Raw genomic sequence first — 57671 nt, forward strand, 5'->3', positions numbered from 1 at the left:
AACATGCAGGCTCATTGGGATTACGGGAAAATATCCGCCAATTCGGATCATTCAAATTTAATGGGGGATCGTCAACCAAGAGGTCCATATTAGCCTCCCATAGGCTTTGAACGGTACCGACATCCTTCCAATAACCGTCAAATGGGTATGCAAACAGCCTTTTCTCATTACGGAGCAGAAGAGGAATAATATCTTTACCAAAATCATAGGTGGAATTTGGGTCCTGCTCGCTTTCGAGCAAATGCTGACGCAGCACAGACCATTTGAATAGGTACACACCCATGGAAGCAAGGGTGCTGCGCGGCATCGCTGGTTTTTCTTCAAATTCGAAAATCTCGTAATTATCGTTCGTATTTAGCAGTCCAAATCGACTTGCCTCAGATAGTGGGACGTCAATAACGGAGATTGTGCAATCCGAATCCCGCTCTTTATGGTACTGCAGCATGGCATCGTAGTTCATTTTGTAGATATGATCGCCTGACAATATTAGAACATGCTCAGGATCATACTGATCAACAAAATGGATATTGCGATAAATCGCATCCGCGGTACCCCGATACCAGCTGTTACTTCCTTCGCGTTCGTGCGGAGGAAGGACAAATACTCCGCCTTTACGTCGGTTTAGGTCCCAATCACTCCCAATACCAACATAGGAATGAAGGATCAGCGGCTCATACTGAGTAAGTACACCAACTGTATCGATTCCGGAATTAGCACAATTACTAAGCGGGAAATCAATAATTCGATAGGTTCCTCCAAAATAAACCGCAGGCTTGGCTAAAGTTTTGGTCAGACCCTTCAAACGTTTACCTTGTCCTCCGGCCAGCAACATGGCCACCACTTCTTTTTTGTTCATGGAAGAGCCTCCTCAGGAATCGGTATGAGTAACTGTAGCTGCTTCTGGTGGTATGAGTAACTGTAGCTGCTTCTGGTGAAGTGAATTCGCAGGTATGAAGTTGTAATGTAGGTATGTCTGTTTGTGAAGTTGGTAAGGAATGATGTTATTACTGAAGAAGTGGTAAATGGCAGTAAGATAGTGCATGAGGTTAAATGAATGAGAGTTAGTAGACCTAAGAGTATTTACACATTTAGTTCAAATTCATAACACATGAACAGGAACTACAAGAATAATTAATTTCTATTATATTATAAACAATAGCAACAGCTCTTGACAAACAGAGGTTTATGACGTTTCGCCCCTAATCTCCTCGGGATATGTCGACTTTAGACATATTTATACTTTTACAAAAAATATAATGCATTTGGCTTGCAATACATGTTCGCAGATAGTAAAATACGGCTTTGAGTGTATGAACTATAATAAGAATTAACGCTAAGAAAGGGGATTATTCCCATGGAACTTCTCAAATCTGAATTGCCCGGTGTAGGGATGAAGTATCAATTGGAGACGAAGGCAGGTTCCAATTTCATCATTGTTCATCATGAGGATGGACGCCGTGAAATTTACTGTTCCGATCCAGAGGATCAAGAGAGCCTCATCTTTATTGCCGAGCTGGAGGATGAGGAGTGTATGTTGCTCTCGAGTATTATTGGCGGATGGAATGAAAGGTAACTAACCCATAATCAGCTACCAAAAAATCAGACAGTCGCGTACAGAGCTATGCCTTTTGTACGAGGACTGTCTTTTTTTGTATCCTTGGGGATTGATGAGTCATCCTTTCTTATAGAAATAAGGTGGCATTCAAATAACGTTTGGACAGAGAATACAGATACGTCGTTTGGATCGATAATGTGGCGATGAACAAAATATTTCGAACGACCAGATGCTGCTTCTCAGACAAATGGGGAAATTGTTCGGCCATCCGGCTTGCTGCAGTGCGAATTTCTTCCTCTGCCTTATCTGTATGAATCGTTCGTTCATATTGACCTTCCAGCTGTTCAAACAGTTCCGCATAAGTGCTGTACAATTGCAGTGGACTAATTAGATCATCATCCTCGCGTTCCGGCTGGTTAAATATGCCTTCGAACAAATGACGGATAGACTCAAAATCAAGCACGGATTTGAGGTCATCAATAATAAACAATAACGAGGCTTGATTGATGGAATACTTTTTACCAATTTTCGGAGAGGACAAATATTCTTTGAAGTCTCGTTTCACCCAATTTTGCATGGATGTAATAGAGACATTCGAATATTCAACGAGCTGACCGAGCGAAGCGATTTCCTGCAATGAGAATCCTGCTGCACGATTGCCCTTGATGAGCTTCTCTAAGATCGGCGGCACGGATGTGGATAGGAATGCGGGGAGTGCATTGCCATTCTCCACATCTGACGGATGATGTTTATTCCATGCTTTTTGGAGCATGGCTAGGGGTGTTTCATGATGTTGTCCCTCGATGGACAGCAGCAATTGTGCCATTTCACAGCGAGTAAGTGAGAACAACTCTGTCATCTACCGGACCTCCCTTTGCGTCTATGGTTAAATGTTTGTTAAAAATCACATGGATTTATATTACGCCGAACGTATGACCTTGTAAAGAGAGGTCAGGATAAGGAAATTTGGCGTCTAACTCTCTATTAGGGCCAAAATTAACCCATACGGTCTATTATTAACCCTACAGACCATTGATAATCACAGGATAAGTTCGGTATATTAGTTCATATGAACCTAAAATTTATTATAAAGGATTGTGAAGAACTCTAATGGGTATAGGACCGAATTTATTAGTGTTTGCAATACTCATTGTACTAACCGCATTCTTCGTCGCTACCGAATTTGCGATCATCAAGCTCAGGCCGAGCCGTGTCGACCAGCTGGTGCTCGAAGGACGCAGAGGTGCCCTTGCCGTACAGAAGGTAACAACGAATCTGGATGGTTATTTATCGGCTTGTCAGCTAGGGATTACTATTACGGCTTTAGGTCTAGGATGGTTGGGTGAACCCACAGTTGCGATTATGATTGAACCTTTGTTCGCACGCCTGGGCGCACCTGAGGAATTAGTTCATCTCCTCTCTTTCATTATTGCGTTTATGATCGTTACATTCTTACATGTTGTTGTAGGTGAGCTTGCGCCGAAGACGATGGCGATCCAAAAAGCCGAAGCGATCACATTCATCGTTGCTAGACCGATTATGCTGTTTTATAAGATCATGTATCCGTTTATTTGGCTGCTTAATGGCTCAGCTAACAAGCTCGTTCAAATGTTTGGTCTAAAGCCGGTGAAGGAACACGAGGATGCACACTCGGAGGAAGAAATTCAAATCATATTATCCGAGAGCTACCAGAGCGGTAAAATTAACAATACAGAATATGGCTATGTAAACCGGATATTTGCTTTTGACGAGAAGCTTGCCAAGGAGATCATGATTCCTCGTACCGATATGGTCTGCTTATATACAAACAATACACTTGAAGAGAACATGAATATTATCCACAGAGAACAATATACACGCTTTCCTGTTGCCCACCAGGGGAAGGATCAGATCGTAGGCATGATTAATACGAAGCAATTGTTCCTGAACTATAGAGAGAATGAAACGTTTGATCTCAAACAGTTCTTGCACCCTGTACTATCTGTTTCAGAAGCAACACCTGTGAATGAGCTCTTAAAGAGAATGCAAAAAGAACAGGTTCACCTGGCTGTCATTGTTGATGAATTTGGTGGTACCGCAGGACTCATCACCATCGAGGACATTCTTGAAGAAATCGTCGGCGAAATTCGGGATGAATTTGACTCTGAAGAACGCAAAGAAATTGAACAGATTGGTGAAATGCATTACATTGTAGATGGCAAGATTCAATTAGATCAAATTGCCGACCTTACAGGGCTGCACTTCGACCTAGAAACCGCCGATACGATTGGCGGCTGGCTGTTCACGATCCTGATGAATCCTAAGGTCGGACATACCCATTATCACGAAGGAATGGTCTTCACTGTCAAAGAAGTAGGTCGCAACCGTGTCAAGAAGGTTGAATTCAAAAAAGCTCCCGAGGAGCTTGAGCTGGAATTGACCCCGCAGGCGGTCGGCTAAAGAACATACCGGTAATCACTCAAATACGGCAGCCCTAAAGTAGGCTTAGGGTCTGCCGTATTTTTTTAAATTTGAACTACCCGAAAACCGAGATTTCCTGTGGAGCTGTCTGGCGTATTACTGCTCCGGGCCGCAACCCGGTAACGGTTACAATAAGACCGGTGACACAAATAGGAACCGCCGCGCATTGACTTTCTGCCCGTTTCCCGTTGGTACAGCGGGTTATCCGCTGATGTCTCACGATGATATCCCGGGGTGAACCAATCTGCACACCATTCCCATACATTACCTGCAACATTATATAACCCGTATCCATTTGGCTCATAGGAGTCCACAGGAGCGGTGCCAATATAGCCGTCACTTGCATTATTCTTGACAGGGAACTTTCCCTGCCAGATGTTACACATATGCCTGCCATCCTGCTTGAGTATATCGCCCCAAGGATATGTCTTCCGCTTCAACCCGCCCCGAGCTGCATACTCCCATTCCGCTTCTGTCGGCAGCCTGGTTCCAGACCAGGTACAGTAAGCGACAGCATCATTCCAAGAGATATGTACAACCGGATGATTAAGCCGGTCCATAATGCTTGAATCGGGTCCCTCAGGCCGTTTCCAGTCAGCTCCTTCTACGACATACCACCAAGGCACCTGTTGAGGTGTGCTTCGCACCTGCTGCCTCGTCTCCTCAGAGACAAACAGATGGAATACATAAGACCAGCCATATCTCTCGGCCTCGGTTACATATCCCGTAGCTTCGATAAATTGTCGAAATTGTTCATTCGTTACGGTATAGGCTGACATACAAAAGGAATTAACGTATACTTCTCGAACAGGCCCTTCACCATCACTAGGGAAACCTTCTGACGTGTCCGTCCCCATATCAAAAGACCCTGCCGGAATATCCGCCCAATTCATATGAATGATGGCTGAAGAGGACGGATCCGTTTCCTGTTTGAACTGTGCTTGAATATCTACTGCACTATGCACGGGGTGTAAAGTTCTACTGGCTGAACAGCAGTTGTTATTCTGCATCGGCTATATTCACTTCCTTCTATTATTTGTGCTTAATAGGCTCATGCTGCCTCAATTTAATCATCATATCACTTTTTTCATTTTGGAGTTTAATCGAATCAATTTCATAAATCATAAAAAAAGTGAATTCGAAACTATATATAGACAAATAAAATCATTTTGATCTATATATACTCTTGATTGAAGCAGCCAAAGGTATTATGAAATTGATTCAATCCATTGGAATATTAGGGTTAGTCAATGGTCTTTGACTCCCAGCTGAGTTATAATCGTTATCATATCTTATCGTGAAAAATAACCTTATTCATTGGAGCAGCGACTTTCATGAACAAAAAAGAACCTGTATTACAATCAAACAAAAAATGGATTTATTCCTGGATTGCTGAGCATGGTCCTATATCCAAGGCTGAACTACTTGATGCTTTTTCACTAACGAGCAGTACACTTACCCGCCTGCTTGAAGAGATGACAAGCGAAGGTCTTATTCAGGCGGCAAGCCTAGGCGCTTCCAGTGGAGGTCGCCGCCCCATTCTCTATCAGATTGAACCTGATTACAAATACATATTTGGCCTTGAAATTTCCCGGTTCTCTTCCACACTCGGTCTGTTTGACATGGCTATGAATCCGAAATCCGTGATGCGCTGGCGGATGGATGAATCGATGACGCCCGAGCGTTTTGTTGAATTTGCTTCCGGGCATATGAGGAGCTTTCTAAAGGATCATCAGCTGGAGCCTTCACAAATATTAGGTATCGGTATCGGTGCAGTCGGACCCGTTGACCGAAACAAAGGGACGATTCTCGATCCATTATACTTTCCAGCATCAGGATGGCGTAATATCCCTATATGTCAGCAGTTTGAGAATGCTACAGGCTGGAAGGCTTATCTTGAGAACGGAGTTAACGCTGCACTTATCGGGGAGACCTGGGCGATGCGTAATCAAGGTATTCAGCATGCACTTTATGTTCACGCCGGAGTCAGCCTCAGATCTGCTATTATGTCTCAGGGCCAAATTGTTCATGGTACCGTTGATACGGAAGGCTCCATCGGTCAAATGATCGTGCAAATCGATGGTCAGCGGCTCGGTCCGATTGGCAATTATGGAGCACTAGAGGCATACGCCTCGATCCAAGCACTTGAGAGGACGGCACGAGCACAGGCCAAGGCCGGAAGACCACTCGGTCCTATACTCAGCTCATTGCCCCCCGATCGAATTCAGTTTGAGCATCTTCTCAAGGCACTGGATGCAGAGGATCCTTTCGCAAGGGAAATATTCGAGCAGTCTGCCGTCTATTTTGGTATAGGGCTAGCCAATTTGATTAATATGTTTCATCCGGAGATTGTTATATTAGGTGGAACCTTAGTCAATTACAATGCACTATACTTTGATACAGCAACACATATCGCCAAGAAGAATACCTTCTATAATCCTAGATATGAGCCCTTATTCTCAAAAGGGAACCTTAAGGAAGACGCAGTCATTACGGGATGCGCACTTAACGTGTGCCGGGCTTTCCAGCTATAGAAATTACAGAAGCTTTTCATAAGATAAAAGGGTTGTCCTAATGCAGTATAACTGCGATTAGAACAACCCTTTTATTTTGGGAGCATATTATTATGACAATGCTTCTGTCAGTACAGGAACGATCTGAGATTTACGGGAAACAACGCCTTTCAGAAGTGCTTTGTTGTCCACGAGCTGAACATTGTACGCACGCTCAACTGCCTCAGACTTATGTCCAAGTGCAATCGCCACAGAGTCATTGTTAAGAATGTCTGTAATTACAAATACGAACAGATCGAGATTCTTCTCAGCAATGGTTTGGTAAATTACAGCCTCAAGCTCTGCTTGTTTCACAAGCAAATCGTTGACATCCACCGTGTTGACTTGTGCAATTTCAACTTTGAACTCGCCCATTGAGAATTCCTTCGCATCAAGCGTAAGGAGCTGAGGAACGGATTTTTTGCTAAGATCAGCACCTGCCTTGAGCATATCAAGACCGTACACGCTGGCATCGACACCTGCAATCTCAGCCAGTTCCTTGGCTGCAGCAATATCCTGCTCGGTGCAAGTTGGAGATTTAAACAATAGAGAATCAGAAATAATAGCAGACAGCATCAGACCCGCAATCGGTTTCGTAATCTCCACATTATTCTCTTTATACAGCTTGTTAAGAATGGTAGCTGTGCAGCCCACTGGCTCTGCGCGATAGTACAGCGGCTGGCTTGTCTCAAAATTAGCAATTCTGTGGTGATCAATAACTTCCGTAATCTGAACCTGATCAATATCGCTTACGCTTTGTTGACGCTCGTTATGGTCAACCAAGATAACGCTGTTTGTTTCATTCGCTACAGTCTCTACAAGACGAGGTGCATCCACGTTGAAGAAATCGAGAGCAAATTGTGTTTCACCATTTACTTCTCCAAGACGCACGGCTTCTGCTTCAAGACCCAGCTTAACCTTAAGATCAGCATAGGCAATTGCAGAACAGATCGTGTCCGTATCCGGATTTTTGTGTCCAAAAATCAATGTTTTCCCCATTTAATTGAGACCTCCGTTAATATGTTGTTGTCATCATGTGTGAGCATCCGGTTAGGATGTATTTCCCTATACGATTATATCGTTAAATGAATTGTATTCCAATGTTTATACCTTGTTTTAAAAAAATATTTTTTATGGCATTAATTCAACGACTGCCTGTTTGCCGCTAAGCTGAATTCCCGTCTTTGGCGTGCCGTATTCCTTCAAATCACGTATAAGACCCTCAAGAAGTGATTTCGCCAGATCTCCTTCTTTCTTTTGAATCTTCACAACCAGCCTCACTATATCACCAGATTTAAGGATACGCTCCATTTGAGTCTTCTTCGTATCATAATCATGCTCCTCAATATGCGGAGTCAAGCGGATCTCTTTGATCTTCGGCTCACGGCTCTTACGCTTCTCGGCCGCCGCCTCCTGCTTGGCAGCTCCCGCTCCAACTAGCCTGCATGGCGGAGGACTGCTCATGAGTGATGTGCATACCAGATCTACCTTTAGCTTCTTGGCTAGTGCGAGCGCTTCGGCGGTCTTCATCACACCGAGCTCTTCCCCATCTATACCGGTAACCTCTACTTCGGCTGCTTTGATTTTTTCGTTCTTGATCAATTTACTCTTCCCCTTCCCTCATCGCTTCCGCAATCAGCTGAAATGACCTCTTCCTTGCTTCAAAATCGTGGATGGCAGATGCAATCATGATTTCGTCCACATGATAAAACTCGCTGATTCGGCGTATTCCTCTATTCACCTGCTCAGGATTACCCACAATGCTGAGATGCCTCCTGCTGTTAATCTGCTCCTTCTCCACTGCAGTATAAGGATATTGAAGCGACGTCTCCACCGATGGGAAGCCGGATAGCTGTGCTCCTCGCATCAACGCAAGAAAATAGAGCTGATTGCTTGAAGCAAGGTTCTTTGCTTCCTCCTCCGTATCTGCGCAAATCACACTAATGGTAATCATCGACCGTGGGGTATCCCTCACGATGGAAGGCTGAAAACCAGATTTATAATGATGAATCGCTTCTTCTCCTCCAGGTACGCCAAAGAAATGAGCAAACGAGTAGGAAACGCCATGTCGTGCTGCGATCTTTCCTCCTTCACTGCTTGATCCAAGCACCCATAGCTCCGGAACGCTGTCGATCAGTGGAATGGCCTTCAGTTTGGCATACCGGTGATCCTCCGGAAGATCCTCATATAAATAACCGATCAGATCATCAATCTGGACTGGAAATTGCTGCGAATTCATTCGCTTCCCTTCGTTTAAAGCCGCTGTCGCGAGCGGCATCGCGCCTGTAGCTCTCCCGATACCCAGATCAATTCGGCCCGGATATAAAGCCTCTAACAAACGGAAATTCTCAGCCACTTTATAAGCACTGTAGTGGGGCAGCATAATGCCTCCCGAACCAACACGTATGCGTGAGCTGTGAGAAGCCAAATGGGAGATCATCACTTCCGGGCTGGAAAAGGAGAGTGCAGGCATGCCATGATGCTCTGAAACCCAAAACCGGTGATACCCCAGACTTTCGGTGAATTGAATCAGCTCTGTCGCTTCACTCAAAGCATCGTGAACCGTGAACCCTTCTTTTATGTAGCCATGCTCTAATACACTTAGTTTGATCATTTTCATTCACCCTTCCCTACAAGAAAATTCCGCTCAATTGCAGTCCAAAGTTAAAGGACACCGTTATTGTTAACGGTGTCCTTCTATCATATCAGAATCCACGCTTCGGAAGCAGCTTCACATATTCATCCGAAAGCTTCATCAGCTTCATAATATAATCGTAATCGGCGCGATACTTCAAAATATCGGCGACGGGTTCCAGCGTTGTCAGCGAAATCGCCTGTCCATCCTCAAAACCGCTGCCCGGTACGAACATGACTTCATTATTGAAGAATGTACCTGTCGGCATGTAATATCGCATCCCGATGACATTCTGGTCAATATTAAGCAGATCCTGTCCTAATGCAGTGAAGTTCGAATCCTTCAAAGAAATACCGAGAAGGTTGGAGACCGTAGGCAATATATCCATTTGTCCGCCAACCGTATCAATCTGACGTCCTTCCATTCCAGGTACATGAATGACGAGCGGTATATTGAAGCGGCTGATCTGTTCATGATAAGGAACGCCTAGAGCAGCCTCAACCTGCTCCGGAGAAGTACTCTGATTCTGCAGCCCAAAGTGATCGCCGTAGACGACGAGAATCGTGTCCTCCCACAGTCCTTCTTCCTTCAGCCCGTCAATTAGTGTCCCCAGAGCATAATCAGCATAGTTCAGTGCTGTCAGGTAATCGCCCAAGGCAGTGCCTGCAAGCTGCTGAGGAACTTCCATCTGCTTACGATCCTGCGGTACTTTGAAAGGCGCATGACTTGAAGTTGCGATAAAATGTGCGTAGAACGGCTTGTTCTGCGCATCCAGATCCACCAGCTTATTCAGTCCGACACGATACATTTCTTCATCAGAAGCACCAAAATCGTTAAAATGATCATTTGTAAAATAAGGCTTATCAAAATATTGATCAAAATGAAGTGCAGGATACATTTTGTTTCGATCCCAAAAGCTCACATTGTTAACATGGAAGGTCTGTGCTGTATATCCTTCATTCTGTACAAGGCGCGGCAGACTTGGCAGCACGCGGTCACCAAACCCGGTTGCCATCGCCATCGTCCCAATCGGATAAATTGATGTATTCGTAATAAATTCGGCATCCGAAGTATTCCCTTGTCCTATTTGCTGAAATACATGTGGAAAATACATGCTCTCCTCGATGAGATCATTGAGCACCGGAGTGACCTCTTGTCCATCTACCTGCTGACGAACCGGGAAATTTTGAAATGATTCCAGCTGTACGATAATCAGATTCTTCCCTTTTGCTGCACCGAATCCATCCGGTATCGTCTCATTACCATCTTGTTCGGATTGCTGTTGATATGGGTAGGTGGCTTGATGCTCCTTAATTTCCTTAACCGTCTCCTCGATATCTCCGGCAGCAATCAATTTATTCTGCTGATTCGCAAGAATCGCTTGTGCCACCTGATAATTCAGAAAACCAAGCTCGTCGGCACGAACGGTTTCGTTCTCAATTGAACCATCCTTGGCAATCGTCAATCCAGACATGACAAGACCAATGACGGCGACCGATAAAATACCGATCCGGGACAGCTGTCTCGTATATACGCTTCGTTTACCTTGAACTCTGTATATGATCCATAAGATCGTCATCACCATGACATCCGCAAAAAACCAAAAATGCTTCGGCTCGATCAGCAGACCGATACTTGAGGCAACCTGCGGCACTTGATTCAGACTAAGTAGTGTCGTATATGTCGGTATGGAACCGAACTGGACGTTATAAATTGTTGCCGCGAACAGAATGATCGAGAACAGCGTGTTCAAGCTCCAATAAGCTGTTCCCTTCCATTTCCCTGAGAAGAGAAGCTCCCATAGGCATAAAACGACCAGAACAGCTATCGCATCTACAGCAATGCGGTCCCATGAGATGTCTCTAAATACAAAAAAGCGGAATAATGTCAGCTTTGCCATCATGAGCACAAACACAATAACAAATAACGACCTTCCCAGCCCTGTCTTTGTTTCTTTCAATTGAATTGACCCCATTCTAAATCTAAAATTTTATAATGTTTTTACGAAATATGTGATCCATTATAACATTTATATTGTTTTAGTTCTAATTTAATGAGCTGTGAGTTTGATTCTTGCAGAATAAACAAAAAAACAGGAAGCTTCCTTTAAGGAAGACGCTCCTGTTCATTGACCATTTCTTAATTTAATTGTCGGTATCGTTACTGGCACTCATCGAAAATGCAGTGCCTGCTTCATTTCCGGCGTTTGCTCGTAGGCATCACTTAATCCCTTTTCTTCAATCCATTGCTTGGATACTCTCTTATACGACAGCTCCGTCTGAAACGGTGCGGCAAAAGGGGATGGTGTCACCTGTACCGTCTGGCTGTCCAGCCATTTTGCCTGAAGTGAAGGCGCATCAGGATCTAATGTGCTGAGTTGAGTCAATCCGTTCTTGAACCAGGGATGTTCCTCCTGCTTAGTGACTCCAGGTTCATTCATGCATACATAGAGCGATAGATCGTCACAGAACTCAAGAAGGCGGGAATGCTGATCAACAACCTCGGCTTCCTGCGGCGCCGCCTCTCTACGCAAACGCTGCTGTCTATACCCTTCCTCTTTACAAAAAGCGATGCTGAACTCATCTGTCCCGTTCTGAATATCGGGAAACTGGGTGAAATGGTGACTGACCAGGTAGGCCGCATAAGGACTGTGCTCTTCTACTTCTTCGATTCCGGCTTGGTACATTCTCAGCTTCACCGGATAAGGATAATTGACGAAATAATAAGGCTCCTTCTCCTTGTCATTCCAGATCGGCACCTCATCTACCCGAATCCATGCCCGATCATGCTCGTAAATAGCATACAATACATCCTTCTTATATGTATCCTGGATAAACAATTCCGGTAAGAGTCTAGAGGCAATCTCTCCCGACAGTCTTGCATGCTCATGCTGCTTAATCATAATGAAGTGCTGTGCTTGTTCTCTTATAATCATCTACGATAACATCTCCTTCTACATCCGCTTGTGATTAAGTAACCCACGCAGGCACCGTTCTAAACTTTATATAACATACAGAATAAAGTACAAAGAAGCCCGATCAGGCCCCTTCGGTTATTACACTTATATCTTCTTATCTACTAGAGATATCCCAGTATTATGCCTGCTGTCTCTTCAATGGCTTTGTCTGTTACATCTATAACCGGACAACCCAGCCGATCAAACAGTTCATAAGCATATTCCAGCTCGGTAACGATCCGCGCGAGCGAAGCGTATTTTGACCCATTGGGAAGTCCCATGACCTTAAGCCGTTCTGAGCGTATTTTGAGCAAATGCTCTGCATCCATGGTCAGTCCGACAATTTGACCCTTGATCGGCTCGTTTAAAGGTTCAGGAGGCTTGATCTCAGGTACGATGGGATAATTGACAACCTTATAGCCTTTATGCGCGAGAAATATACTCAGCGGTGTTTTTGAGGTCCGGGATACGCCAAGCAGAACAATATCGGCTTTGACAATGGCACTGGTGTCTTTGCCATCGTCACACTTTACTGCAAATTCGACTGCTTCCACGCGTCTAAAGTAGTCTTCGTCCAAACGATGCAGGACACCCGGACGCTGTGTCGGCGAATCATGGAACGTATCAATAAAGGCCTGCATCATCGGCCCCATGATGTCCACGGTTCGAATGCCAAGTCGCACCGATTCTTCCTTGATCGCTTCACGCAGCTCAGGCTGAACGAGTGTATATGCGACAAAACCGGATTTACGGTGAACCTCTTCCATCAGCTCTCGAATCTCATCTTCACTGCGGATTTGGGGATAACGTCTTAGCTGAATGTTCAATGACTCAAATTGTCGCAGTGCGGCTCTTACAACGAGATCAGCTGTTTCCCCTAGAGAATCTGAACAAACGGCGACGAAATGCATCCTCTTTTCCCCCTGCTGCTTTATTCATACTCACCCTTCGTGATGTACCGAATCAAACGCCCTGGCTTTTTGATTCATACTCACCCTTCGTGATGTACCGAATCAAACGCCTCAAATAATACTCTAACGATCGTCGTCTTCGATATCCGGCCGACCAGCTCATTGGTCTCCCGCTTAATAACAGGTAAGCTGTCGATCTCGTGAAACACCATTTTTCCAACTGCGTCTATTATTCGATCCTCCGGTGACACCGATATCATATTCGGCTCTCTTGTCATCATCAGGCTGACCGGAATCTCTCGAATATCCTGATCTCCTAAGGTCACCTTAAGCAGATCCTTCCGAGAGACAATTCCGATCAATGCGCCCTCTGAGTTAATCACCAGCAGTGTTCCGACATCCTCCAAGAACAAGGTCACTACGGCCTCATGGATGGTGGTATGTCCATATACTACAACGGGTACACTCTGTACATCCTTCACTTTCATTTCGCCTATCTCCGTCAAGTACCTGTCTGAAGCAGTCATCACACGGCCGAGAAAATATCCTACCTTGGGCTTTGCAGACAAGTAACCTGTCATTACAAGTAATGAAAGATCTGCTCTAATCGTCGGCTTGGATAGTGACAAGCGGTCAGCAATCTGATCCCCCGTAATGGGAGCACTCTCCTGAACAATATCTACAATGCGTTGTTGTCTTCCTGTTAGTTCAATCACAATATGCCCCCATAATCAGTTACCATAAAAATTGATGATAAGCTCACATTATGACGAGTAGCGTTCATCATTATGCGGTGCTCGTTACCTCTGAGCAATCCTCAGGGACTGACACATTTCGCTCCCGTATTTCGGCTTGCGCCGCAGCAATTCGGGCAAAAGGCACGCGATAAGGTGAGCAGCTGACATAATCCAGTCCAATCTGATGGCAGAAACGAATAGAATCTCGATCACCACCATGCTCCCCGCACAGTCCAGCTACAAGCTGCGGCTTCCAGGAACGTCCTCTATTCAGAGCCAGCTTCATCAGCTCACCGACGCCTTCTTCATCCAGCACTTCAAAAGGGTTCGCTTCAACAATCTTCTGCTCCAGATATTGGCTAAGGAATCTGCGTTCCGCATCATCTCTACTGTAACCGAGCGTCATCTGTGTTAAGTCATTTGTGCCAAAGGAGAAAAAATCGGCATGTTTCGCTATCTCTGCGGCAGTTAAGGCTGCACGCGGAACTTCAATCATCGTGCCAACCCGATACGGACAATGCCTCAGATTCTCTCTCAGCACTTGTTCCGCAACTTCATCCACAAGCCTTCTCAGCGTGGACAGCTCATTGGCATGCCCTACCAGAGGAATCATAATTTCAGGTACAACCGATATCCCCCGATCTATACAGTTCGCGGCTGCACGGAAGATTGCCTCTATTTGCATATCATAAATTTCGGGGAATACAATTCCAAGCCTTGCACCTCTCCAGCCAAGCATGGGATTCGTCTCTCTTAACTCCTGCACCTTCGATATGACTCGTTCTACTTTATCCAGCTCTTCGGTATCCCCATCCATTGTTATCATGCGAAGATGCTCTTTTCTGCCTTCCAGTACTTCAAGCTTCGGCAAAAATTCATGCAGCGGCGGATCCAGCAAACGAATGGTGACAGGCAGCCCATCCATCTCCGTAAAGATCTGCTCAAAATCCGATTGCTGAATCGGCAATAAGCGGTATAGTGCCTCTTGACGCTCCTGGGCATTTCCGGCGACGATGACCCGCTGAATCAACGGCAGTCTGGAAGGTGACAGAAACATATGCTCTGTACGGCACAAGCCTATTCCTTCTGCTCCCCATTTGCGTGCATACTTTACGTCACCCGGCTGATCAATATTTGCATAGACCTTCATATGCTTGATCTCATCCGCCCAGCTTAGAACGAGAGACAATTCCTCCGAAATTTCAGGATCCTTCAGCTTGATCTCTCCTGCATACACCTGCCCCGTTGCTCCATCCAGTGAGATCAGATCTCCTTCTCGGAAGGTATATTCCCCGCAGACCAGCTCCTTCACATCCTCACGAAGCTCCATCTCTTCACAGCCGCACACACAGGGTGTTCCCATTCCTCTTGCAACCACCGCTGCATGGCTTGTCATTCCTCCCCGCAGTGTAAGCAGGCCTTCGGCCGCAATAACTCCATGAATATCCTGAGGTGTAGTTTCTCTGCGTACCAAAATAACTCTTTTGCCCACAGAAGTCCATGCTTCTGCCGTTTCGGAATCAAACACAAGCGCACCGCTCACAGCACCGGGAGAAGCTGGAAGTCCCGTCGCCACAACCTTATCCGCATCCTGAGCCTCAATTGACTGATGCAGCAGTTGATTTAGATGCTCAGGCTCAATTCGCAGCAAGGCTTCTTCCTTGGTAATAATGCCTTCCTTCGCATAATCGACTGCTGCTTTCATGGCTGCTTGGGCAGTCCGCCTTGCTCCACGAGTCTGCAGTATGTACAGCTTGCCCTGTTCAATCGTAAATTCAATGTCCTGTATATCTCCATACCAAGCTTCCAGCCGGGACGCTGCTTCGTGAAGCTCTTCATATACGGCGGGCATCGTTTGGGCAAGATACGATATTCCGAACGGAGTACGTATGCCCATGACGACTTCTTCTCCTTGAGCCGATGGCAGATATTCCCCTAGAATTTCATGAACTCCAGTGGATGGGTTTCGAGTAAAAAGCACACCTGTCCCGCTGTATTCATCCAGATTGCCGAATACCATTTCCTGAACACTGACAGCCGTTCCCTGATCCTCTGGAATCTTATGAACCTTGCGATATACTTTGGCCCTCGGATTTGACCAGGAACGGAAGATCGCGCGTACGGCATCAATTAACTGCTCTCTTACATTTTGCGGGATCGGTTTCTTGGTACGCTGATGAATGAGTGATTTATATTTATCGATGAGCTCCGCAAGGTCTGCTTGTTCAAGCTGTCCGATATGTTCCGTCCCTTGAGCTGTATTGAGCTGACGCAGTAATTTCGAGAATGCATTATTCTCGATTCCCATCACCACATGTCCATACATTTGTATAAAACGGGCATAGCATTCCAGCGCATATTTGCGATTGCCGGTCATTGCCGCGAGACCTTCTGATGTCTCGTCATTCATGCCAAGGTTCAGGATGGTATCCATCATCCCCGGCATGGAAGTTACTGCACCCGAACGTACGGCAACGAATAACGGATTCGCAGAATTCCCGAATGTTTTGCCGGTCTTCTGTTCTAGACTCACGAGTGCTGCTTCAATCTCTTCAATAAGGGAGAGCGGAATATGTCCAAGATGCGTGTAATAATCCCGGCATGAAGCCGTCGTAATCGTAAAGCCGTAAGGTACAGGCAAGCCCGCTCTTGTCATTTCCGCCAAATCCGCTCCTTTTCCACCCAGAAGCTCTCGCATCGATGCATTACCTTCACTAAACATGAATACACGTTGGTCCGTCATCCGATCTCTCCTCATCTCATTGTTTTTCAAATGCATATTTTCCATTTTTTTCAAATCTAACTTAGCCAATATATTACGTCACGAATGAGGAATGGTCAATATATAATACGTCATATAAGAATGTTTTATAGGTGTAGATTACACATGATTTCGGATGTAGTGACCATAAATTCAACACAAAGAAGCTGTCACTACGGACAGCTTCTTGGTCTGTGTTACAGAAGAGAGATCACCGTTGCTGCTCAGAAACACCGTTCATTTCCAGCACCGATTGGATCATACTGCTGCGGTATTCAATTTTGGGCTTGAGATCGATCCCTCTGGATTTACCTTCAATATATAATGTGACATCATTTGATCCGTCATAGGATCTGTATCCTGTCACCTTATCATAAGGAATAAAATAGAGACCAAACTTAACACCGTTCTCCCCGACATAAAACTGACTAACCAAATAATAGACAACAAACGAGAGTAAGAAAATAACGTATTTTAGCCATCCTTCACTCGTTATCAAGTAAATACCGCCAAGTACATAGATCAGCACCATCAGCAGCGTATTTTCTTTACCTAGTCCGCTAAACCTTACTTTCCCTGCTCTGCGACGCTGCTGAATGCTAACAATCAAGGCAGCCAATGAGAGGATTAGAAATAGAACCAGACTAATATTGGATACCAAGTGCACTCCACTCTCCCTTGCAGCGACTACATCTGCTTATGCCAATTTGATAGCAGCGTCGCTGACCTGATGAAGCTCATTCTTTACGGCAGTCTAGGTCCTCTCGCTGTAACATACAGCTTGTACCATTCATCCCGTGTCATGAGCTGGCCTTGGCGAACGGCGTCCCCCGTCGCTTTAATCCGCTCAGGATTGATCGTTCCAATGACCGGCTGAATCATCGCCGGATGTCTCATCAGCCAGCCGAGTACGATCGCTTCACGAGTGGTGTCCTTCTCTTCTGCCATATCCTGAACGAGCTTCGCTGCCGCCTGAATATGCTCCGGCTGATCCGAAACGTCCTTCCCTGTGAAGATTCCTTGCGACAGTGGACTCCAGGCTTGAAGCTGAATGTCCTGCATCTGACTGAACTCCAGCAGTCCTGCCCCAAAGTTCACCTTCGTTCCAGCCCCTTGATTGACAAAGACCACCTCGTCAACAAAATGCAGGTGAGACAAGCTCATCTGCAGCTGGTTCACAATAATCGGATACGGAAGCGAACGCTGCAAAAATTCAATTTGACCCACATTCATATTGGAAACACCAAAATGACGAACCTTGCCAGCAGATTTGAGCAACGTTAAGGCTTCCGCAATTTCTTCCGGCTCCATAAGCGGATCTGGACGATGTAATAGCAAAATATCGATATATTCCGTACCCAAACGGCTCAATATGCCATCCACCGAATTCAAAATATGTTCTTTGGAGAAGTCATATCTTCCAGGCAGATCACCGTCTTGAAGTCTTATGCCGCATTTGGATTGTATAATAATCTCTTCCCTAAGAGACGGCTGTGCCTGCAGGAGCTTGCCAAACGTTTCTTCTGCTTTGCCGAAAGTGTAAATATCCGCATGATCGAACATATTGATCCCTACTTCACGCGCAGCATCTACCGCTCTCTCTGCTTCAAGCACATGTTCCTGCGTAACCGGATTCGTGTTCCACCCACCACCCATGGACATGGAACCGAGCACCAGTTGACTGGCATCAATGCCTTTATGACGCAATGGCATCATTTTCATATATATAACGCCTCCTTCTATGAATATGTACGTAACCCTACCCAATTCTACCAACATCATCTCAAAAATAAAAGGCTTGCCTGCGGCAGCAAGCACTTCTGCTGCGTCACAGACAAGCCTTTTTCAGACCAAACATCCTTATCTCATTGCCCTGCCCATACATCCTTTACATATCTGCCGCAGGATTCCAGCTCTTGCAGCCACGATACGGCTTGCTCTTCACTAGACTGTGTACGACGCTGATAACTGGAGATCAGTGTCTTTTCCACATCAGGTGCCATCCGCACGCCATCTCCACAAATGTATATTTTTGCGCCGTTCTCAATCAACTTGAGTAAATGATCGGCATCTTGTTGAAGCAGATGTTGAACATAGCATTTGTCCTGGCCTTCCACCCGGGAAAAAGCCGTATGGAGTGTAACAAGCCCCTCCTCCTGTGCCAAAATGAATTCTTCCTGGTACAAAAAGTCATGCTCCGGATTACGACAGCCGAAATACAAATGGGCCTCTCCCAGTTTCATCCCTTGTTTCTTCCATACACCTCTCGCCTGAATAAAACCACGGAAAGGAGCTACTCCGGTTCCTGGTCCAATCATGATGATCGGCGTCTCTGGTGAGTCAGGCAGCTGGAATCCAGATTCTGGAGTCTGTACAAATACGGATATTTTCGCACCAGGCTCAAGCTCTGCCAAGTAATTTGACGCAACTCCCCTGTATTCGGCTCTGCCGTTCCATGCCGGTCCGCGAACCACACTTACAGTGATGCTTGCCGTATGTGGTCGAAGCTTCGGAGAGCTTGATATGGAATAATATCGAGGCACAAGCGCAGGCAGCAGCTCAAGAAATCTCTCAAATGGAAGCTCGCATGCCTCGTACTTTTCGAGCAGGTCAAGCATGGTTATTCTTTTAGCCCTTATTTCATTCTGGTACAATTCATCCTCCAGAAGAGCATTGAGCTCTTTGGCATGAGGAGGGCACACGGTATGGGAAGCAAGCTCTCTAAGCTGTGCTCTCGTGGCAGGTGCCTGAAGCTCGACACTATGTGTGAGCAGATCATCAAGCCTTACCGTCGATCCTACCGGAAGGTGAGCACTGCTGCGTCCTTCGGCATGAAGAACAAGATGACTTGAGCCCGCTAATCCAAACCGTTTCAGCACCCTGCTTACCTGCTGCTCTGAATTTTGTGCCAGTACCCCCAGATGATCACCTTCCTGATAGGTTATCCCTTCCGGCAGCTCGATCTCGATATGCTGGGTTAATCTCCCACTGTCTTGATGCTGCAAGTTCCTGCTTCCTGTAATCATTGCCGGATAAGCCTGATAAGTCTCCGCGAGCGGTACAGCAGCCACACCGTCTACATATGAAATAGATAGACTGCTCCTTCTCTTCGTCATGGATTCTTCGACCGTGATCTGCAGCTTCTGCATTAGATCGGGCCATAGCGATTCCGTAAAGTCATCCACTTCCCGTTCGAAATCCCCGCTTGCATCGCTCTCGCCCCGATCTAATAAGCGGATGGCCCCTTTGGCATGGAGCGTTTCATCAATGAACCTCGGTACGCGCTGATAAGTGCTTGCCCAGTTATGGTCGCCGCACCCGAACACGACATAGCTAACTCCCTGAAATTCAGAAGCCGGTGCCTGCTCCAGCCAGTCTACAAAATGCTTGGCGTTCGATGGAGGCTGACCATTGTACGATGAAGTCACAATAAACACAATTCCTTCCGCCGGAAGACGGGATGTGTAATCATCAAGGGTCGCTATATTTACATCAAACCCTTGATATTTAGCTGTATCCGCAACCTCTCTTGCAATCCCTTCGGCTGTACCGAGATTTGATCCGTATAGTACTAGCATTGGTGTGTTATGACTTGGCACAGGGCTCGCTTCTCCCGGCTTGCTCACCCTGTCTGCATGTTCTGCCAGAGAAGATCCAGATCCCATCATGAAACTGTTCATGCCACGGCTGCGAAGTTTGACCCTGAAATCCTCTGGTTTCAGCGTCAAGGTTTCTTTCACCTTCAATTGATAATCCGCGTAATCAAACAGATCAAAGTGCTTAAGCACCATGCCGAGCACCAAGGTAGCTTCCTGCATGGCAAACTGCTGACCTATGCAAGCCCTTTGACCATTTCCAAAAGGCTTGTAGGCATCATGCGGCACCTTGCTTGGATCCTCAAAGCGCTCTGGGATGAATTTATCAACATCGACTCCCCATACACGCTCGTCACGATGCAACTTGGGAATGAGCACCGTTACACTGTCCCCTTTTTTCAACGGATATTTTCCGCCAATTTCCGTATCTTCCTTGGCATATAATGAGAAGGCGGGGGCAGTCGGCCATAATCTCAGTGCTTCGTTAAGCACCATACGAATATATTTTAAATCACGAACCTGATTGTAGGTTGGAAGGGAATCCTTGAATATGCGATCCACTTCTTCCCGTGCCTTCTTCAGCTTATCAGGATGCTTCAGTAAATAATAAATGGCGAAGGACAGCAGTCCGCTTGTTGTTTCATGTCCAGCGATCAAGAACGTGATCATTTGATACCGGATATTCTCCAGATCCAGCGATTCACCCGTCTCCGGATCGGTCCCCTCCAGCATATGTGACAGCAGATCCCCCGCATTACCTCCGTGCGCCTTGCGTTCCCTGATCAGATCGTCAACCAGCTCAAACATGCCCTGTATATCTTCATTAAATTGCTTCTTCTTCTGTACCATGAACAGATCCTGAATACCCAATCGGTGAAGCTGGCTCATTCCTTCATCCAGCGCTCTAACCATACGATCAATAAAGGGATGATAATCCTCGCGATAGAAGCTGTTGAATCGATAGTCAAAACCACATAGTCCGATCGTATCCAGGGTCAGCCTGGTCATATCTGCGGGGATGTCCACCGTTTCATCGGGATTAAGCCTTGCCCATTTTTGAATCAGCTGTACGGCAATATCCAGCATCTTGCTATGATAGCCCTGCATGGCCCGCTGACTGAAGCTCGATAGCAAAATATTGTGGGCCTTCTTCCAGTTCGGCTCATCTGTCGCACTCGTAAATAAGCCATCGCCGGCAAATGGACGCACATTGCGGAGCGGTGCCCAGATTCTCTTGTCAAACCGCTTCTCATCACATGCGTCCTTTACATATTCATGACCTGAGATATAAATTTCATTACGGCCCGGATATTGTATTTGAAAAATCGGACCTTGCTCATAAGCGATTTTGACGAGAGACTGCACTGGAGCATGCACATCAAGCAGAGGCAGATTCCCCAGCGGACCGTAGGTTTTGGGCCGAGGTATTTTTACAGACAAAGACATCCACATTCCCTCCAATTCACGTTTTCTTTTTAGCCTTGCTGAGTAGACTCAAGTCACATTTCGAATTCTAATACCTATTGACCGTTTTGGTTAAACGGTCAATTTAGTATAAAAAAAAGCGAAACCTATCCTCCTTTTTTTCGAAAAAATCTTGCTCTTGATGATAAGTTCCATGCTTATAGCTACCCTATCACGCTCTTCAACAAGGTTACAACAGGCACAAGGTCATAATTACCTAAGTCTAATTATCCATCTTGCGTTTACATTAAGAAGCTCAGTATAAAGCTATATCTTACGCAAGACATAGCTAAAAACCTGTCAATGGCAACAGCATTGGACAGGCTTTGTCTTATGAGAGTATAAAAACTCCTTCGTTTCTTATCTCATCAGGATCGCATATACGATTCCCGGTCCATGAACCCCAATGGTCAGTTCATTCTCAATATCAGAGGATCGGCTTGGTCCGGAGATAAAATGGACGCCTGCCGGCAGACCCTCCCGTCCCAGCTCATCCAGAGGGGCGAGCAATTCACCAAGTCTCGTCTTCAGCCGCTCCACAGGGATAATAATGAACATGACCGTGGGCAGAAGACTCACAGATCTGCCCTTGTCACTGGCAGATTTCACGAGAATGGATCCGGTGTAAGCGGCCGCTCCATCTGCAATGACAATTCCGAAATCCGCTTCTGCCGCTGCAGCCTTCCAATTCACATTTTCCTCTGAATTCCAGGTCGAAATATCTAAGGCAGGCAGCCTCCCCTCCAAACCTAAGCCGTTCAGCTCCGCTTGTCCCTGTTTAATGACGCGCTTAGCTCCAAGCTCCTCGGCTTTGTCAGCAATAAATTGTCCGGCTTCCATGTAGCTCGTAACCTGAATAACATGCCCGCCTACACTCTGGAAATGGCTTGTGAATTTGTCCATGCGTTCCTGCTCATCCCACTCCATCTCATACCAGAAGTCCGGAGCGCCGCGAAATGGCTGAACAGGCGTCGTCGTTTGTCTCGGTCGCTTCAGACGGGAAGCGATATTATTCATGAAGCGCTCTTGCTTCTTCATGGACTGCTCTGTAAGCTCCCGCAGCCAGGACTCATCCGTGCTCATCATTTACGCCCTCCCTTTTCCTGTCTGGCATCAAGAATCGCCTGCAGCCTTGCTACAAGAGTCGGCTCCATCTCAGGTGTTTCATGCTCGATCTCGGACTCGATCTGTTTCCAGGATTGCCTAAAGCTCTTCTTAGCTAAGGACGGTGTCACACGATAGGAATTCCAGCCTTTTAGCGGTCCTGCTTTTAATGTAATTTCTCCATTCTTGACCACCAGCTTCTGCCCTATTTGTCCCGCCTTGATTGCCGCGCCGAATCGGTTCGATTTGGATACAACGGCCGCAAATGCCTTCATCCCTGCGGTTTCGACCTTGTTACCGTGTCCGCCCTCCACCTTGCGTTGTCGCAGCGATACCAGCATATCATGCAGAGGAATTTTGACCGGACAAGCCTCATAACAGGCACCGCATAGACTTGAAGCATTGGCGATGTCATCCCATTCAGCCACATTCTTATTTAGTGCAGGGGTAAGCACCGCTCCAATCGGTCCGCTGTATGTACTTCCATAAGCATGCCCGCCGATATGCCGATATACAGGACACGCATTCAGACACGCACCGCAGCGGATACAGTTCAGCAGCTCCTGGAATTCGGGATCGCCAAGCTGCAGCGAACGGCCGTTATCCACAATTATAATATGCATCTGCTCCGGACCGTCTGCATCCGCATTACGCTTCGGACCGGTAATACCAGACATATACATTGTAATTCGCTGCCCTGTCGCTGATCTGGGAAGCAACGTGGCCATGACCTCCAGATCTGTCCAGGACGGGATAATTCGCTCCATCCCCATCAGCGTAATCTGGGTCTTCGGCAATGTGCTGACCATACGGGCATTACCTTCATTCTCGAAGAGCACCATGGAACCGGTCTCAGCAATCGCAAAATTGCAGCCCGTCATGCCGATATCTGCATCAAGGAAGCGCTCCCGCAATATTTTTCGAACAAAACCGGCAAGCACCGTCGTATCGGGAGGAAGTGTTTCTCCTGCAACTTCTGACAACAGCTCGGCAATCTGATATCTGTTCTTGTGAATCGCGGGGATTACGATGTGCGAAGGCATCTCGCCGGCCAGCTGAATAATGTATTCACCGAGATCGGTCTCAATCGCTTCGATTCCTGCCTGTTCCAGGGCATGATTAAGATGCAGCTCCTCCGACACCATGGATTTGGACTTGACGACGGACTTGGCACCACGGTGTTCTGCAATTTGGAGGGCAATACGGACGGCTTCTTCTCCCGTATCCGCAAAATGAACATGAACCCCGTTCGCGCGGGCATTCTCCACAAAAAGATTCAGATAATAATCTAAATGAGCGATCGTATGCAGCCGGATCTGTCTCCCCTGCTCACGCCATTCTTCCCAGCGCCCATGCTCCTCGGAGGCCAGCTTCTTCCCGCCCCGGAGACGCTCTGTCGTAAATTTGACAGCTTTACGCAGGAACTCATCATTGAGCGCAAGACCGGCACGCTCCTTCACCTGAATCTTGGGACCTGCTGAACCCGGACTAATCATGACGATTTCACCCCCTCATACAATAGCTCGGCTAAATGCATGACACGTACCGGTTTATTTCGATAACGCAGCTGACCTGCAATGTTCATTAGACAAGCCATATCCAGTCCGACAAGCACCTCAGCCTCTGTCTCAACGACATGCTCCGCCTTCTCTGTAACCATTGCGCCGGAAATATCCGGCATCTTCACCGCGAAAGTGCCTCCGAAACCGCAGCAGTCCTCGGCAAAAGGCAAGGGCACAAAATCAATGCCTTTCACTTCCTGAAGCAGATCCATCGGTTCACTCTTTACTCCAAGCAGCCGGCTGCCGTGGCAAGAGGGGTGATAGGTCACCTTGTGTGGGAAAACAGCTCCTATATCCTTGATCCCCATCACATGGACGAGAAACTGTGTGAACTCATAGGTCTTCGCTTCCAGCCTTTTTGCTTTTTCCAGCATTAGCGGCTCATCTTGGAACAAATTTGAATAATGATGAACCATATAAGTACAAGAACCGGATGGAGATACCACAAAGTCGCTATCCTCAAAAGCATCCAGTATCGTTCTCGCTGCCGCTCTGGCCTCATCGAAATATCCGCTGTTATAAGCAGGCTGGCCACAGCAGGTCTGGATTTTGGGAAAATCCAGCTTGATACCGTATCGGGCCAGTATGCGTACCATTGCTTCTCCTACCCTCGGATAGATCGCATCGCTGAGGCATGTAATAAATAAAGAGACCTTCATTTGGAATACACCTCTATTCTACTCAAGACTAAACTAGGGTGACATGTATTGAACGCTCTACAAGTGTTCTAGAAATCTCTTCTGGCAAATCATGACTTGTAATGATCTGCTGTACTCGATCAAGCCCGGAGACATGAGTAAGCGCCTGGACACCGAATTTGCTGGAATCTGCAAGTAAGAATACTTGATCTGACATTCCAATCATTCTCTGCTTCACTCTAGCCTGAAGTTCATTCATTTCACTGATGCCTCTCTCTAGATGAACACCTTGGCAGGATAAAAAAAGCTTATCCACGTGATAGGTTTCCAGAGAGCGCTCTGCCAGCGGTCCTACAAAGGACATCGATTCAGGCAGAAGCTGACCGCCAGCAGCAATAACTTCAATGTGCTTTTTGCTGGACAATTCAGTCACCACCCGAATGGAATTCGTGAGGACCGTAAGCGGGATATTCGGTAAGCTCCGGGCTGTGTACCAGGCTGTCGTACTGGCATCAAGGAGAATCCGTTCGTGAGGCTCTATAAATTTCAGCGCTTCAAGCGCAATGCGCTGTTTTTCCCCCATACGAGTGACCTCACGTTCACTGTACGGTGTTTCAATATGTTCGTCGATATGCTTTATACGTACAGCGCCGCCGTGTGAACGTCTCAGCTTCCCCTCTTTCTCAAGCCGATCCAAATCCCGGCGAATCGTCTCCTCTGTTACTTGGCATAAGCTGCTCAGCTCGGATACTCGAATACTCCCTCGATCATTTACAAGCCGAGTGATCGCCGCATAACGCTCTGCAACTAACATAGGCTTCCTCCCAGATTAAGCATAGGCAGCGAGACCTGTATACTTGGCAAAACTGCCGTACGCCTCTAACCAAGCTTCCGCATCCTTGGGCTCGTAGGTAAGGACAGGAAAAGAATCACGTATGACAGCCCGGGCTTCCGCCGCACTCTTGAATACGCCCTGGTTCATCCACTGCACCACCAGATTACCAATGGCACTTGCCTCTACAGGACCAGCATAGACGGGTTTACCTATCGCACTTGCAGTCCAAGCACAGAGCAGCTTATTGTTGATGCCTCCGCCTACCATGTGAAGACCATCAAATTGCTGTCCGGATACCTGTTCCGTCATATCAAGTACATGCTTATATTTCAAAGCAAGGCTCTCAAGAATACATCGAACGAGCTCCCCGTCAGATTGCGGCAATCCTTGACCCGTTTTGACCAGGTAGGCTTCTATACGATCCGTCATACGGCCCGCTGGCAAGAATGAAGAATCGTCCGGATCTATAAAGTGTTGGAAAGGCTTAGCTTCTTGAGCAAGTGTTAGTATTTCATCATAGCTGTACACTTTGCCCGCACGTTCAAATTCTCGGAGCGTCTCCTGAAAGATCCAGAGCCCCATAATATTTTTGAGTAGACGATAAGTATGATTAGCTCCGCCCTCATTTGTAAAATTCAGCTGCTGAGAGGTTTCATTAATGACAGGTGCTTCCACCTCTGTTCCCATCAGTGACCAAGTTCCGCAGCTAAGATATGCGAATGATCGTGTTGTTGCCGGCACGGCAGCCACAGCTGATCCGGTATCATGCTCAGCTACAGCTACGAAGCGAACACTAGGGATACCCAGCTCCTGCATTATAGAAGGTCTCAGCTCACCTGCGTCCGATCCCGGAGTCAGTACCTTACCGAACCATTCTTCAGGTATACCAATCCGGTATAGCAGCTCCGAATCCCAGTCCCCCGTATGAGGGTTAAACAGCTGCGTCGTCGTGGCATTTGTAAATTCATTGAATTTCTCTCCCGTCAGGAAAAACCGCAGCAAATCCGGGATCATCAGGAAATGGGCAGCTTCCTTCAGCATATAGGAGTTCTGCCGCTTAAGAGCGGCAAGCTGATATATTGTGTTAAAGGGCAAGAATTGAATTCCTGTCTTCCGAAAAATGTGCTCTGCCGGAATCTTGGCGGTCACTTCCTCCATTACACCATCCGTCCGTTTGTCGCGGTAATGGTATGGATTAGCCAGCAGCTCCTCATTATGATCGAGCAGCCCGTAATCGACAGCCCATGAATCAATCCCTACGCTGGTAATGTTCTCCCCTTGCAGCTTCACTTTGAGCATACCCTGCTTAAGCTCATGAAGAAGCCTAAGTATATCCCAGTGCAAGTGATCTCCTGCCATAACCGGATCATTAGTGAAGCGGTGGATTTCCTTGATATGGATACGAGAGTCACTCAGCAGTCCAAGGACTGCTCGACCGCTTGAAGCTCCTAAATCATAGGCGAGAATGTTCACCAGCTCGCCCCTCCTTTGCCGCGTGCCTTAATTTCCTCCGGATAGCTGCTTGTCAAATAAGCCTCCATCGGATCAATTGGTAAGCCTTCTTCCTCTCTTACGGCATGCAGCAGTGGAGTTACATCAAATTCCGATGCCTTGCGGATCGCATGTTCAGCTGCCAGTACATCATTCTTCTCCTGGGCTGCCGCCACCTCTCTATGATCGATGAGAAGCGCTTTGGCATAGGCAGACTGAACATTCAGCACCGAACGAATCATCGCCGGTATTTTCTGCTCAATGTTATGGGATTGATCCAGCATATATGCAATGGAGTCTACTCCTTGTCTGATGCCTTCATCTGAATCCGCAGCCCCGTTCAGAATTTGATAGAAGATTAGGAACAGCTCATAAGGATTCACAGTCCCCACGATTAAGTCATCGTCCGCATATTTACGGCTGTTGAAATGGAATCCGCCTAATCGCTTCTCATCTATGAGATAGGCGACAATGTGTTCAATATTCGCTCCGGGCAGATGATGACCTGTGTCAACGAGCACCTGTGCCTGATCCCCTAGCTTCAAGGCCATATTGTATGCCATGCCCCAGTCCGCCAGATCCGTATGATAGAACCCAGGCTCGAAGCATTTATATTCGATCAGCATCCGCATATCCTTCGTAAGCGCTTTATACATTTCGGATAAAGCTTCCTGCATCCAGTTTTTTCGCTGCCGGATGTCACCCTGCCCCGGATAGTTGGTCCCATCTGCAAACCAAAGGCTAAGGTCACGCGAGCCTGTTTCCTTCGCAATGTCAACGCATTCAAGCAAATGGTCGGTTGCCTTACGGCGCACAGCCGCATCAGTGTTCGTTACACTTCCAAGCATATAGTCGTCTTCTTGAAAAAGATTCGGGTTCACTGCTCCGATCTGAAGACCCAGGCTCTCCGCATGGGAACGAAGCTTGCCGTAATCCCCCACCTTATCCCAAGGAATATGAATGGCTACGGTTGGAGCAAGGCCGGTCAGACGATGAACAATCGCCGCATCCTCCATTTTCTCAAATGGATCTCTCGGCACACCTTCCTTCTGAAATACTTTGAAGCGTGTTCCCGAATCACCATAACCCCAGGATGGTGTTTCAATCTTGAACTGCTTGATTTTGCGCTTGACTGCCTCTACATCAATTCCTCTTGCGGTTTGCTGCTCCTCAAACAATGCATAAGCTTTATCCGTCATCAGAACCTCTCCTTTGATCATATGTGATAAAAGAAAATGTTTCGCGCACTCGGAAGAAGTATCAAGTTGTTCAATCCGTCGAATGATGCCTCCTCCGAGGTGCGCGGTGTATCGAACATCAAACTGAAGAATTAACGTGTAAATGCAGCCGGCACCCCACCGTCAATGGTGAGCATGCAGCCTGTTGTTTTCTCGGCCTTTGATGAGGCAAAGAAAGCAACACCTTCGGCTATATCCCTAGGGTAAATGTTGACGAGCAGTGTGGTACGCTTACGATAATGCTCCTCCAGCTGATCTGGCTCAATACCATAAGCTGCCGCTCGCTCATTGCGCCAGTTGGAATTCCAGATTGCAGACCCCTGCAGAATGGCATCCGGCAAAATCGTATTGACACGAATACCATATTCTCCGCCTTCGGCTGCGATGCAGCGGGCGAGATGAGCTTCAAGTGCCTTGGCTGAGCTGTAGGCGGTGACATTCTTACCGGCATAGATGGAATTTTTGGAGCCGATAAATACCATGCTTCCTCCAATGCCCTGTTCCTTCATTAGCTTGAAGGCTTCGCGTGCGACCAGAAAATATCCTGTTCCCAGCACATTGATATTGAGGTTCCATTCCTTGAGAGATGTTTCATCAAATGGGCTGGACGTGGCCAGACCGGCATTATTCACAATAATATCGACTCCGCCGTAGGTCAGTGCAGTTTCCGCATAAGCTCTCTGAATCTGCTCTTCACTGGTTACATCCATCTGAACAGGAATTGCCCGCTGTTCGCCGTACTGGCTGTTTAGTTCGTCAGCCACCTTCTGAGCACCTTCCAAATTCAGATCGGCAAGAACAACATGGGCTCCTTCGGATACAAGCAGCCTTGCGGTTTCGCTGCCGATCCCGCCAGCTCCACCTGTAATAAGCGCTACTTTTCTGGAGAACTCGGTCTCTGCCGGCGCGAGCGACAATTTGTACAGCTCCAGCGGCCAGTATTCCACATTGTAGGATTCGTTCTCACTAAGCGACACGAACTGGCCTAGCGTAGTAGCTCCTCTCATAACAGCTATGGCACGATGATACAGGGCACCGCTTACTTTGGAATTGGACCAGCTCTTACCTGTGTTAATCATTCCGATACCAGGGATAAGAATAACCCGAGGCGCTGCTTCGAACATGATGTCCCCCTCATGCTTGTTACGTTCGAAGTACTGTTCATAATACGCTTTATAATCCTTGATGGCTGAGCCTAACAGCTCCTTAAGTCCTGCAACATCCCCCTCATCTGGAGTCCAGTTCAGGAATAGCGGAACAACCTTGGTATGTACTAAATGATCTGGACAGGCTGCGCCAATCTGAGACAGCTCGGCGGAATCTCTGCCATTTACGAACTGCAGCACATCTTCTGCATCGTCAAAGGTCAAGATCATCTTCTTCTCGTCGCTGACAGCTCCGCGAATGAGCGGCATAATCTGTGCTGCAATATCCTTTCTGACCTGTGGCGGCAGCGCGTCATGTTGGGCTCCCCCGAACAGGCTGGCTTCATCTATTTTGGATTCAATATAGCTCTCTGCTTCATTAATGACGCTGATGGTCTTCGCATAAGCTTCTTCTGAAGTGCTTCCCCATGTGACCAGTCCATGCTTCTCCATAAGAACAAGCTCAGCCTGCGGGTTATTGATGACGCCTTCTGCAATCATCTTGGATAAAGTAAATCCTGGACGAACATAGGGAACCCATACGAACCGGTCTCCGAAAATTTCCTTCGCGATTTCACGGCCGTTATCCGCACAGCAGATACTGATGATGGAATCCGGGTGTGTATGATCAACATGAGGATGTGGTATAAACGCATGCAGCAGCGTTTCAATGGAGGCACGCGGATGCTTCGCGTCAATCATACAGTTGGCCAGATACGCAACCATATCCTCGTCCGTCATCTCATCTCTCTCCATCAGCGGTCTAATATCATCGAGCCGAAGACCGGTGAAATGACCCGCCTTCATCGTTGCCAGATCCGATCCGCTGCCCTTAACATACATAACCTCAACATCTCTGCCGCGAAAATCCTGGATAACCGTCTTGCTGGAAGTGTTGCCGCCTCCCCAGTTGCACACCCTCCGATCCGAACCAATCAGATTCGAACGATAAACTAACCTTTCGAGCCCTTCCTTTAATTGTCCTGCATTGGATTCATCCCACAGATTCTGAACCATGATCAATCCTCCCAAAATGTTGTTTTTGTACTGTTGTAAACGCTTAATAGGAGTATATCACTTTTATTTTGGTTTGAATATGATTATTTTTTATAAAAATTATTATACAAACAAATAAAAACAACATTTATAATGTTTGTTTCAAAGAATCCTTTATATAATTGATGCCCATGTATTGCACGAAATTAGATGGATCTGGATGGCTTAAATCATGAATATTAACGGTCTGAAATATACACTGATGAGTGACAGCTCCGACTCTCCCGCATTGTCCTTATACACTGCGCATAAATTAGGAATAGGCTGCATTTATTTTGATTAGAAGGAGTGAGTGAAGAGCATGCTCATTGAAGTGGAATCCGGTGTAAAGCTGTATGTTGAAGACCTGCGTCCACAGGATGGCGGAAATGGACATACCCTCATGTTCCTGCACGGTTGGCCGGGTAATCATCGGGTCTTTGATTATGCCTATCAGATCCTCCCTCATCACCGGTTCCGCTGTATCGGCCTCGATCTTAGAGGCTTTGGCAAATCCGATAAGCCCTGGCATGGTTATCATTACGATCGAATGGCAGAAGACCTGTCCGTCGTCATTGATACACTGGATCTGAAGAACGTTATCCTCGTCGGATACTCACTCGGGGGTTCGGTCGCGATTCGATATATGTCCAAATATCATCATGGTTCGAGAATAGATAAGCTTCTGCTGGTATCCGCAGCTGCCCCTGTCTTTGCCAAGAGAGAGGAGTCATCACCTTACGGCATTCCGCTTCCGTTGCTTGATCAGCTGCATCAAGATCTGCCGCAAGCGATAACCGATTTTTCAGGAACGCTATTTCATCGTTATGTCAGTCCAGAGTATCGGAATTGGTTTTTGCACAATTGTATGGAGAGTGCGTCGTACGCACTTATTCAAACCGCAGTTGCACTCCGTGATGAGGATTTATTTGAGGATATTACTTATATCGATGTACCTACAGGCATATTCCATGGTATTCACGATCAAGTCGTTCCCTTTACAGCGGCCGTAGCCATCCAGCAGGAAATTCCAGGCTCTCTGATCTACCGTTTTGAGCAAAGCGGACATTATCTTATGTATGATGAAAAGGAAAGATTTCTGTCTACCCTGCTGTCTTTTTTGAAAAATAGCTGAAGAGAACATCGCTCTTTCGTTTAATCACCTTGTGAACAAGGGTATAATATACAAGCTAAACAACTAGACCAAAGGTGATGAGACAAGCGATGATCTATCATGTTACATATCCGTCCCAGGGACTCCAGGTCAAAGGATATCTCAGCCTGCCCTTGGGATATCAGTTATCGGAATCGGCTGCAAGAGACTTGCTGCACGGGAGATTCAGTTCGGATGAGCAGCCTGCCATTCCATTGACGAGTACTCTGCATCAAGAAACCAATAAAGAGCTTACATCAAAAAAATGGCCGGTATTCATCTATTGTCGCGGCGGAATCGGCAACTTCGGCAAGGTGAAAACCCATTGGGTTGAGGAATTCTCGAAGCACGATCACATCGTATTTGCTCCTTCGTATCGTGGAACGGAAGGCGGTGAAGGCCGTGATTTATTTGGCGGAGAGGATAAACATGATGTATACGCTGCAGTGCGGCTGCTGTCAGAGCTTCCCTTCGTTGATCCCGAACAGATTAGCATTATGGGATTCTCCAGAGGGGCCATTAATGCAGCCTACACCGCTCTAGAAATGCCCAATATACATAAGCTTATCTTGTGGAGCGGAGTATCTGACATGACGCAGACCTATGAAGATCGAGTTGACCTTAGACGCACTTTCAAACGGGTCATTGGAGGTCCTCCCTGGAAGAATCCCGATGCTTACCTGGAGCGCTCTCCTCTCACAATCGCGGAACAGATCCCTTGTCCAGTTCTGATCGTGCATGGAACAGATGATGTACAAGTCTCATTTAGTCAAGGAGAGAAAATGTTCGACCGATTAAACCGTTCACGAGATGATGTAGATTTTCATCGATATGAAGGACTTGGTCATCATTTTCCTCAGGAGCTGCATCAGGCTGCCATATCACGAATGTTTGACTGGATCGGAGCAGAGCCACACGAGGCTGTACTTTGATCGTCAAATAGGCCTCGCATATGATTTTTGGCAGCAATTTTAGGCAAAAAAAAGAAAAAAGAGGAGCTCCCCATATTTGGGATGCCCCTCTTCAACTACTACAATTAGATCTGCTCTGAGCTAGTGGGACGAAATCTCTCGAATCCAAGGAATCGGGTTCCTTGGTAGCTCAATATACCGCGGTCTCCCTCGACAATCAACCCGTATTCCTCATCCTTCACTTGCAGCTCTGTACGCTGTCCATCGCCACGCTCAAACGTTATATAATAACTCGTTCTTGCACTCGAATCACCTGATCCGCCGCTCACATACGTTCTTCTCGCCAGCACCCGAGCTTCTTCTGTCATTCGCTCAGCGGCGTTATTATTACTCCACACGCGGATTCCGTTAATGATCGCATATAGTATGGTCCCTCCAATGACGAGTGCGATGACTGTAAAGATAATAGAGAACAATGGCGGCGCTCCACCCAGGAAGCCTCCGGAGAATCCATCACCATGTATATCTGGAAACTCATTAAATAATGTCCTCAAATGGACTGGCTCTACATATATAAACGATCTAGGACTAAACACCTTCTCGACGACCTTTCTCTATGATTAATATAGGCTCTCTAATTCATCGATCAGTGAGCCGACATACGCTGCCGCACTTCGAATCGCATCTGGACGCGACATATCGACTCCGGCCAGCTTCATCAGCTCCAGCGGGCTCATGGAACCGCCTGCTTTAAGAACCTCTAACCAGCGATCAACAGCCGGCTGACCTTCTTCTCGGATCAACTGGGCTACAGCCGTTGAAGCCGTTAAGCCTGCAGCATACGTATAAGGGTACAAGCTCATGTAATAATGTGGCTGGCGCATCCAAGTCAATTTTGCATGTTCATCTATAACAACCTCTTCTCCCCAGAAGCTGGACAGAATATTTCCTTTGAGCTCACACAGCTTCACAGCTGTCAGCGGTACATTATTCATCGCGAGGTCATAAACCTGACGCTGGAGCTCTCCTTCCAGCAGGTGAGTTACAAAATTGTGGAAATAAGTGCCGAGCAATTGCGAAATAACCCAGCGGCGCATTCTAGGATCTTGAGAACGCTGCAGCAAGTGATCTGCCAGGAGCAGCTCGTTCATGGTCGAAGGCGCTTCGATGAAATAGAGTGAAGGTCTGGAGTTAGTCGGACGCTGGTACTTGTTCGCGAGCATGAGATGTCCTGCATGCCCTACTTCATGAGCAAGCGTAAATGCACCTCGCATATTGTCTGCCCAGCTGATCAAGATATAGGAATGCACACCCGGGATCGACATACAGAAGGCACCCGTTCTTTTTCCGGCATTATCCGCATAATCCACCCATCGGTTTGCGAATGCATCCGCAACGATCTCTCCGTACTCAGGCCCTAGAATAGACAAGGCTTCCTTAATGAGATCTCCGGCTTCCTGATAAGTAATACCTGGACTGAAGTCAGGATCGAGCGGAGCCTTCAGGTCAGCAAATGTCATCTCATCCAGGTTCAGCACCTTCTTCTTAAGTGCGGCGTATCTTCGCATATGAGGGGCAAGCTCTTCCTGCAAAATGTCAAGAATGTTGTGATACATCTCTGTGGTCACTTGCTGTGGCGTAAGCAGCATTTCAGTTACCGAATCATATCCGCGCAGACGTGATTCAATAACCTGACGCTTCACTTCTGTACCGTAAGCCTCAGCGAAGGTGTTGCGGTATCTGTGGAGCGTTTCGCTGAATGCATGAAATGCATTACGGTGTAAATCCGTGTCTGCGGATTCTACATATTTATTCTCATACAGGGCAAATGATACCGGCACTTCTTCTCCTCGTCCGTCTTCTGCTGTACGAAAAGTCATATCCGCCAATTTGCTTCGTTCATATATGCGATAAGGAGCTCCCAATACATCTCCAAATGAAGTAAGCACTTTTTCCGTTTCTGCACTGAGCCGATGCGGCTTGGTCTTTAGAAGCAGCCCCAAACTGCGTTCAAAATCTTGAAGTGCAGGTTGTTTCTCTATGTATTCCTCAATCATTCCATCTGGAAGAGACAGAATTTCGGACTTAACAAAGGATAGCGCTGAACTTATTGAAGAAGCCGTATCCCGGGCTCTAGCCGCACGGATCTGATTCTCGGGATTAATGCTGTCTCCTGCCAATTCCAGCTGGGCATAAGCACCCACTCTGCTGATTCTACCTTGGAGTTCCTCCTGTGCAGTTAGACAGGCAAGCAGTACATCCGGCCCTTCTTTCAGTCTTCCTTCGTATTGTGTGACAGAGGAAATGTCTTGCTGTACATCGTTTAATTCTTTCTCCCAAGCTTCCTTCGTCTCAAATATATCCTTTAAGTTCCATGTTGCTTCAAGATCTACTTCTTGGCGTGTTAAAATTTTGGACATCAATTAAATACACCTCTCCTCAGCCTATTTATTGACCATTGTTTGGCACCATTAAATCCCATTGTATCATAAAATAACCTATGTCCTCTTCAATTTTCGCTATAAAAAAATGGATTCTCTCGAAACAAAAATCGAGAGAATCCATCGTATTCATAGACTGTCGTTTAATTCAGTTTGCAAAGACAGCTACCTGTAATAATTCAGCCAGTTAAAATCCATTATTCCGGTGGTTTACCATCCTTCCAGATTACGGTTTCACCATAATGCTTGCCCCAATCATACATCAATCGCAGGACAGGCATAAGACTCTGACCGTGATCTGTAAGCGAGTATTCTACACGCGGGGGAACCTCTGCATACACCTTACGGTGTATCAGCAGATCCTCTTCCAGCTCACGGAGCTGGTTTGTCAGCATCTTCTGCGTGATATGCGGGATCAGCTTCTTCAATTCACTAAACCGCTTCGTCCCTTCAAGCCCTAGATGCCAGAGGATAATAAGCTTCCACTTGCCCCCAATGACTGCAAGTGTCAGTTCCTTCTCGCAGTTAATTTCCTTCAGATTAATTCTCTCTTTTACTTCGGATGCCACGTGCATACCCCCTTCCTAAGCATTGTACTACATCCTTACATTACTCAGCAAAAGAGGTGCATGAGGCACTATTCCAGATTCGCATGCCGTTTAAACATCTGCTCCGCGCTTATGTCCATCTGATTCATAAGTGTAAGAATCAGTCCATCCAGACTAATCAGTAAGGATTGCTCAAAAAGTGAGCCCATCGGCTGTAATGATTCGTTATTTCCTTGTTCTTCCTTCGCCTTTGCTTGAATATGAATAACTCCATCCGCAAGCACGCCGCAGGTTGAATTCGGATTCGTTGTAAGCACAAGCAGCGATGCACCCAGCAGCTTCGCCTTCTCGCCCATAGCCGCAAGACTTCTCGTTTCCCCTGAGCCTGAGCATATGACGAGCAGATCATGCTTATCTATACTAGGAGTCGTCGTTTCTCCAACTACATACGCTGTAATTCCAAGATGAGCTAATCGCATGGCAAAGGCTCTGCCCATCAGGCCGGAACGTCCTGCCCCTGCGATAAATACCCGTTTCGACTGTACAATCAGAGATGCAGCCCGCTCCATCTCTGTAACATTCAGCAGAGAAATCACTTGCTTCAGCTCATTCAGGATTAGCTGTGTACTTGTTGTCATTTGTGCTTATCCTTGCTTGATCAGCTGCTGCATTTCAGCTGCAACTGCTTTCTTATCTTCCTGGCCTGTAATACCTCCGCCCACAATCACAAGATCTGGACCTGCTGCAATGACTTCAGGCAGGCTTTCCAGCTTGATTCCGCCGGCAACTGCTGTTTTTGCACGAGTCACTGCTTTTTTAATCGTTTGAAGATCCTCGAAGGAGTTCTTGCCTACAGCTTGGAGGTCATATCCTGTATGCACGCAGATGTAATCCACGCCGAGCTCGTCAATTTCTTTCGCACGTGTCTCGATATCTTTAACGTTGATCATATCAACTAAGATTTGTTTTCCTTGCTTTTTCGCTTCCTCTACTGCACCCTTAATCGTCATATCATCTGTTGCACCCAGGACAGTAATAATGTCAGCGCCTGCTTCGGATGCCTTCATGATTTCATATCCGCCTGCATCCATAATTTTGAGATCTGCAAGCACATCCAGGTTAGGGTATGCTGCCTTCATTTCTTTTACGGCGCGAAGACCTTCATTGATGACAACAGGTGTGCCGATTTCTACAATATCAATATAAGGCTCCACTTCTCTAACGACTTCAATCGCCTGAGGAATATCTACCAAATCAAGTGCCAACTGTAATTTCATATCGAACATCTCTCCTTATTATTGATTACAAACCCTATCTTATAACTGTTGATTACGAATAAGGAAGTACGCACTTTGAAGTGGTGTAGTTACCTGGAAGTAACTAATGTGATATGTCAAGCATTTAAAAGCATTCCATCTATGGAAAAATGTCTGATTTGATAAAAAAGAATCAGCTGTACTATAATTGCATTACTGTCTTATCTTTGTCCGATTTTAATAGATTCATAGAATGTAATGGGGAGGGGAAACACTTGCCATCCGTTTTTGATGCGCCTTGGCAAGGTCATATTCATGAAACCACCTGTCGAAGAAACAAAGGCTCTTAAGGAGCCCTATGCACATTATCAGTCTGAGGAGAAATCCTCGATTTATCAGAGAACAGCCGCCGTGATCCGATTGGTCTGTTCACGATCACTTCTGTTCTTCTCTCTTATTATGCTGCTTAAGAGCTATATTGCTTGGTTCGGTGTATTTGAGAATGGGCCTTCCTGGACTACCATGCTGAAGGAGCTTCCTTTTGTACTTATCATCTTCTGTTTAATTGAATGGTTTGCCACCAAGCGAAAATTAATAGTCTATACGATTTTTAATCTGCTGCTTACCGCGATCTTCTTCGCCGTCATTATTTATTACAAATACTATGGTGTGATCGCTACGTATAAGGCACTTGAACAGGTCAATCAGGTTACCGCTGTCAGCAATAGCGTATTCTCTCTTATTGATCCACAATATCTGCTGATCTTTACGGATATCATTGTGTTCGGTATTCTGCTCATTCGCAGCAAGGCAGCTGTAGACTGGAAGAAAGCGATCCTTAGACCTGTAAACAAGAAACTGGTTGCTTCCTTATTCTGTATTTCGCTCATTATTTCTTCGCTCAATATTTACGTCAATCGGGGAGGGTTTAATGAGGTTGTCAAGGCAGAGAACATGGGCATCTTCAATTACGAAGCCTATACTTTGCTGGATCAAGAAGAGCCTGAGCTTGCGCCTGTTTCCAGCATCACGCAAGAACGAATCAATAAATTAAAAGGAATTGATGGAACATCTGCCCCATCTGGTCTAGAAGGCATTGCCAAGGACAAGAATGTCATTATCATTCAGCTGGAGTCATTTCAGGACTTCCTCATCAATCTTCATATCGGCGGCACGGAAATCACGCCTAACCTGAATGAATTGGTCAAAAATAATGCGTACTTCTCGAATTTCTATCAGCAAGTCGGTCAAGGCAACACTTCGGACGCCGAATTTGTTGTCAACACGTCCTATTACATCCCTCCTGATGGGGCGGCTGTACAACGGTATGTCGATCAGGAATTACCGAGTCTTCCGAGACTGCTCAAAGAGCACGGATATACGACGACGACATTCCATACGAATGTGGTAGAGTTCTGGAACCGCGGTGAACTGTACAGCTCTCTCGGATTTGACCGCTACTATGATAAATCCTTCTTTGGAGAAGAAGATACGGTATATTTCGGGGCATCCGATGATGTTCTATATCGCAAAACAGCGGAAGAGCTTGAGAAAATGGATCAAGCGGATAACCCGTTTTATGCGCATGTCATCTCGATGACAGCTCATCATCCATTTACTTTGCCTGAGGAGAAAGTTGGCGTCACCCTCCCTGAACGTTATGACGACACGCTGGTTGGTGACTATATTCGTTCTCAGAACTATGCGGATCGTGAGCTTGGTAAATTTATTGCGGATTTGAAGAATCGTGGAGTCTGGGATAATAGTATCGTCCTGCTATACGGAGATCACTTGGGACTCCCTACCACATCACTTAATGAGGAAGATCTGGTATTGCTGGAGGAGCTGCTCGGACATCCATACGACTATCCCGACATGATCAATATTCCATTCATCATTACTTCATCAGATGATATGCCAGCTGGAGAACAGAAGCAGGTTGGCGGTCAGGCAGACATCATGCCTACACTGGCTGGTCTTCTCGGCATCTCATTAGATGAACATCTGCACTTTGGTCAGGATCTGTTCGTGAATAAAGATTACAACCTGCTGCCGCAGCGTTATTACCTGCCAACGGGTTCCTTTGTCAACAATAGTGAAGTCTTCATCTCCGGAAGCGGGTTTGAGGACGGCTGGCACCACAAGCTGAAGGGAACGACCGGAAGTGATTCACAAGCAACCGAGAAAGAATTCAACAATGCACTAGAGCTGATGCATTTATCCAACAGCTACATTCTGCAGCTTCCTTTAAAAGAATAGATATATTATAAAAAGGCATCTGATTCCCTCCATCTGTATAAGGAAGGATCAGATGCCTTTTTTATTTTAGCAGTCAAACTGCCCGCATGTATTACCAACAGAACAAGTTACAGATAAACCGGCCATACACAAACAGGCTTCGGAGATGTGATCTGTTTGCCTGTGTAGCTCAATTGACCCTTCTCCTGATCTACCTGGAAGAGGACTATATTGTTACTGTCACGATTGGCTGCAAGCAGCTGATCACCCGCAGGTGTCAATGCAAAGTGACGTGGATGTCCGCCCTCAGTTGAAATATGCTGCACCGTGCTCAGCGTACCGTCCTCAGAGATCGCATATACTACGATACTGTCATGTCCGCGATTGGAGCCGTACAGGAATCGTCCATCCTTGGAAACCGTAATTTCCGCGCAAGTGTTCTCCCCAGCGAAGCCTCCTTCAGGCAATGTGGACAGCGTCTGCTGTTCGGTCAATGAACCTTCTTCTGCATCATATGTAAAGAAAGTAACGGTAGAATCCACTTCGTTAATCACATAAGCAAACTGTGCATTCGGATGGAAGACGAAATGTCTTGGCCCCGCTCCCGCATGTGTGCTTACTTCACGGTGCAGAACCAGCTTATGCTGCTCACGGTCAATTGTGTAGACGTATATTTTATCGAGTCCAAGGTCCTGAACCATAATATACTTCCCATCCGGTGAGAAAAATGCGGAATGCACATGCGGGCGATCCTGACGCTCTGGATGAGCTCCCTTGCCGGAGTGCTGTTTGGAATCTACCATCTGACCGACGCTGCCATCATCATTCAGCGATACGAGACTTACCGCTCCGCCATGGTAACTGGATATGAGCAGATACTGATACTCAGGGTCTATCTGCACATGACAGGTAGGAGCAATAGCGGATGGAGTACGGTTAATAAGCGTCAGCTCGCCTTGCTCTGGATGTATCGTATAGGCCAGCACTTCACCGGCCTTCGTTCCTTCTGCCGTTGTTATTTCTCCAATCGCATAAACACGCTGGTGTTCGGTATCAACTTGAAGAAAAGTCGGATTCTTCACTCCGGATGTCTCAGATAACAGAGTAAGCTCGCCTGCTTGTTCATTGAATGCATAAACATGGATACCAGGGTCGCTTGCCTCTGAATAAGAACCCGTAAATACGAGTAGTCGAGATTGTGCTGTCATTTTGTAAGTTCCTCCTTAATTGTCTGCTATTTGCACGATAGGATCTGTCTGTATAAGTACGTTCCCAGCTACAGCTCTTGAGATCATACAGGAGCTTTCTGCCTTGTGTGCAATACGAATCGCCTTATCCATATCGTCCTGTGTCGCTTTTGACGTTAAGATAACCACAGGAGCATGCTTAATCGCTTCGTAGGTGAAGATATTATTGGTTACATCTACTGTTGCCTCAGATGTCAAAGTGAGACTCTTTGTTTCCAGGGATGAACGCTCCAGCATAGCCGCCAGGGTAATAAGGTAGCAGGTCGCCGCAGCGCCAAGCAGCATTTCATCCGGATTGGTTCCAACTCCAGGTCCACCCATTTCCTTCGGGATGGAGATCTGTGTCTTTAACTGACCCGCTTCAATGGTTCCATCGCTGTTCCTGCCGCCATTCCAGACGGCAGTTAGTGTAAAGGGATGCTTCATAATTTTGTAACCTCCAATCCTTCCTATCATACCATAGCCTGTCTACATAAGATCAACATCAAGACCTAACACATGAACAGCCGGGAGGACTCATGCAAGAGTCTTTCCCGGCAGTTATTAAGCCACTTCCTAAGCATTAACTATACGATTACTCTGAGTCCACCACAGGGAACCATCCAGGTACATTCATGATCATATTCCATAGTGGGTCAGGAATAACCAGTCTTTCCTGGTCCAATTTCGTTAAGTTAACCGCTATATGCTCTTCGTTGCCTGATTCAATCTTCTCCACCCAATCTGGCTCAATGATCAGCTCACGTCCGAGCGCGAGAAGCGGAACTCCTGTCTCTAGAGCTGCCAAGGCTTCATCTGGAGTGTGAATTTGTCCAACCCCAATAACGGGAGCTTTGCCGCCTACCCGTTCCAGAATCCATTCCATTCTAGATTTCGAATCATCTGCTCCTCTTCTAGGCTTCGACCAGAAGTCATTCAAGGATACATGAATATAATCCAAGTTCTTCTCTTTAATTGCATCAAGCAAAATGAAGGTCTCCTCCATCGTCAAACCGGGAGTTTCCGGCTCCTCTGGAGAGAAACGGTATCCAACAATAAATGGAGCTTTGGCATGCTCTCGAACGGCTGCCTGCACGCTGTCTATTACTTCTAGCGGAAAAGTAAGCCGCTGATGTGCATCTCCTCCGAAGCGATCTTCTCTTCGATTGGAATGAGGGGATACAAATTGCTGAATGAGATATCCGTTAGCCCCGTGAATTTCCACACCGTCAAAACCGGCAGCAATCGCACGGCGTGTCGCTTCACCAAAATCCTGAATGATGCTCTCAATCTCGGATTCAGCAAGTTCTCTTGGCATCGGTGAGCCTGGTCTTTCACTTGCCACCGCACTTGGTGCCACAACATCTCCGCCGACAGCATCAGGAGGGCATAAACGACCACCATGGAAAATTTGCAGTACAGCTTTGGCACCTTGTTCCTTAATGGAATTTGCCAGCTTGGTCAGACTCGGTATAAAGGAATCATCTGTTGATGAGAATTGGCCTACGAACCCTTTTCCATTCTCCGTCACGTAAGTAACCGCTGTGACCACCATCCCGGCTCCTCCAGAACGGCGTGCATAGTATGCAAGCTCTGCATCGGATACGGTGCCATCTTCATTCGAGGATGAATGGGTCATCGGTGCCAAGACGATTTTATTCTTCAGTATAATGCCATTCGGTAAAGTCACTTTCTCAAAAATCGGACTGTATTTTGGATTCATTCTATTCCACTCCTTTAATCTATATCTTCATTCCTATTTGTAAGATATAAAGAGCTAATAAACTACAAGTACCTTACTAAAACAATTATAGTAACTTGATTATACTCTTTCAAGCAGCTTCGGACCTGCCATGAGATCACTTGAAACCGTCTAATGGACTATACCTTCGACAATTTGCTTGAATTTTGTTGCAGTATGCTTCTTTTACCCTCAGAAGGAATCTTAAAAAGACGTACGAAAGTCCGACCCACATCATAAATGCAGACCGGACTCCTTAGGTTCAGAGTATTGGCATAAATGAATTAATTCTTGACCAACGCTCTCTGCATGTCCACTTCCTTGACACATTCCAGTGAATCATGATTATCATTGAAGGCAAGCGGTGTCACAGGATAAACATCCATTAACGTATCTTGAAATGACCTGATCATCGGCAGCATCCGATGCATTTCGGTCATATTCGGATCAAGCCATGCATCGATCTGATCTGGCGTAAGTATGGCCGGCATCCGGTGATCAAACTCACGAATGGTCATGTTTGCATCTGCCATCAGCATCGTACAAGTACGGAGCGGCTGCTTCCTCGTATCCTTCCATACCTCATACAATCCGGCAATGCCGAACATAGAGCGATCTGGCATAACTACACGTACCGCATACCTGCGCTTGCCATCCTGACGCCAATAATAAAAACCATTGCAAGGTATAACACAGCGTTTTTGTTCCACCATTTTGCGGTAAGTCACATTCTCACTAACGGACATTAAGTCGGCATTAACAGCATCCTTGCCCCAAAAAGGAATAAATCCCCAGCGATACTCATCCATGATACGTTCTCCATCCTCATAGAGAATAATCGGAGCATGCTGCGTCGGACTAATGTTATAACGGTTCTTGTAATAGTACATAACTCGTTGTATCGCAAAGTGATCACGCACCTCATCTAAATCTGCGGCCAGTGAATAACGTTTACACATCTGTCTTCCCTCCCTGTATTTTCCTATATCATTTGTGGCAGGAGGGAAATTTATACTTAAAATTTGTAGAAATTATTCATCATGTGTACTATCATGTAGAACTGAATGCATAGTTATGGAATTAAAGTGTTTCAGGATGAACCGTTCCTGGTGAATAGGATTCGTTAAGCAAAAATACCAAGTACATATTAATAGTAAGGGGCGAAGCGGATTGGATTTTTGGATATACTCTATTATCAGCATGATTTATATCATCCTCGTCTTATGGATGGCGATCGATCTATCACGAACGAAGAGGTGGCTTCAGTACCCTCTGCTCCTTCTCCTTGTTACACTTAGCCTTGCTTACGATAATGGCATCATAGCTGCAGGCGAAGCGATAGGCGAAGGAAACCTGCTAATGACACTGAGCAGTCTTCGTTTTTGGCTGCATGCTTTTGTTACACCTACACTTGTTCTGGCCGGCAATTATATTCTGCAGCGCTCAGGTGTAAGATGGGGACGTAAGATGGCTACGCAGATCGCTGCCTGGTTGATTACAGCGGGTCTCATTATCTATCAGATCGTAAGCTCAACCTTGGCTGAAGTGCAGCATCTTACTCTCACGGTAGAGTATGGTGTTATGAGATATAGTGCAGAGGGCCAGGCAGGTCCACCCATTATGGTTATCATTGTAGGCATTATTCTGCTCGTGATAGGAATCCTCGTCCTCGTGAAGCAAAAATGGGCTTGGCTCCTTGTTGGGACGGCTCTATTGTTTATCGGGCAGCTGATCCCTATTCCCATCGAAAGCTCGGCTGCAACCAATGTATTTGAATTGATTCTGATACTGTCCATTTGGCTCACCATTCGGCATCAGGATCGAAATCCAGCATAGTTCATATCATGAAATATTCAGCGAGTAAATTATGACGTGGTATATTTAGAATTAAATGTGCACCAAAAAACTCTAGATCTGCTGAAGCAGATCTAGAGTTTTTTGGAGTTGATATTCGAGAAGATCACAGCGTCCATATTCGCTTCGTAAGTACGGGGACGTTAAACTTATCTCCCCACTCATGAATTGTTTCGAACACATCATCTGCATCCGTGCCATCCGCTATTCGGTAAACATTCATGACAGGTACAATTCGGCGTCCCTTGGGTTTAATTGCGATAGAAGGACCAAAGGCTTCCTCAATAATGATGGATTTAATATCCTCCGGTTGATAAATACGATCACCGATCTGCAGCGAATGATTAATGAGCTTAAATAGTTTGGGCTTCTTGGACAGCTGGGCAAGAAGGATTGTAATTTCAAATGCAAAAACTGCGCTATATAGTATGAACTGGATCGTAAACAATTCTCCGTCCTCTGACAGATTAAGTAGGCCCAAAAAGAGCGTAGCCACTCCAAATATCACTAACGTGCGGATTCTTTTTCTGTGACTGACCACAAACTCGGGTGTAGGTTTGAATAGCTCCATATCTGTCCTCCTCACATTATCGGTAACCTTATAAGTAATCATAATTTATCTTAGATCAATCGTATATCTCCGATCTGAAACATGAACTGACCTAAATTTAATATCTGAAATTTCCTCTCTTCACCGGGATTTGATGCCTCTCAGCCATCGCCTTGATCTCTTTCATAATCATATCTTCCTGCTTCTGATCTTGGAATTTAATTCGCATGTACATAGGCGTTCTCTTTTTGTTAAATAACTGTATTCCAACGCATGGATGAAAGTAACCTCTAACAATAATGAACTGAATCTCAGAAGCAGTGATTTGATTAGACCCGACTCGATAAGAGTCTGGAAGCACTTCAAATTCGACAGGTCTCCAAGGCTTGTATTTAATGAAATACCAGGCCATCATGATAAGGTAGTATAAACATAACAATATGTAAAAAGAGAACATCCAAAAAATCTCCGATTCTCTACGTAAGCTAGTGACGAATACCCAAGTTTGGAGCGCTATAAACATAAAGACGGCTATTAAATTTGATAATTCCTTAGGACGATTAACCATGTGGACTTTGCCTGATTCCATGAACTTCAGCCCTCCTTCAGTTAACTATTGATCCGCGGATAAACACAAACTGAACATTCCATAATATGACATTCCTGCTCTATATCGTAACTGAGTTACTTTTGTACTGTCAATGCACACAAAAAAGAACACCCTTATATTGGTGTTCACCCTACCTGACTTCATTTCAGTAATTTCCTGAACCCTTCAACGTGCTCTTCACGATAGCCCATAGATTCATACATTCGGTGAGCTTCGACTCTTTGTCCGCCGGATACGAGAATAATATATCTGCAGTTCTGCTGTCTGGCAATCACTTCAATCTCATTCATCAGCTTTCGGCCAATGCCTATTCTTCGGATTTTGGAGGATACTACGACATTTTCGATCACCATAAAAGGCTCGCACTCCCCAATCAGATCTTTACACAGGATTCCCATCAATGATCCCGCCAGCTGATTCTCATAAAAAGCACCCAGCACATAATAGCTCTTATCTTCAAGCAGCGTTTGATAGGTCTCTTCCATCTTCGCTAGGTTTGTACTGACACCGATCAGTTCTTCGTACAGCTCTGCCAGCTGCGGCAGATGCTTCATTTCAATTTGCTCAATATAGACCATGCGACTCCCTCTCTCTTGTTCATGTGCCATTTAAAATTTTTTCTTCAGAAAATATTGCTTGATTTCCCCGGGAAATAAATCGTTGATTCCGTATACATCATACCCGTTCTTCTCATAGAACGAAGGCGCTTGATAAGAAAAAGTCGACGTATGCGCAAACAAACAGCCTGCTTCTCTTCCTCTGCGCTCGGCTTCGCACAGCATATATTTGCCGAATCCGTTGCTCCGATAGGCTTCTGCAATCCAAAATACATCAATATATAAACCGTACAGCCATGTCTCGCAAAATATTCCTCCGACCACTTCTGACGCTTCGTTCTTCAAATAGAGATGAATACTGTCGCCAGGCTCTTTCAGCAATCCACCGGTTGCTCGCATATTATATCCATGCAGCTTACGGCTAATATCTTCATAGTCCGAAACAGCTTCTCTGTCCGAAGATAAACGCATATTCTCAAAATAAATATCTGCCATCAGCGCTGATCCTCTCTGAATGAATCTAATCTATAAACCGCAATAGATTCAATTTATGTTTTATTTCTCGGGTAATCGCAGAATTAGCATAAGTTTGACAAATACTTGTCTATTTTTTGTCAAAAGCTATAGCTTACTGTAGATTGGTTGACCTATTCGTCTATTTTCAAGTTTCCATGTTCCTGCTTATTGATCTCAGCCTTCCAGATCACGTGCATAGGCGGTCAACTTCGTACGCTGTACTAATGTATCATATTCGCTTTTTAGTATACTCATGTGAATGATATCATTGTATTTCCCATTCCGATAAATCTTCTGCCTCGCTCTTCCTTCTTCTACAAAGCCGCATTTCTTATAGCAACGGATTGCCGCATGATTGAAATCATATACCTGTAGCTCCAGCCGATTTAAATTCATCTCATTAAATACCAGATTTTGCAGCAATCGTATCGCTTCAGAGCCGAAACCTCTTCCTTGATCTTTCTTCGAACCAATAACAATCGCAAGCGAGGCCGTTCGGTTCTTCCAAGAGATATTTAACACATCAATCTGACCTATATACTCGAGCGTATCCTGATGCGCAATGACAAAGCCCTTGTGTGTATCTGACTTGCCGTCCATCATCATATGTATGAAGTCTTCTGTCTTTTTTATACTTTGCGGATAAACTAAATAGGTCACTTAAAGTAGACGTAATAACCGAATCGTTAACCCAGCTTTGTATTGCGGATAAATCCTCCATTCGATATTCTCTTAGAACAATTCGTTCGCCTATAATGTGCCCCATTGCTAACACCTCTTTTGGTTTTTTAGCCTACCTGACAGCCCTTCTATCACAGAAATCGTTCATGGGATTAAGGACCTGCAATCCATCTTTTCATTATAAAGGTCATTGTACTAAAAAAAAGATGACTTCGGAATCTCCGAAGTCATCTTCATCCATTTAACTACAGCTTCCTAGACGTCAGCTTAGCCTGGGTAAACAAGAGCAGGTAATCGTATCCCCCAGCCTTGGAATCCGTACCTGACATATTGAACCCGCCAAATGGATGTGCTCCAACCAAAGCCCCGGTACATTTGCGGTTTATATACAGATTTCCACAGTGCATCGTCTCCAGCGCTTCCTCAATGCGATTTTGGTCTGAGGAGAAGTAAGAGCCTGTTAATCCAAACTCTGTATCATTATAGATCTCAATCGCTTCCTTATAATCTGAAGCCTTGCATATAGCAAGAACGGGACCAAATATTTCTTCCTTCATGATTCTGGCACCTGGTTTCACATCTGCAAAAACCGTAGGCTGGATATAGTAGCCGTTACCTTCAGCCGGACTTCCTCCCGTTAGTAACGTTCCTTCGCCTTTGCCAATTTCGATGTAATTCAAGATTTTATCATAAGAGCCCTTATCAATGACCGGTCCTGCTGGATAATTCAGCTCTGGTAATCCGACAACAAGCTTCTCCGTCAGCGCCTTAACCTTCTCCACAACTTCATCATACACAGCTTCCACAATGATCGCTCTTGACCCGGCAGAACATTTCTGTCCCTGGAATCCAAAGGCAGAAGCCACAATGGACTGTGCCGCTGCATCCAGATTCGCAGTCTCATCTACGACGATCCCATCCTTGCCGCCCATTTCGGCAATAAGCCGCTTAATCCAGATTTGGCCTTCTGACGTATTCGCTGCCAGCTTACTTATATGAAGACCGACCTCCTTTGAGCCGGTGAAGCTGATAAATCGGGTCTTCGGATGAGAGGTTAAATAATCTCCAACTTCTTCTCCGCTGCCAGGTATAAAATTGATAACACCAGCTGGAAGACCCACCTCTTCCATAAGCGCAACAAATTTATGAGCTATAGCAGGCGTCGTCGATGCAGGCTTAAGCAATACCGTGTTTCCTGACACAACGGCAGCAGTTGTCATGCCTACGCATATAGCCAGCGGGAAATTCCATGGAGGTATGATGACGCCAACGCCTAGAGGAATATATGTTAAGCGATTGTCTTCCCCTTGCACCTTGGTTAGAGGCTGTGTTTCATTAATTTGATCAAGGCGCAATATTTCACGCGCATAAAATTCAATAAAATCTATGGCTTCTGCTGTATCTGCATCGGCCTCAGCATAGTTTTTTCCAGATTCAAGAATCATAAGTGCTGAGAATTCATGCTTGCGTTCCCGCATAAGCGCTGCTGCCTTGAATAAATACTCCGCTCGATCTCTTGCAGGTACCCTCTTCCATGTTTCGAATGTGCTTACCGCCATTTGCATCGCTTCTTCTGCCAGTGCCTGATTCGCTTTACTCACATAACCAATGACTTCGTCCAGATTACCCGGGTTAATTGAAGTAATGACATCCTCAGTGAACACCTTTTTTTCACCGATATGCAGAGGGATATTCTGACCTAATTCAGACTTTACTATGCTAATCGCTTTTTCCATTGCCTGCTTGTTCTCTTCCAAACTGAAGTTCACGAAAGGCTCATTGACAAAAGGACTGATATTCTCTGTCTTATTCACGTTACATATCTCCTCTCAAATTAGAACATCGCAATTGTAATCAAATAAACCAAAGGGGTATGTTTCCTTCACTTACTCCTAAGGTACTGCTAGCTTTATTCAATTATGAGTGAGCCAGAAATATTGCAGCAGAGCTTACGTCCTTTCCCAAGTGCAATGTCACCATTAGGGTTACTCATAAAAAAAAACGCCTCTGCACTTTCGTTCAGAGACGGTATTCGAACTTATTTATTTTATTATACTTTCAAAGGCTTCTTCCATAATCCTAAGATGAATCCAGAGAGAACGGCACCAATTACAACCGCCAGCAAGAACATCAATGCATTGCTCGCAAGTGCAGCGACAAAGATTCCTCCATGGGGAGCCGGGAGGTTAATTGCCCACAATTGAGTCAATCCTCCGGCGACCGCCGATCCAACGATACACGAGGTCAATACCCGAAGCGGATCAGCTGCTGCGAATGGAATGGCACCCTCAGTAATAAAGGACAAGCCCAGTACATAATTCGTAATCCCGGATTTGCGCTCCTCTTCCGTAAACTTATTCTTGAAGAAGGTTGTTGCTAACGCTATAGCCAATGGAGGAACCATCCCCCCCGCCATGACAGCTGCCATCATCAGCCCATTCTCATTTCCGCTTGACGTAAACACGCCAATCGCAAATGTGTATGCAGCTTTGTTAAACGGTCCGCCCATATCAATTGACATCATACCACCGAGAATGATTCCGAGCAGAACCATATTCCCTGTACCCAGATTGTTAAGTACATCTATCAAACCGGTATTAATCCAGCTGAAGATCGGTGACAAAATATAGAACATCAGTGAGCCGGTAATCAGCAGTCCGAACACCGGATATAGCAGAATGGCTTTTAATCCGTCAATGGCTTTGGGCAAATGCTTAAATACCCGGCGAAGTCCAATGACAACGTACCCTGCCAGGAAACCGGCTGCAAGTCCACCGAGAAATCCGGCATTGGCATTAACCGCCATCAAACCACCCACCATACCCGGCATAAGTGCCGGTCGATCAGCAATACTCATTGCAATGAACCCCGCCAGAATAGGAATCAGGAAATGAAACGCTCCATCACCGCCCCCGATCGTCTGGAGCAATTGGAAGATCGGATGATCCTCTCCTCCGACTTGTTCAATGAGGAACGAAATCGCGAGCAGAATCCCGCCGCCGACAACAAACGGAAGCATATGAGATATACCGTTCATTAAGTTCTTATACAAGGTACTGCCGACACTTTTCTTCTCATCCGCAGCTGGTGAAGCCGCTCCACCTTCTGCCTGGTAGATCGGGGCATCTCCTTTTACGGCTTTGGATATCAGCTCTTCTGACTTACGAATACCATCGCTGACAGGACGCTGCAATACAGGCTTACCTGCAAACCGGGCCATCTCGACATTTTTATCTGCCGCGACGATAACCCCCTTCGCCCGGCGGATTTCATCTTCGGTCAAGACATTGTTCGCTCCTTCAGAGCCGTTGGTTTCCACTCAAATATGAACGCCCATCTCCTGAGCCTTCTTCTTGAGTGCGTCTTCAGCCATAAAGGTGTGTGCAATTCCCGTAGGACAAGCAGTTACCGCAACAACAAACGGAATTTCTTCAGCTTGGTCTACTGCCTTCAGAGTCTCATTTGTCGATGAGTCTGCCGAGTGCGTCTTATGCTCCGACTTCTCTGAACCCTCCGCTTCCTCAGCCTGCTTCTCATTGAATAGGGCGGTTACCTCATTCGGCGTCTTTGTTTGCAGCAATCGTTCAATGAAAACGTTGTCAATCAATAGCCGGGAAAGGGCAGCGAGCGTACGAAGATGTGTACTTCCCGCTCCTTCCGGTGCTGCAATCATGAAGAACACATGAGCAGGCTCACCGTCCAATGATTCAAAATCGACACCGGCTTCGCTTTTTGCAAATACAACGGTTGGCTCGTTCACTGCTGAAGTCTTCGCATGAGGCATCGCGATCCCTCCGCCGATTCCTGTGCTGGATTCTGCCTCACGTTTATATATCATTTCTTTGAATAGAACAGGATCATTGATACGCCCGCTGCTAGCGAGACTAGCTATCAATTCATCCATTGCGCCATCCTTCGAAGTGGATTTCAAATTCATGATCATCGTTTCTTCAATCATCAAATCCGTAATTCTCATGTGTAACAACTCCCCTGAATGATCAGGCGTGCATTTTCACGCCTATTAGGTCTTACTTTTATATTTATAATTTGGTGATTTGGACTTCAGGAATCAATTTATCAATTTCTTTTCGCTGAGCAAGATCGTCTGAAAATGCCGTTGCACTGCCTGAAGCTACACCTGCACGAAATGCCTCTAACGGGTCTTTTGTTTGAGTAAGCGTTCCTACAAAGCCAGCAATCATCGAATCTCCGGCACCGACTGAATTTCTTACGGTTCCCGCAGGAACCGTGGCGTGATAAACAGCCTCACTTGTAATCATCAAGGCTCCTTCACCAGCCATAGAAATAATGACGTGCTGTGCGCCTTCATCCAGCAGCTTCCTGCCATAGGTAATGAGGTCGTCCTGAGACTCGATCGTAACTCCGAACATTTCAGCTAATTCGTGATGATTCGGTTTCACCAGCAGCGGTTTATAGTACAAAGCTTCGAGCAAGGCCTCACCTGTCGTATCAATGACAAATTCTGCCCCTGCCTTCTGGCAGGCTTGGATTAATCGAAGATAGAAGTCACCGCCAAGTGAAGGTGGAATACTGCCTGACAGCACGAGAATGTCTCCTTCTGCAAGCTGATTCAGCTTCTGAAGCAGAGCCACTGCCTCTTCCTCTGTGACTACTGGACCAAGTCCATTGATCTCGGTCTCCTGGTCATGCTTCAATTTGACGTTAATTCGTGTATCATCCTGAATGAAAACAAAATCCGATCTAATTCCTTCCTTGTTCAGATACGCGTCTATAAAATTCCCCGTAAATCCACCAATAAAACCGAGTGCTGCATGTTCTGCATTCAGCTGCTCAAGCACCCTGGATACATTGATTCCTTTACCGCCGGGGAGCTTAAGATCCCGCTTCATTCGGTTCAAGCTGCCAAGCTCCAGCTGTTCAACTTCCACGATGTAATCGATGGATGGATTGAGTGTTACCGTATATATCATTTTAATCCCTCAATTGCTTTAAATTTCGGTCCAAGCCATTTCCTATATTCGGCCGGAACCCTGTCTGTTATTAACGTCGCTTCTTCCAGATTAAACAGCTTGGCAAAAGCGATTTCCCCAAACTTGCTTGAATCTGCAAGCACATAGGTCTGTCCGGATAACTGATGGGCCCTGCGTTTAATTAATGCCTCTTCCGGATCCGGAGTCGTATAGCCCATCGCCATATCCAATCCATTGGTACCCAAGAAGCTCTTGTCGAAGCGGAAGTTATCCATATTTTGAAGTGCTATGCTGCCAATGACCGCCTTCGTATGCGGTTTCATCATGCCACCTAGCAAATAGCTGCGTATCTTTTTACTAACCAGCGCTTCTACGTGGGAGAGTCCATTGGTAACAACGGTAATATCCTGTGCTTCAATATAAGGAATCATGGCAAGGGTGGTCGTACCCGCATCCAGATAAATACATTCACCATCATAGAGCTGTTTGGCCGCCATGATCGCTGCTGCGGTCTTTTCTTGAACGTTTTTGAACGTTTTCTCATCCATGCCAAGCTCAATGCTCTTATGACTTACAAGCGAAGCCCCTCCATGGACTCTTTTGAGCAGGTTTTTTGCCTCCAAATCCACCAAGTCTCTTCGAATTGTCGATTCTGAAGCCTGAAGTAATTCGACCAGCTCCTGAAGTTTAACCACTCCACGCTGCTGTAAGCGTTCTAAAATCATTCGATATCGTTCTTCTGTCAGCATCTTTTCTTCCTCCTGACTGATTCTATAGTACCACATATCTAAATAAAAACAATCATTTTCTATCAAAAACATTCAGTTTTCGTCAAATCGATGCTATTACATTAATAAAGGCTCCAAGCAGGCTTGCCTTCATGCAAGAACTCCCGCCAGAGCCAGATCGCTTGTCTAATCTATGAAAATTAATTACCCAACCGACATTGGATTGATTCACGCTGCTTCTTCGTCAAGCTCTTGAATACCAAGTCGTAGGAATGATCAATCATCGGCCGAATATCCTCTGCTCCAAGGTCTTGTTCCAGGTATACCGTGTTCCAGTGCTTTTTGTTAAGATGATAACCCGGCATGACCGCCTGATGCTGTTCACGCAGATTCACGGCTATAAGTGGATCGCATTTGAGCGATATGCTGAGCGGTTCCTTATCCTTATTCAGGGAAATCAAGGCAAACATTTTCCCCTCAATTTTGGCCACAAGGGTATCCGCCCCGAACGGATAATCCTCCTTGGCAGCCTTTTTGGCCAAACAATAGGAAACGATTGAATTCACTTCAGAACTCTCCTTCGTACGTATTCAGAAATGATATGTATTACATCAAAGGTATTGCAAACACCACAACGATTCTCACTCTGTCCACTTGTCTCGTATCATCCTGTTACTTTCTCCCATAAGCACTCTACCTGAACAAGCCGTTTGCCTTCAAATTCTAACCGATAGATGTCCGGCTTCGAGGTTCCTGCCCAGAAATCATAGCCATACTGTGAATCATAATAATTCAAGATTGCCACCATGATATTGCCATGTGTACCGAGAATAAAACTCTTCTCCGAATAATCATCTAGAATTTGTTCAATGATCGGGATTGCACGCTGCTGCATTTGCCTAGTAGATTCTCCACCTTCAAGTGCATAATCCAGATCTTCAAACGAAGCTTTTATCGCTCTCTCCAGCACTTCCCAGTCTGATCTATGTTCAAGTCCTTCTATCATTCTTTCCTTAAGCTCCTCATGGAGTACAACCTCTAAACCCTTGGATTTCGCAATAGGATTAACCGTATCAACGGCACGAACGTAAGGACTGGATATAATGAGGTGCACCGGTATGGAAGCAAATATATGAGCCAGCTCCTGTGCATGTGCCGCTCCTTTGTCAGACAAGCCTCTTGTACGCTCTTCTCCAAATTTAAACGGGGATTCCGCATGCCGTACCATATATAATATCGTTCTACCTGAACTCACTAATATGATTCCCCCTGATTCATAGATAATATCGTACAACAATCTTTTATATCTTATTCCATACCACGATAAACAGTGTCGCAAGCGGTCCCATTAGCAATGAGAGCAAGAACCAATTCAAACCACTTCGATTCTTGCCTTGTGCCAGGCCTGCATTAATGAGGGCGAGTGTTCCCCAGCCCATGTAATAACCACTGTCCATAAGATTGCCCTCCCCCAAAAAGATGTTTCTGCTCAAGTCCTAGACTCTATGCTCTCGTGTTCCAGCCTTGAGGGTCCATAACGATCCGTTTGCATTCAGCTTGACGTTAAATATCCATTACTTTCACATAGCTTCATGCACGGATGTCCCCTAAACTTCTCCCCAGAAGATTTGTGTCGTATATTCGAAATACACTTGTCCTTCCTGTTGATAGGAATCAAACAGCTCCTGCAGCGCGTTCATCATAGGCTCATAATTAGGGTGGCCAGGCGGTGGGCTGTAGGAGGAAGATTGTAATCTGCCGCTTAACCCTTCATAGTCAAAGATTTGCCGATTAGGAAACTCCGCCTCATGCAGCTCTCCATTCTTAAAAAATGTATGCAGCATATCTGAAGTGATATTGGTATGCTTTACCTCATTGTAATCCGTTCCATAGGTATGAAGCAGCTCATCATATTTGACTAGGAAAGGCGTACCTTCGGTAAGTCTTGAATTCCATATCAGGATTACCTTCCCTTCTGGCTTCAGAATACGCTTAAACTCCTCTTTTGCTAAGCGCTGATCAAACCAATGAAATGACTGGGCGCAAACGATATAATCAACCGACTGAGCTTGCAGGCCCGTCTCTTCCGCAGGACTTGACTGCGCTCTGAATTGAGCGTTGCCTGACAGCCTTGATTCTGCTGCCAGCCGCATTTCCATGTTTGGCTCGACCGCAATCACTGTACTCCCTCTGGCTAGCAGCAGCTCCGACATAATCCCTGTCCCTGCACCGATATCGGCAATCGTACTTGCCGGCTTCAGCCCTATCGTTCCGTACATATAATCGATAGCTTCCACCGGATAGCTTGGACGATATTTTACATAAGAATCGACCCGATCTGAGAAACGTTCTTTGTTATTCATTTGATCAGCCACTTCCCTTCCTATTAATAAGTAGAACTACCTCTTTCTTATACCGAGGCTGTACATTCTATTATAGCTTCCATATCTGGAAGATGATAGTTTGCCATCAGACTATTTTGGCCATATACAATTCATCTGCATACTGTCCATCCACGATCAGTGAATGACGTTTCTTGCCCTCCATTTCAAATCCCATCTTGTGATACAAGGCAATCGCAGCTTCATTATGAGCCATTACCGTCAGCTCAATTCGGTGAATCCTGTGCAGCCTGCACCATTCCTCCATCGCGTGAAAGAGCTTCGTACCGACACCTTGACCGGTGTATTGCTGTAAAATACCAATGATCATGTACACAACGTGCTTCTTACGCTGCAGCTCAGAGCCAATGATACCAAGCTGCCCGATCACACTGCCTACTTCATTCACAGCTAATAGCAATGTAGAGTGTCCTGATTCCAGCATCCCCTTAATCCGCTTCGTCTGGGATTCGATCGTTGCATTCCTTTCCCCTGGTTCATACAGCATGAACTTCGTTTCCCGGTCCAGCTCCTGATTCAGCCTGAGCAGCTGCTCTGCATCTTGTACCTGTACCTCTCTAATCTGTATATTCTCCATATGTAGTCCCCCCTCTAATCATCACTGAACAACTCATTCAATATCTGTTTTTTATTCTCCAAAAATCTTCTTGTCACTTGATAATGCTCCGTATCTTCATATGCAATCGGACGGATCGGCGTTTGATCAAAGCTGAAAATATCCGCATCTGGATATCCCAGCAATATCGGTGAATGCGTTGCGATGATGAACTGAGCCTGCTCTCTTAAGTCATAGATCACTCTAAGCAGTGACAGCTGTCTCGTTGGTGACAAAGCAGCCTCGGGCTCATCCAGCAAATATATTGCCCTTTGGCTTCCGAACCGATGAACAAATAAGCTGAGGAAGGATTCTCCATGTGACTGATGATGTAGTGATTTACCTCCATAATTTGGCAAGTGCTCAGGATCAGAATCAATGTGGGAGGCAAATTGATAGAAGGACTCTGCCCGGAGGAAGAATCCATTCGTAATTTTGGGCATCCAGGATAATCGAATGTAGTCTCCTAAGGCCGATTCCGAGGCTTCTACATCATACAGATTATTTCTCCCTCCGCCAGCTGTATGAAATCCACATTGATAAGCAATGGCTTCAAGCAGCGTTGATTTGCCAGAACCATTTTCACCCACAAAAAACGAGACTGGCTTGCGAAATTGGATTTCCTCCATACTATGAATGGAAGGTATTGAAAAAGGATACGCTTCACTGTTCTCGATTTTATCATGAAGCATGAGAACTCTTTTTAAATACATCTTCATCCTCCTCAGAATACGAATTTGGTGATATATTTCGCAACGAATCCTCCAGATTACAGATACAATAAAAAAGACCGTAGCCTAAACTGCTAATACGGTCCTGACAAGTATGTAATTCAATTCTATCATTTAGGAGCAGCATTACCCAATTCTTTTACGAAATAGAGCAGTAAATCATCATTGACCTCCACCTGATCACCTAGAGCTACTTCCCGATTATGATTCATCAGACCATTGCCATCTGGAATATAACCTCTCTTGCAATAGATACGCTGAGCAGCACCAAAATCCTTATAAAGCCCCATGCCAATCCCAATACTGTCATAGGAGTTATAGGCTGCTATACTTTCAAATTCTTCGATCAGCTGATTACCGATCCCTCTTCTCCGGAATTCCGGAAAAATATTCACATCATTAATTTCGGGTATACCTTGTGCTCTAAAATACAAATAGTCCGATTCAAACTTCAAATGTGCGCAGCCAGCAAGGATTTGCTCGTCCAGGTACACAAGAAGTGTGACCCTAAGGCCGATTTTGTTCTCATGCAGACATTGTTCATAGAATGAGTCAGCACGTACGATTTTGTGGCGCTCAAAAGCTTTTTTCCATTGCTCGAGTGTTTTCTCTGAATCAAGTCTCTCAAGAATCATTGACATAATCAACCTCACAATCAGAATTTAAAGCTGTACTGAAGCTGTCATTATTATAGATTATATGCCTTTTTCAATAGTGTTGCTATACTAAAAAAACAAACGATAGCGGAGCGCTACCGTTTGCTTCATGTGCTGGATTAATCCAAGCATTTACTAAGTGTATGCGCGAATTTCTAACGGATAACGTGAACTCCAGTAATTCCTTACCCACTTGCGAATCAGCTTACCAGCTTCTTCGGGAGAGTAAGCAGTTGTGTCCATTGTCGATATGGGAGGACTGAACGAGAAATTATCACTGCTCAGCAGCCGATGTGCGAGTCTCGTGTTGCTCCATATCATCTCTTGAGTGGCTCCACGATCCCTAAGTCTATGGTCTCTCACTTCATCACTGCAATGCAGATTCATAAAATAGACTTGGCTGAATAGTTCTCTGTATCCGCTCTCGATTACATCCTCCGGGGTCAAGGTGCCTACAATCACCGTGCCCCGATCACTCATTGAAATTTGATGAGCCATTTGCAGGACAGGTCCTAATGACAAAGAAGAATCCAAGCTTTCTTCCGGATGCAGGTCAAGAACTACAAACTCAGGAAGTAAACTTCGCAGATAAGGAACAACCGATGATTTTCCTACACAGCTTGCGCCTGTTACGATAAATAAGGGGGTCT

The 57671-nt window shown here is 45.9% G+C and carries 53 protein-coding genes and 1 pseudogene (2 of these 54 cut by a window edge); 7 read left to right on the plus strand and 47 right to left on the minus strand.

All coding sequences use genetic code 11. The features are described from left to right. Positions 1–856, minus strand: the 5' portion of a protein-coding gene (locus tag BK126_RS01460; protein ID WP_076310965.1) for a glucose-1-phosphate adenylyltransferase. It extends 293 nt beyond the left edge of the window; only the first 856 of its 1149 coding nucleotides appear in the window; it begins with the start codon at positions 854–856; its stop codon lies beyond the left edge, outside the window. 498 nt (positions 857–1354) lie between these two features. On the opposite strand from BK126_RS01460, the gene BK126_RS01465 reads away from it, so the two are divergent. Beyond that, entirely contained in the window at positions 1355–1573 is a 219-nt protein-coding gene (locus BK126_RS01465) for a cation:proton antiporter regulatory subunit (protein ID WP_076310966.1), read from the plus strand. Between the two features lie 109 nt (positions 1574–1682). Here BK126_RS01465 and BK126_RS01470 read toward each other — a convergent pair whose 3' ends face one another. Beyond that, the gene (locus BK126_RS01470) at positions 1683–2414 is read right to left on the minus strand and encodes a DUF1836 domain-containing protein (RefSeq protein WP_076310967.1); all 732 of its coding nucleotides are present in this window, start codon (positions 2412–2414) and stop codon (positions 1683–1685) included. 251 nt (positions 2415–2665) lie between these two features. Here BK126_RS01470 and BK126_RS01475 point away from each other — a divergent pair, with 251 nt between their 5' ends. Continuing rightward, a complete protein-coding gene (locus BK126_RS01475; RefSeq protein ID WP_076310968.1) occupies positions 2666–3994 on the plus strand; it encodes a hemolysin family protein in 1329 nt (442 codons plus the stop codon). A 65-nt stretch (positions 3995–4059) separates the two neighbouring features. On the opposite strand, the gene BK126_RS01480 is transcribed toward BK126_RS01475, so the two are convergent. After that, complete coding sequence (locus tag BK126_RS01480; RefSeq protein ID WP_256209617.1) at positions 4060–4908, minus strand: formylglycine-generating enzyme family protein; 849 nt, start codon at positions 4906–4908, stop codon at positions 4060–4062. A gap of 441 nt (positions 4909–5349) precedes the next feature. Here BK126_RS01480 and BK126_RS01485 point away from each other — a divergent pair, with 441 nt between their 5' ends. Then, on the plus strand, positions 5350–6549 hold the full coding sequence (locus BK126_RS01485) for an ROK family transcriptional regulator (protein ID WP_076310970.1): 1200 nt from the start codon (positions 5350–5352) through the stop codon (positions 6547–6549). Positions 6550–6639: 90 nt separating this feature from the next. Here BK126_RS01485 and BK126_RS01490 read toward each other — a convergent pair whose 3' ends face one another. The 18 genes from BK126_RS01490 to BK126_RS01575 form a co-directional block, all read right to left on the minus strand. Next, on the minus strand, positions 6640–7566 hold the full coding sequence (locus BK126_RS01490; RefSeq protein WP_076310971.1) for a manganese-dependent inorganic pyrophosphatase: 927 nt from the start codon (positions 7564–7566) through the stop codon (positions 6640–6642). 132 nt (positions 7567–7698) lie between these two features. Continuing rightward, positions 7699–8169 carry a translation initiation factor IF-3 gene (gene infC / locus BK126_RS01495; protein WP_076310972.1) on the minus strand — a complete coding sequence of 157 codons (471 nt, stop codon included), beginning with the start codon at positions 8167–8169 and terminating at the stop codon, positions 7699–7701. Position 8170: 1 nt separating this feature from the next. Then, the gene (locus BK126_RS01500; protein ID WP_076310973.1) at positions 8171–9181 is read right to left on the minus strand and encodes an LLM class flavin-dependent oxidoreductase; all 1011 of its coding nucleotides are present in this window, start codon (positions 9179–9181) and stop codon (positions 8171–8173) included. A gap of 91 nt (positions 9182–9272) precedes the next feature. Continuing rightward, positions 9273–11162, minus strand: coding sequence for an LTA synthase family protein (locus tag BK126_RS01505; RefSeq protein ID WP_305954023.1), 1890 nt, complete (start codon positions 11160–11162; stop codon positions 9273–9275). Positions 11163–11372: 210 nt separating this feature from the next. Beyond that, positions 11373–12137: a DUF3891 family protein gene (locus tag BK126_RS01510; protein WP_076310975.1), complete on the minus strand. Its 765-nt coding sequence runs from the start codon at positions 12135–12137 to the stop codon at positions 11373–11375. A gap of 143 nt (positions 12138–12280) precedes the next feature. Then, positions 12281–13069 carry a pyruvate, water dikinase regulatory protein gene (locus BK126_RS01515; RefSeq protein WP_076310976.1) on the minus strand — a complete coding sequence of 263 codons (789 nt, stop codon included), beginning with the start codon at positions 13067–13069 and terminating at the stop codon, positions 12281–12283. Positions 13070–13149: 80 nt separating this feature from the next. Beyond that, complete coding sequence (locus tag BK126_RS01520; protein WP_076310977.1) at positions 13150–13785, minus strand: helix-turn-helix transcriptional regulator; 636 nt, start codon at positions 13783–13785, stop codon at positions 13150–13152. Positions 13786–13855: 70 nt separating this feature from the next. Next, positions 13856–16549 (minus strand): pyruvate, phosphate dikinase, encoded by a 2694-nt coding sequence (gene ppdK, locus BK126_RS01525; protein WP_076310978.1) that lies wholly within the window; start codon positions 16547–16549, stop codon positions 13856–13858. Positions 16550–16778: 229 nt separating this feature from the next. Continuing rightward, positions 16779–17228 carry a hypothetical protein gene (locus BK126_RS01530; RefSeq protein WP_076310979.1) on the minus strand — a complete coding sequence of 150 codons (450 nt, stop codon included), beginning with the start codon at positions 17226–17228 and terminating at the stop codon, positions 16779–16781. 83 nt (positions 17229–17311) lie between these two features. Continuing rightward, on the minus strand, positions 17312–18289 hold the full coding sequence (locus BK126_RS01535) for an aldo/keto reductase (protein ID WP_076310980.1): 978 nt from the start codon (positions 18287–18289) through the stop codon (positions 17312–17314). A gap of 143 nt (positions 18290–18432) precedes the next feature. Further along, positions 18433–21609, minus strand: coding sequence for a bifunctional cytochrome P450/NADPH--P450 reductase (locus BK126_RS01540; RefSeq protein ID WP_076310981.1), 3177 nt, complete (start codon positions 21607–21609; stop codon positions 18433–18435). A gap of 378 nt (positions 21610–21987) precedes the next feature. Continuing rightward, a complete protein-coding gene (locus BK126_RS01545) occupies positions 21988–22713 on the minus strand; it encodes a LutC/YkgG family protein (RefSeq protein ID WP_076310982.1) in 726 nt (241 codons plus the stop codon). Next, complete coding sequence (locus BK126_RS01550; RefSeq protein ID WP_076310983.1) at positions 22710–24227, minus strand: LutB/LldF family L-lactate oxidation iron-sulfur protein; 1518 nt, start codon at positions 24225–24227, stop codon at positions 22710–22712. Before BK126_RS01550 ends, BK126_RS01545 begins: the two co-directional genes overlap by 4 nt. Next, positions 24224–24952 carry a (Fe-S)-binding protein gene (locus BK126_RS01555; protein ID WP_076310984.1) on the minus strand — a complete coding sequence of 243 codons (729 nt, stop codon included), beginning with the start codon at positions 24950–24952 and terminating at the stop codon, positions 24224–24226. Before BK126_RS01555 ends, BK126_RS01550 begins: the two co-directional genes overlap by 4 nt. 28 nt (positions 24953–24980) lie before the next feature. Next, on the minus strand, positions 24981–25745 hold the full coding sequence (locus BK126_RS01560) for a DeoR/GlpR family DNA-binding transcription regulator (RefSeq protein ID WP_076310985.1): 765 nt from the start codon (positions 25743–25745) through the stop codon (positions 24981–24983). Between the two features lie 15 nt (positions 25746–25760). Continuing rightward, positions 25761–27239, minus strand: coding sequence for a rhamnulokinase (locus BK126_RS01565; RefSeq protein WP_076310986.1), 1479 nt, complete (start codon positions 27237–27239; stop codon positions 25761–25763). Beyond that, complete coding sequence (gene rhaI, locus BK126_RS01570) at positions 27236–28456, minus strand: L-rhamnose isomerase (RefSeq protein ID WP_076310987.1); 1221 nt, start codon at positions 28454–28456, stop codon at positions 27236–27238. The genes BK126_RS01565 and rhaI overlap by 4 nt, the downstream gene beginning before the upstream one ends. A gap of 131 nt (positions 28457–28587) precedes the next feature. Continuing rightward, positions 28588–30657: a bifunctional aldolase/short-chain dehydrogenase gene (locus tag BK126_RS01575; protein ID WP_076310988.1), complete on the minus strand. Its 2070-nt coding sequence runs from the start codon at positions 30655–30657 to the stop codon at positions 28588–28590. A 340-nt stretch (positions 30658–30997) separates the two neighbouring features. Here BK126_RS01575 and BK126_RS01580 point away from each other — a divergent pair, with 340 nt between their 5' ends. Together BK126_RS01580 and BK126_RS01585 are read left to right on the plus strand one after the other, a co-directional pair. Further along, positions 30998–31810, plus strand: a complete 813-nt coding sequence (locus tag BK126_RS01580) for an alpha/beta fold hydrolase (protein ID WP_076310989.1) — start codon at positions 30998–31000, stop codon at positions 31808–31810. 89 nt (positions 31811–31899) lie between these two features. After that, complete coding sequence (locus BK126_RS01585; protein WP_076310990.1) at positions 31900–32760, plus strand: alpha/beta hydrolase family protein; 861 nt, start codon at positions 31900–31902, stop codon at positions 32758–32760. Between the two features lie 104 nt (positions 32761–32864). Here BK126_RS01585 and BK126_RS01590 read toward each other — a convergent pair whose 3' ends face one another. From BK126_RS01590 to hxlA, 5 genes are all read right to left on the minus strand, one after another. Next, on the minus strand, positions 32865–33293 hold the full coding sequence (locus BK126_RS01590) for a DUF2500 domain-containing protein (protein ID WP_256209530.1): 429 nt from the start codon (positions 33291–33293) through the stop codon (positions 32865–32867). Between the two features lie 66 nt (positions 33294–33359). Next, positions 33360–35159: an oligoendopeptidase F gene (pepF, locus tag BK126_RS01595; RefSeq protein WP_076310991.1), complete on the minus strand. Its 1800-nt coding sequence runs from the start codon at positions 35157–35159 to the stop codon at positions 33360–33362. Positions 35160–35377: 218 nt separating this feature from the next. After that, complete coding sequence (locus tag BK126_RS01600) at positions 35378–35749, minus strand: winged helix-turn-helix transcriptional regulator (RefSeq protein ID WP_076310992.1); 372 nt, start codon at positions 35747–35749, stop codon at positions 35378–35380. Positions 35750–35817: 68 nt separating this feature from the next. Next, positions 35818–36366, minus strand: coding sequence for a 6-phospho-3-hexuloisomerase (gene hxlB, locus BK126_RS01605; protein WP_076310993.1), 549 nt, complete (start codon positions 36364–36366; stop codon positions 35818–35820). 6 nt (positions 36367–36372) lie between these two features. Continuing rightward, a complete protein-coding gene (hxlA, locus tag BK126_RS01610; protein ID WP_047909555.1) occupies positions 36373–37005 on the minus strand; it encodes a 3-hexulose-6-phosphate synthase in 633 nt (210 codons plus the stop codon). A 438-nt stretch (positions 37006–37443) separates the two neighbouring features. On the opposite strand from hxlA, the gene BK126_RS01615 reads away from it, so the two are divergent. Beyond that, entirely contained in the window at positions 37444–39243 is a 1800-nt protein-coding gene (locus tag BK126_RS01615) for an LTA synthase family protein (protein ID WP_256702784.1), read from the plus strand. Between the two features lie 107 nt (positions 39244–39350). On the opposite strand, the gene BK126_RS01620 is transcribed toward BK126_RS01615, so the two are convergent. The 4 genes from BK126_RS01620 to BK126_RS01635 form a co-directional block, all read right to left on the minus strand. Continuing rightward, positions 39351–40430, minus strand: coding sequence for a lactonase family protein (locus tag BK126_RS01620; protein WP_076310994.1), 1080 nt, complete (start codon positions 40428–40430; stop codon positions 39351–39353). Positions 40431–40445: 15 nt separating this feature from the next. Beyond that, complete coding sequence (locus tag BK126_RS01625; protein ID WP_076310995.1) at positions 40446–40895, minus strand: OsmC family protein; 450 nt, start codon at positions 40893–40895, stop codon at positions 40446–40448. A gap of 148 nt (positions 40896–41043) precedes the next feature. After that, a complete protein-coding gene (locus BK126_RS01630; RefSeq protein ID WP_076310996.1) occupies positions 41044–42171 on the minus strand; it encodes an NADH-dependent flavin oxidoreductase in 1128 nt (375 codons plus the stop codon). A gap of 302 nt (positions 42172–42473) precedes the next feature. Continuing rightward, positions 42474–43148: an SOS response-associated peptidase gene (locus tag BK126_RS01635; RefSeq protein ID WP_076310997.1), complete on the minus strand. Its 675-nt coding sequence runs from the start codon at positions 43146–43148 to the stop codon at positions 42474–42476. Between the two features lie 211 nt (positions 43149–43359). Here BK126_RS01635 and BK126_RS01640 point away from each other — a divergent pair, with 211 nt between their 5' ends. Further along, complete coding sequence (locus BK126_RS01640) at positions 43360–44025, plus strand: hypothetical protein (RefSeq protein ID WP_076310998.1); 666 nt, start codon at positions 43360–43362, stop codon at positions 44023–44025. 124 nt (positions 44026–44149) lie between these two features. Here BK126_RS01640 and BK126_RS01645 read toward each other — a convergent pair whose 3' ends face one another. From BK126_RS01645 to BK126_RS01720, 17 genes and pseudogenes are all read right to left on the minus strand, one after another. Then, entirely contained in the window at positions 44150–44614 is a 465-nt protein-coding gene (locus tag BK126_RS01645) for a hypothetical protein (RefSeq protein ID WP_076310999.1), read from the minus strand. 97 nt (positions 44615–44711) lie between these two features. Then, positions 44712–45182, minus strand: coding sequence for a hypothetical protein (locus BK126_RS01650; RefSeq protein ID WP_076311000.1), 471 nt, complete (start codon positions 45180–45182; stop codon positions 44712–44714). Between the two features lie 161 nt (positions 45183–45343). Beyond that, positions 45344–45781 (minus strand): GNAT family N-acetyltransferase, encoded by a 438-nt coding sequence (locus BK126_RS01655; RefSeq protein ID WP_076311001.1) that lies wholly within the window; start codon positions 45779–45781, stop codon positions 45344–45346. A 30-nt stretch (positions 45782–45811) separates the two neighbouring features. Then, complete coding sequence (locus BK126_RS01660; RefSeq protein ID WP_076311002.1) at positions 45812–46255, minus strand: GNAT family N-acetyltransferase; 444 nt, start codon at positions 46253–46255, stop codon at positions 45812–45814. A 195-nt stretch (positions 46256–46450) separates the two neighbouring features. Then, the gene (locus BK126_RS01665) at positions 46451–46882 is read right to left on the minus strand and encodes a GNAT family N-acetyltransferase (protein WP_305954024.1); all 432 of its coding nucleotides are present in this window, start codon (positions 46880–46882) and stop codon (positions 46451–46453) included. Positions 46883–47202: 320 nt separating this feature from the next. Continuing rightward, a complete protein-coding gene (pruA, locus tag BK126_RS01670; RefSeq protein WP_076311003.1) occupies positions 47203–48771 on the minus strand; it encodes an L-glutamate gamma-semialdehyde dehydrogenase in 1569 nt (522 codons plus the stop codon). Positions 48772–49007: 236 nt separating this feature from the next. Next, positions 49008–50933 (minus strand): annotated as a pseudogene (locus BK126_RS01675) (PTS fructose transporter subunit IIABC). A 64-nt stretch (positions 50934–50997) separates the two neighbouring features. Continuing rightward, the gene (pfkB, locus tag BK126_RS01680; protein WP_076311004.1) at positions 50998–51909 is read right to left on the minus strand and encodes a 1-phosphofructokinase; all 912 of its coding nucleotides are present in this window, start codon (positions 51907–51909) and stop codon (positions 50998–51000) included. Continuing rightward, complete coding sequence (locus BK126_RS01685; RefSeq protein WP_076311005.1) at positions 51906–52658, minus strand: DeoR/GlpR family DNA-binding transcription regulator; 753 nt, start codon at positions 52656–52658, stop codon at positions 51906–51908. The genes pfkB and BK126_RS01685 overlap by 4 nt, the downstream gene beginning before the upstream one ends. A gap of 179 nt (positions 52659–52837) precedes the next feature. Further along, complete coding sequence (locus tag BK126_RS01690; RefSeq protein ID WP_076311006.1) at positions 52838–53203, minus strand: MmcQ/YjbR family DNA-binding protein; 366 nt, start codon at positions 53201–53203, stop codon at positions 52838–52840. Positions 53204–53301: 98 nt separating this feature from the next. Continuing rightward, positions 53302–53892: a histidine phosphatase family protein gene (locus tag BK126_RS01695; protein ID WP_256702674.1), complete on the minus strand. Its 591-nt coding sequence runs from the start codon at positions 53890–53892 to the stop codon at positions 53302–53304. Between the two features lie 46 nt (positions 53893–53938). Then, on the minus strand, positions 53939–54094 hold the full coding sequence (locus BK126_RS29245) for a hypothetical protein (RefSeq protein WP_179085499.1): 156 nt from the start codon (positions 54092–54094) through the stop codon (positions 53939–53941). 150 nt (positions 54095–54244) lie between these two features. Then, the gene (locus BK126_RS01700) at positions 54245–55000 is read right to left on the minus strand and encodes a class I SAM-dependent methyltransferase (protein ID WP_076311007.1); all 756 of its coding nucleotides are present in this window, start codon (positions 54998–55000) and stop codon (positions 54245–54247) included. 106 nt (positions 55001–55106) lie between these two features. Continuing rightward, positions 55107–55616, minus strand: coding sequence for a GNAT family N-acetyltransferase (locus tag BK126_RS01705; RefSeq protein ID WP_076311008.1), 510 nt, complete (start codon positions 55614–55616; stop codon positions 55107–55109). A gap of 14 nt (positions 55617–55630) precedes the next feature. After that, positions 55631–56347, minus strand: coding sequence for an AAA family ATPase (locus BK126_RS01710; RefSeq protein ID WP_076311009.1), 717 nt, complete (start codon positions 56345–56347; stop codon positions 55631–55633). A gap of 128 nt (positions 56348–56475) precedes the next feature. Then, positions 56476–57006, minus strand: coding sequence for a GNAT family N-acetyltransferase (locus BK126_RS01715; RefSeq protein ID WP_047909574.1), 531 nt, complete (start codon positions 57004–57006; stop codon positions 56476–56478). Between the two features lie 150 nt (positions 57007–57156). Then, on the minus strand, positions 57157–57671 hold the 3' portion of the coding sequence (locus BK126_RS01720; RefSeq protein WP_076311010.1) for a DEAD/DEAH box helicase family protein. The gene runs 7 nt beyond the window's last position; the window shows 515 of its 522 coding nt (coding positions 8–522); the start codon falls outside the window, past its right edge — the gene reads right to left on this strand; the stop codon is at positions 57157–57159.

The organism is Paenibacillus sp. FSL H7-0326, from assembly GCF_001955535.1.
In the GTDB taxonomy this organism is placed as follows: domain Bacteria; phylum Bacillota; class Bacilli; order Paenibacillales; family Paenibacillaceae; genus Paenibacillus; species Paenibacillus shunpengii.

Coding starts and splice junctions, on each gene's coding strand:
- ppdK (WP_076310978.1), bottom strand. CDS start 16,549: ATGACGGACCAACGTGTATTCATGTTTAGTGAAGGTAATGCATCGATG.
- BK126_RS01655 (WP_076311001.1), bottom strand. CDS start 45,781: ATGGTCTATATTGAGCAAATTGAAATGAAGCATCTGCCGCAGCTGGCA.
- BK126_RS01550 (WP_076310983.1), bottom strand. CDS start 24,227: ATGATTAGTCCGGGTTCAGCAGGTCCCAAGATTCAGGTGAAGGAGCGT.
- BK126_RS01630 (WP_076310996.1), bottom strand. CDS start 42,171: ATGAATCCAAAATACAGTCCGATTTTTGAGAAAGTGACTTTACCGAAT.
- BK126_RS01480 (WP_256209617.1), bottom strand. CDS start 4,908: ATGAATTGGGCGGATATTCCGGCAGGGTCTTTTGATATGGGGACGGAC.
- BK126_RS29245 (WP_179085499.1), bottom strand. CDS start 54,094: ATGGACAGTGGTTATTACATGGGCTGGGGAACACTCGCCCTCATTAAT.
- BK126_RS01710 (WP_076311009.1), bottom strand. CDS start 56,347: ATGTATTTAAAAAGAGTTCTCATGCTTCATGATAAAATCGAGAACAGT.
- BK126_RS01700 (WP_076311007.1), bottom strand. CDS start 55,000: ATGAATAACAAAGAACGTTTCTCAGATCGGGTCGATTCTTATGTAAAA.
- BK126_RS01625 (WP_076310995.1), bottom strand. CDS start 40,895: ATGAAGCATCCCTTTACACTAACTGCCGTCTGGAATGGCGGCAGGAAC.
- hxlA (WP_047909555.1), bottom strand. CDS start 37,005: ATGAAATTACAGTTGGCACTTGATTTGGTAGATATTCCTCAGGCGATT.
- pfkB (WP_076311004.1), bottom strand. CDS start 51,909: ATGATATATACGGTAACACTCAATCCATCCATCGATTACATCGTGGAA.
- pepF (WP_076310991.1), bottom strand. CDS start 35,159: ATGTCCAAAATTTTAACACGCCAAGAAGTAGATCTTGAAGCAACATGG.
- BK126_RS01585 (WP_076310990.1), top strand. CDS start 31,900: ATGATCTATCATGTTACATATCCGTCCCAGGGACTCCAGGTCAAAGGA.
- BK126_RS01475 (WP_076310968.1), top strand. CDS start 2,666: ATGGGTATAGGACCGAATTTATTAGTGTTTGCAATACTCATTGTACTA.
- BK126_RS01575 (WP_076310988.1), bottom strand. CDS start 30,657: ATGGTTCAGAATCTGTGGGATGAATCCAATGCAGGACAATTAAAGGAA.
- BK126_RS01470 (WP_076310967.1), bottom strand. CDS start 2,414: ATGACAGAGTTGTTCTCACTTACTCGCTGTGAAATGGCACAATTGCTG.
- BK126_RS01560 (WP_076310985.1), bottom strand. CDS start 25,745: ATGTTAGTTGCAGAGCGTTATGCGGCGATCACTCGGCTTGTAAATGAT.
- BK126_RS01535 (WP_076310980.1), bottom strand. CDS start 18,289: ATGAAAATGATGCCATTGCGTCATAAAGGCATTGATGCCAGTCAACTG.
- BK126_RS01635 (WP_076310997.1), bottom strand. CDS start 43,148: ATGTGTAAACGTTATTCACTGGCCGCAGATTTAGATGAGGTGCGTGAT.
- BK126_RS01540 (WP_076310981.1), bottom strand. CDS start 21,609: ATGTCTTTGTCTGTAAAAATACCTCGGCCCAAAACCTACGGTCCGCTG.
- BK126_RS01580 (WP_076310989.1), top strand. CDS start 30,998: ATGCTCATTGAAGTGGAATCCGGTGTAAAGCTGTATGTTGAAGACCTG.
- BK126_RS01615 (WP_256702784.1), top strand. CDS start 37,444: ATGCTGCTTAAGAGCTATATTGCTTGGTTCGGTGTATTTGAGAATGGG.
- BK126_RS01500 (WP_076310973.1), bottom strand. CDS start 9,181: ATGATCAAACTAAGTGTATTAGAGCATGGCTACATAAAAGAAGGGTTC.
- BK126_RS01545 (WP_076310982.1), bottom strand. CDS start 22,713: ATGATGAGCACGGATGAGTCCTGGCTGCGGGAGCTTACAGAGCAGTCC.
- BK126_RS01715 (WP_047909574.1), bottom strand. CDS start 57,006: ATGTCAATGATTCTTGAGAGACTTGATTCAGAGAAAACACTCGAGCAA.
- BK126_RS01665 (WP_305954024.1), bottom strand. CDS start 46,882: ATGATGATGGACGGCAAGTCAGATACACACAAGGGCTTTGTCATTGCG.
- BK126_RS01685 (WP_076311005.1), bottom strand. CDS start 52,658: ATGCTGACAGAAGAACGATATCGAATGATTTTAGAACGCTTACAGCAG.
- BK126_RS01490 (WP_076310971.1), bottom strand. CDS start 7,566: ATGGGGAAAACATTGATTTTTGGACACAAAAATCCGGATACGGACACG.
- BK126_RS01705 (WP_076311008.1), bottom strand. CDS start 55,616: ATGGAGAATATACAGATTAGAGAGGTACAGGTACAAGATGCAGAGCAG.
- BK126_RS01510 (WP_076310975.1), bottom strand. CDS start 12,137: ATGATTATAAGAGAACAAGCACAGCACTTCATTATGATTAAGCAGCAT.
- BK126_RS01555 (WP_076310984.1), bottom strand. CDS start 24,952: ATGAAGGTCTCTTTATTTATTACATGCCTCAGCGATGCGATCTATCCG.
- BK126_RS01485 (WP_076310970.1), top strand. CDS start 5,350: ATGAACAAAAAAGAACCTGTATTACAATCAAACAAAAAATGGATTTAT.
- hxlB (WP_076310993.1), bottom strand. CDS start 36,366: ATGACAACAAGTACACAGCTAATCCTGAATGAGCTGAAGCAAGTGATT.
- BK126_RS01660 (WP_076311002.1), bottom strand. CDS start 46,255: ATGGCAGATATTTATTTTGAGAATATGCGTTTATCTTCGGACAGAGAA.
- BK126_RS01515 (WP_076310976.1), bottom strand. CDS start 13,069: ATGCATTTCGTCGCCGTTTGTTCAGATTCTCTAGGGGAAACAGCTGAT.
- BK126_RS01620 (WP_076310994.1), bottom strand. CDS start 40,430: ATGACAGCACAATCTCGACTACTCGTATTTACGGGTTCTTATTCAGAG.
- rhaI (WP_076310987.1), bottom strand. CDS start 28,456: ATGACGGATAAAGCTTATGCATTGTTTGAGGAGCAGCAAACCGCAAGA.
- BK126_RS01465 (WP_076310966.1), top strand. CDS start 1,355: ATGGAACTTCTCAAATCTGAATTGCCCGGTGTAGGGATGAAGTATCAA.
- BK126_RS01650 (WP_076311000.1), bottom strand. CDS start 45,182: ATGGAATCAGGCAAAGTCCACATGGTTAATCGTCCTAAGGAATTATCA.
- BK126_RS01645 (WP_076310999.1), bottom strand. CDS start 44,614: ATGGAGCTATTCAAACCTACACCCGAGTTTGTGGTCAGTCACAGAAAA.